The organism is Actinoplanes sp. NPDC049599 (assembly GCF_044465625.1).
In the GTDB taxonomy this organism is placed as follows: domain Bacteria; phylum Actinomycetota; class Actinomycetes; order Mycobacteriales; family Micromonosporaceae; genus Actinoplanes.
In genome coordinates, this window is record NZ_JBITLX010000026.1 from 73,690 (window position 1) to 129,382 (window position 55,693).

54 protein-coding genes and 1 pseudogene (2 of these 55 running past the window's edge) are annotated in these 55,693 nt (G+C 73.5%); 29 read left to right on the plus strand and 26 right to left on the minus strand.

What is annotated here, in order from left to right; all coding sequences use genetic code 11:
- Both ACIBQZ_RS33550 and ACIBQZ_RS33555 read right to left on the minus strand, forming a co-directional pair.
- Window positions 1-212: the 5' portion of a DUF429 domain-containing protein gene (locus ACIBQZ_RS33550; protein WP_396092851.1), read on the minus strand. The gene continues 466 nt to the left of window position 1, outside the view; 212 of the gene's 678 nt are visible here — the first part of the coding sequence; the start codon lies at window positions 210-212; the stop codon falls past the left edge of the window.
- Window positions 209-745: a glutathione peroxidase gene (locus ACIBQZ_RS33555; protein WP_396092852.1), complete on the minus strand. Its 537-nt coding sequence runs from the start codon at window positions 743-745 to the stop codon at window positions 209-211. The genes ACIBQZ_RS33550 and ACIBQZ_RS33555 overlap by 4 nt, the downstream gene beginning before the upstream one ends.
- Before the next feature lie 171 nt (window positions 746-916).
- Between ACIBQZ_RS33555 and ACIBQZ_RS33560 the strand changes: the two genes are divergently transcribed.
- The 3 genes from ACIBQZ_RS33560 (at window position 917) to ACIBQZ_RS33570 (ending at window position 4,873) form a co-directional block, all read left to right on the plus strand.
- Window positions 917-2,383 (plus strand): glycosyl hydrolase family 18 protein, encoded by a 1,467-nt coding sequence (locus ACIBQZ_RS33560; RefSeq protein WP_396092853.1) that lies wholly within the window; start codon window positions 917-919, stop codon window positions 2,381-2,383.
- A 71-nt stretch (window positions 2,384-2,454) separates the two neighbouring features.
- On the plus strand, window positions 2,455-3,861 hold the full coding sequence (locus ACIBQZ_RS33565) for a class II 3-deoxy-7-phosphoheptulonate synthase (RefSeq protein WP_396092854.1): 1,407 nt from the start codon (window positions 2,455-2,457) through the stop codon (window positions 3,859-3,861).
- Window positions 3,854-4,873, plus strand: coding sequence for a threonine aldolase family protein (locus tag ACIBQZ_RS33570; RefSeq protein WP_396092855.1), 1,020 nt, complete (start codon window positions 3,854-3,856; stop codon window positions 4,871-4,873). The genes ACIBQZ_RS33565 and ACIBQZ_RS33570 overlap by 8 nt, the downstream gene beginning before the upstream one ends.
- Before the next feature lie 7 nt (window positions 4,874-4,880).
- On the opposite strand, the gene ACIBQZ_RS33575 is transcribed toward ACIBQZ_RS33570, so the two are convergent.
- The gene (locus ACIBQZ_RS33575) at window positions 4,881-5,438 is read right to left on the minus strand and encodes a cysteine hydrolase family protein (protein WP_396092856.1); all 558 of its coding nucleotides are present in this window, start codon (window positions 5,436-5,438) and stop codon (window positions 4,881-4,883) included.
- Between the two features lie 94 nt (window positions 5,439-5,532).
- Between ACIBQZ_RS33575 and ACIBQZ_RS33580 the strand changes: the two genes are divergently transcribed.
- The gene (locus tag ACIBQZ_RS33580; protein ID WP_396092857.1) at window positions 5,533-6,159 is read left to right on the plus strand and encodes a TetR/AcrR family transcriptional regulator; all 627 of its coding nucleotides are present in this window, start codon (window positions 5,533-5,535) and stop codon (window positions 6,157-6,159) included.
- A gap of 46 nt (window positions 6,160-6,205) precedes the next feature.
- On the opposite strand, the gene ACIBQZ_RS33585 is transcribed toward ACIBQZ_RS33580, so the two are convergent.
- From ACIBQZ_RS33585 to ACIBQZ_RS33595, 3 genes are all read right to left on the minus strand, one after another.
- On the minus strand, window positions 6,206-7,075 hold the full coding sequence (locus tag ACIBQZ_RS33585; protein ID WP_396092858.1) for a deoxyribonuclease IV: 870 nt from the start codon (window positions 7,073-7,075) through the stop codon (window positions 6,206-6,208).
- Window positions 7,066-9,042, minus strand: a complete 1,977-nt coding sequence (gene pknB, locus ACIBQZ_RS33590; RefSeq protein ID WP_396092859.1) for a Stk1 family PASTA domain-containing Ser/Thr kinase — start codon at window positions 9,040-9,042, stop codon at window positions 7,066-7,068. Before pknB ends, ACIBQZ_RS33585 begins: the two co-directional genes overlap by 10 nt.
- A 153-nt stretch (window positions 9,043-9,195) precedes the next feature.
- On the minus strand, window positions 9,196-9,969 hold the full coding sequence (locus tag ACIBQZ_RS33595; protein WP_396092860.1) for a hypothetical protein: 774 nt from the start codon (window positions 9,967-9,969) through the stop codon (window positions 9,196-9,198).
- 93 nt (window positions 9,970-10,062) lie between these two features.
- On the opposite strand from ACIBQZ_RS33595, the gene ACIBQZ_RS33600 reads away from it, so the two are divergent.
- From ACIBQZ_RS33600 to ACIBQZ_RS33615, 4 genes are read left to right on the plus strand one after another with little or no spacing between them, the layout of a single operon-like run.
- Window positions 10,063-10,440: an Rv2175c family DNA-binding protein gene (locus ACIBQZ_RS33600; RefSeq protein WP_396092861.1), complete on the plus strand. Its 378-nt coding sequence runs from the start codon at window positions 10,063-10,065 to the stop codon at window positions 10,438-10,440.
- Window positions 10,441-10,448: 8 nt separating this feature from the next.
- Window positions 10,449-10,775 carry a lycopene cyclase domain-containing protein gene (locus ACIBQZ_RS33605; protein WP_396092862.1) on the plus strand — a complete coding sequence of 109 codons (327 nt, stop codon included), beginning with the start codon at window positions 10,449-10,451 and terminating at the stop codon, window positions 10,773-10,775.
- Entirely contained in the window at window positions 10,772-11,152 is a 381-nt protein-coding gene (locus ACIBQZ_RS33610) for a lycopene cyclase domain-containing protein (protein WP_396092863.1), read from the plus strand. The genes ACIBQZ_RS33605 and ACIBQZ_RS33610 overlap by 4 nt, the downstream gene beginning before the upstream one ends.
- Before the next feature lie 12 nt (window positions 11,153-11,164).
- Entirely contained in the window at window positions 11,165-11,953 is a 789-nt protein-coding gene (locus ACIBQZ_RS33615; RefSeq protein WP_396092864.1) for a hypothetical protein, read from the plus strand.
- On the opposite strand, the gene ACIBQZ_RS33620 is transcribed toward ACIBQZ_RS33615, so the two are convergent.
- The gene (locus ACIBQZ_RS33620) at window positions 11,937-12,545 is read right to left on the minus strand and encodes a class I SAM-dependent DNA methyltransferase (protein ID WP_396092905.1); all 609 of its coding nucleotides are present in this window, start codon (window positions 12,543-12,545) and stop codon (window positions 11,937-11,939) included. The genes ACIBQZ_RS33615 and ACIBQZ_RS33620 overlap by 17 nt on opposite strands.
- Complete coding sequence (locus ACIBQZ_RS33625) at window positions 12,542-13,609, minus strand: polyprenyl synthetase family protein (protein ID WP_396092865.1); 1,068 nt, start codon at window positions 13,607-13,609, stop codon at window positions 12,542-12,544. The genes ACIBQZ_RS33620 and ACIBQZ_RS33625 overlap by 4 nt, the downstream gene beginning before the upstream one ends.
- Window positions 13,610-13,660: 51 nt before the next feature.
- Between ACIBQZ_RS33625 and metF the strand changes: the two genes are divergently transcribed.
- The 3 genes from metF (at window position 13,661) to ACIBQZ_RS33640 (ending at window position 15,887) form a co-directional block, all read left to right on the plus strand.
- The gene (gene metF / locus ACIBQZ_RS33630) at window positions 13,661-14,575 is read left to right on the plus strand and encodes a methylenetetrahydrofolate reductase [NAD(P)H] (RefSeq protein WP_396092866.1); all 915 of its coding nucleotides are present in this window, start codon (window positions 13,661-13,663) and stop codon (window positions 14,573-14,575) included.
- Window positions 14,572-15,240 (plus strand): CDP-alcohol phosphatidyltransferase family protein, encoded by a 669-nt coding sequence (locus tag ACIBQZ_RS33635; protein WP_396092867.1) that lies wholly within the window; start codon window positions 14,572-14,574, stop codon window positions 15,238-15,240. Before metF ends, ACIBQZ_RS33635 begins: the two co-directional genes overlap by 4 nt.
- Window positions 15,241-15,443: 203 nt before the next feature.
- Complete coding sequence (locus ACIBQZ_RS33640) at window positions 15,444-15,887, plus strand: HNH endonuclease (protein ID WP_396092868.1); 444 nt, start codon at window positions 15,444-15,446, stop codon at window positions 15,885-15,887.
- 45 nt (window positions 15,888-15,932) lie between these two features.
- Here ACIBQZ_RS33640 and ACIBQZ_RS33645 read toward each other — a convergent pair whose 3' ends face one another.
- Window positions 15,933-17,150: an exonuclease domain-containing protein gene (locus tag ACIBQZ_RS33645; RefSeq protein ID WP_396092869.1), complete on the minus strand. Its 1,218-nt coding sequence runs from the start codon at window positions 17,148-17,150 to the stop codon at window positions 15,933-15,935.
- A 206-nt stretch (window positions 17,151-17,356) separates the two neighbouring features.
- Here ACIBQZ_RS33645 and ACIBQZ_RS33650 point away from each other — a divergent pair, with 206 nt between their 5' ends.
- From ACIBQZ_RS33650 to ACIBQZ_RS33680, 7 genes are all read left to right on the plus strand, one after another.
- Window positions 17,357-17,839, plus strand: coding sequence for a MarR family winged helix-turn-helix transcriptional regulator (locus ACIBQZ_RS33650; RefSeq protein WP_396092870.1), 483 nt, complete (start codon window positions 17,357-17,359; stop codon window positions 17,837-17,839).
- A 43-nt stretch (window positions 17,840-17,882) separates the two neighbouring features.
- Entirely contained in the window at window positions 17,883-19,400 is a 1,518-nt protein-coding gene (locus tag ACIBQZ_RS33655; protein WP_396092871.1) for an MFS transporter, read from the plus strand.
- 206 nt (window positions 19,401-19,606) lie between these two features.
- Entirely contained in the window at window positions 19,607-20,083 is a 477-nt protein-coding gene (locus tag ACIBQZ_RS33660; protein ID WP_396092872.1) for a hypothetical protein, read from the plus strand.
- Window positions 20,084-20,135: 52 nt separating this feature from the next.
- Entirely contained in the window at window positions 20,136-21,365 is a 1,230-nt protein-coding gene (locus ACIBQZ_RS33665; protein WP_396092873.1) for an MFS transporter, read from the plus strand.
- The gene (locus tag ACIBQZ_RS33670) at window positions 21,310-22,215 is read left to right on the plus strand and encodes a hypothetical protein (RefSeq protein WP_396092874.1); all 906 of its coding nucleotides are present in this window, start codon (window positions 21,310-21,312) and stop codon (window positions 22,213-22,215) included. Before ACIBQZ_RS33665 ends, ACIBQZ_RS33670 begins: the two co-directional genes overlap by 56 nt.
- A 132-nt stretch (window positions 22,216-22,347) precedes the next feature.
- Window positions 22,348-22,998 (plus strand): hypothetical protein, encoded by a 651-nt coding sequence (locus tag ACIBQZ_RS33675; protein ID WP_396092911.1) that lies wholly within the window; start codon window positions 22,348-22,350, stop codon window positions 22,996-22,998.
- A gap of 35 nt (window positions 22,999-23,033) precedes the next feature.
- A complete protein-coding gene (locus ACIBQZ_RS33680) occupies window positions 23,034-23,096 on the plus strand; it encodes a hypothetical protein (protein ID WP_396092906.1) in 63 nt (20 codons plus the stop codon).
- Between the two features lie 67 nt (window positions 23,097-23,163).
- On the opposite strand, the gene ACIBQZ_RS33685 is transcribed toward ACIBQZ_RS33680, so the two are convergent.
- The 6 genes from ACIBQZ_RS33685 to ACIBQZ_RS33710 form a co-directional block, all read right to left on the minus strand.
- On the minus strand, window positions 23,164-23,727 hold the full coding sequence (locus tag ACIBQZ_RS33685) for a hypothetical protein (protein ID WP_396092875.1): 564 nt from the start codon (window positions 23,725-23,727) through the stop codon (window positions 23,164-23,166).
- A gap of 51 nt (window positions 23,728-23,778) precedes the next feature.
- Window positions 23,779-24,369 (minus strand): cadmium resistance transporter, encoded by a 591-nt coding sequence (locus tag ACIBQZ_RS33690; RefSeq protein ID WP_396092876.1) that lies wholly within the window; start codon window positions 24,367-24,369, stop codon window positions 23,779-23,781.
- 3 nt (window positions 24,370-24,372) lie between these two features.
- The gene (locus tag ACIBQZ_RS33695) at window positions 24,373-25,020 is read right to left on the minus strand and encodes a uridine kinase (protein WP_396092877.1); all 648 of its coding nucleotides are present in this window, start codon (window positions 25,018-25,020) and stop codon (window positions 24,373-24,375) included.
- A gap of 1,640 nt (window positions 25,021-26,660) precedes the next feature.
- Entirely contained in the window at window positions 26,661-27,404 is a 744-nt protein-coding gene (locus tag ACIBQZ_RS33700; RefSeq protein WP_396092878.1) for a succinate dehydrogenase/fumarate reductase iron-sulfur subunit, read from the minus strand.
- Complete coding sequence (locus ACIBQZ_RS33705) at window positions 27,404-29,332, minus strand: fumarate reductase/succinate dehydrogenase flavoprotein subunit (protein ID WP_396092879.1); 1,929 nt, start codon at window positions 29,330-29,332, stop codon at window positions 27,404-27,406. Before ACIBQZ_RS33705 ends, ACIBQZ_RS33700 begins: the two co-directional genes overlap by 1 nt.
- Before the next feature lie 2 nt (window positions 29,333-29,334).
- On the minus strand, window positions 29,335-29,979 hold the full coding sequence (locus ACIBQZ_RS33710; protein WP_396092907.1) for a succinate dehydrogenase cytochrome b subunit: 645 nt from the start codon (window positions 29,977-29,979) through the stop codon (window positions 29,335-29,337).
- A gap of 173 nt (window positions 29,980-30,152) precedes the next feature.
- On the opposite strand from ACIBQZ_RS33710, the gene ACIBQZ_RS33715 reads away from it, so the two are divergent.
- The gene (locus tag ACIBQZ_RS33715; RefSeq protein ID WP_396092908.1) at window positions 30,153-31,076 is read left to right on the plus strand and encodes a LysR family transcriptional regulator; all 924 of its coding nucleotides are present in this window, start codon (window positions 30,153-30,155) and stop codon (window positions 31,074-31,076) included.
- On the opposite strand, the gene ACIBQZ_RS33720 is transcribed toward ACIBQZ_RS33715, so the two are convergent.
- Entirely contained in the window at window positions 31,073-31,831 is a 759-nt protein-coding gene (locus ACIBQZ_RS33720) for an NAD(P)H-binding protein (RefSeq protein WP_396092880.1), read from the minus strand. The two genes, ACIBQZ_RS33715 and ACIBQZ_RS33720, sit on opposite strands and share 4 nt — an antisense overlap.
- A gap of 66 nt (window positions 31,832-31,897) precedes the next feature.
- Here ACIBQZ_RS33720 and ACIBQZ_RS33725 point away from each other — a divergent pair, with 66 nt between their 5' ends.
- Complete coding sequence (locus ACIBQZ_RS33725; protein WP_396092881.1) at window positions 31,898-32,359, plus strand: MarR family transcriptional regulator; 462 nt, start codon at window positions 31,898-31,900, stop codon at window positions 32,357-32,359.
- A 159-nt stretch (window positions 32,360-32,518) separates the two neighbouring features.
- Here ACIBQZ_RS33725 and ACIBQZ_RS33730 read toward each other — a convergent pair whose 3' ends face one another.
- From ACIBQZ_RS33730 to ACIBQZ_RS33760, 7 genes are all read right to left on the minus strand, one after another.
- Window positions 32,519-33,961, minus strand: coding sequence for a phytoene desaturase family protein (locus ACIBQZ_RS33730; RefSeq protein WP_396092882.1), 1,443 nt, complete (start codon window positions 33,959-33,961; stop codon window positions 32,519-32,521).
- Window positions 33,958-35,061, minus strand: a complete 1,104-nt coding sequence (locus tag ACIBQZ_RS33735) for a glycosyltransferase (RefSeq protein WP_396092883.1) — start codon at window positions 35,059-35,061, stop codon at window positions 33,958-33,960. Before ACIBQZ_RS33735 ends, ACIBQZ_RS33730 begins: the two co-directional genes overlap by 4 nt.
- A 70-nt stretch (window positions 35,062-35,131) precedes the next feature.
- On the minus strand, window positions 35,132-35,893 hold the full coding sequence (locus tag ACIBQZ_RS33740) for a carotenoid biosynthesis protein (RefSeq protein WP_396092884.1): 762 nt from the start codon (window positions 35,891-35,893) through the stop codon (window positions 35,132-35,134).
- Between the two features lie 2 nt (window positions 35,894-35,895).
- Window positions 35,896-36,477, minus strand: a complete 582-nt coding sequence (locus ACIBQZ_RS33745; protein WP_396092885.1) for a GNAT family N-acetyltransferase — start codon at window positions 36,475-36,477, stop codon at window positions 35,896-35,898.
- Entirely contained in the window at window positions 36,474-37,199 is a 726-nt protein-coding gene (locus ACIBQZ_RS33750; RefSeq protein ID WP_396092886.1) for a monooxygenase, read from the minus strand. Before ACIBQZ_RS33750 ends, ACIBQZ_RS33745 begins: the two co-directional genes overlap by 4 nt.
- Before the next feature lies 1 nt (window position 37,200).
- Window positions 37,201-37,689: a YbaK/EbsC family protein gene (locus ACIBQZ_RS33755; RefSeq protein WP_396092887.1), complete on the minus strand. Its 489-nt coding sequence runs from the start codon at window positions 37,687-37,689 to the stop codon at window positions 37,201-37,203.
- 149 nt (window positions 37,690-37,838) lie between these two features.
- Window positions 37,839-38,639 (minus strand): SDR family NAD(P)-dependent oxidoreductase, encoded by an 801-nt coding sequence (locus ACIBQZ_RS33760; protein WP_396092888.1) that lies wholly within the window; start codon window positions 38,637-38,639, stop codon window positions 37,839-37,841.
- Between the two features lie 588 nt (window positions 38,640-39,227).
- On the opposite strand from ACIBQZ_RS33760, the gene ACIBQZ_RS33765 reads away from it, so the two are divergent.
- The 9 genes and pseudogenes from ACIBQZ_RS33765 to ACIBQZ_RS33805 all read left to right on the plus strand — a co-directional run bounded on the left by ACIBQZ_RS33765 (window position 39,228) and on the right by ACIBQZ_RS33805 (window position 51,268).
- Entirely contained in the window at window positions 39,228-39,773 is a 546-nt protein-coding gene (locus tag ACIBQZ_RS33765; protein ID WP_396092889.1) for an SAV_6107 family HEPN domain-containing protein, read from the plus strand.
- Window positions 39,774-40,564: 791 nt separating this feature from the next.
- Window positions 40,565-41,317, plus strand: a pseudogene (locus ACIBQZ_RS33770) (hypothetical protein); the annotation flags it as partial.
- Window positions 41,318-41,955: 638 nt separating this feature from the next.
- On the plus strand, window positions 41,956-43,635 hold the full coding sequence (locus ACIBQZ_RS33775) for a DNA polymerase Y family protein (RefSeq protein ID WP_396092909.1): 1,680 nt from the start codon (window positions 41,956-41,958) through the stop codon (window positions 43,633-43,635).
- A 14-nt stretch (window positions 43,636-43,649) separates the two neighbouring features.
- Window positions 43,650-46,991 (plus strand): error-prone DNA polymerase, encoded by a 3,342-nt coding sequence (locus ACIBQZ_RS33780; protein ID WP_396092890.1) that lies wholly within the window; start codon window positions 43,650-43,652, stop codon window positions 46,989-46,991.
- A gap of 79 nt (window positions 46,992-47,070) precedes the next feature.
- Window positions 47,071-47,445, plus strand: coding sequence for an SSI family serine proteinase inhibitor (locus ACIBQZ_RS33785; protein ID WP_396092891.1), 375 nt, complete (start codon window positions 47,071-47,073; stop codon window positions 47,443-47,445).
- A 125-nt stretch (window positions 47,446-47,570) separates the two neighbouring features.
- Window positions 47,571-48,317: a methyltransferase gene (locus tag ACIBQZ_RS33790; protein WP_396092892.1), complete on the plus strand. Its 747-nt coding sequence runs from the start codon at window positions 47,571-47,573 to the stop codon at window positions 48,315-48,317.
- Window positions 48,314-49,456: an alkaline phosphatase family protein gene (locus tag ACIBQZ_RS33795; protein ID WP_396092893.1), complete on the plus strand. Its 1,143-nt coding sequence runs from the start codon at window positions 48,314-48,316 to the stop codon at window positions 49,454-49,456. The genes ACIBQZ_RS33790 and ACIBQZ_RS33795 overlap by 4 nt, the downstream gene beginning before the upstream one ends.
- 37 nt (window positions 49,457-49,493) lie before the next feature.
- Window positions 49,494-50,789 carry a DNA polymerase IV gene (locus ACIBQZ_RS33800; RefSeq protein ID WP_396092894.1) on the plus strand — a complete coding sequence of 432 codons (1,296 nt, stop codon included), beginning with the start codon at window positions 49,494-49,496 and terminating at the stop codon, window positions 50,787-50,789.
- Between the two features lie 92 nt (window positions 50,790-50,881).
- A complete protein-coding gene (locus ACIBQZ_RS33805; RefSeq protein WP_396092895.1) occupies window positions 50,882-51,268 on the plus strand; it encodes a DUF3040 domain-containing protein in 387 nt (128 codons plus the stop codon).
- A 221-nt stretch (window positions 51,269-51,489) separates the two neighbouring features.
- Here the strand turns inward: ACIBQZ_RS33805 and ACIBQZ_RS33810 are convergent, their stop codons facing one another.
- The 3 genes in view from ACIBQZ_RS33810 to ACIBQZ_RS33820 are tightly spaced (at most 13 nt apart) and all read right to left on the minus strand, a layout consistent with a single transcriptional unit that may run on beyond the window.
- Complete coding sequence (locus tag ACIBQZ_RS33810; RefSeq protein ID WP_396092896.1) at window positions 51,490-53,961, minus strand: DUF3488 and DUF4129 domain-containing transglutaminase family protein; 2,472 nt, start codon at window positions 53,959-53,961, stop codon at window positions 51,490-51,492.
- Between the two features lie 13 nt (window positions 53,962-53,974).
- Entirely contained in the window at window positions 53,975-55,264 is a 1,290-nt protein-coding gene (locus ACIBQZ_RS33815) for a DUF58 domain-containing protein (RefSeq protein WP_396092897.1), read from the minus strand.
- Between the two features lies 1 nt (window position 55,265).
- Window positions 55,266-55,693: the 3' end of an AAA family ATPase gene (locus ACIBQZ_RS33820; RefSeq protein ID WP_396092898.1), read on the minus strand. 622 nt of this gene lie beyond the right edge of the window; the window shows 428 of its 1,050 coding nt (coding positions 623-1,050); its start codon lies off the right edge, out of view — the gene reads right to left on this strand; its stop codon occupies window positions 55,266-55,268.

Sequence of the window (55,693 nt, forward strand, 5' to 3'; positions counted from 1 at the left end):
AGCTGGTCGGCGGCGAGGGTGTCGGCGGCGCGCCAGCGGTCCGGGAGCATGCCGAGCGGGATGTCGACGCCGATCACGGCCGCGCCGGAGCTGCCCGCGACGATCTCGTACAGGGTGGACGCGAGCATCGCCCGGCCGAACGCGCCGTCGCGCAGCTCCACCCCCACCCAGCCGAGGGCGTAGGCGTCGACGCCGATCACGTGGAGGCTCATCGGCGGCTCAATGGACCGTCTTCAGTCCGGTCAGGGGTGGTGGCGGGGTGGTCGGACGGGGGGAACGGGGGGAGCAGTTTCTCGATGGTGGCGATGAGGTCGCCGTCCTGGGGGTCGGTCTGCGGGGCGAAGCGGCCGGCGACCGTGCCGTCCGGGCCGACCACGAACTTCTCGAAGTTCCACTGGATGTCCGGGCCGTCGCCGACCAGCTCGCGGTAGAGCGGGTGGCGCCCGGGCCCGTTCACTTCCACCTTCTCGGTCAGCGGGAACGTCACGCCGTAGTTCACCCGGCAGAAGTCCTCGATGGCCGCCGCGCTGCCGGGTTCCTGCCCGCCGAACTGGTTGCACGGGACACCCAGGACCACCAGGCCCCGGTCGGCGTAGGTGTCGGCGAGGGCCTGCAGGCCGGCGTACTGGGGGGTGAGGCCGCAGCGGGAGGCCACATTGACCACCAGGACGACATGGTCGCGGTAGCGATCCATATCGGCCGGTCCGCCCGCGAGCGCCTGGATGTCGACGGCAAAGATGGTCATGACGGCAGACTACGCGCTGTGCGCGATTGAGTGCACGCGGTGGCGCTCACTCCGGAAAAGTTAAGGTCGCGCTTAATCTGCGATGACCTTCTTGACTGATGTTCATAGATGTGACTACCGTCTCTTCAACTTCCCTTTGGAAAGTTTCCTAACTGTTCTTGAGGAGACGCAGTGAAGAAATCCCTCCGCCGCGCCCTATGGGCCGGGGCCATCGTGGCGGTCGCCTCCGCTGCGGTACCCATGGTCCAGGCATCCGCCGCCGTCGCCTGTGCCCCCGCCTGGAGTTCCTCGGCGGTGTACGTCAAGGACAACCAGGTCTCGTACCAGTCGAAGAACTACACCGCGAAGTGGTGGACCACCAACGAGGTCCCGACCGCGAGCGGCGAGTGGGGCGTCTGGGCCGACAAGGGCGCCTGCGGTGGCACCACGCCGCCCACCACCCCGCCGACCACGCCCCCGACCACGCCGCCCACCACCCCGCCCACGACGCCGCCGACCACCCCGCCGACCACCGGCCCGGCCGGCAAGGCCGTCGTCGGTTACTTCGCCGAGTGGGGCGTCTACGGCCGCAACTACCACGTCAAGAACCTGGTGACCAGCGGCTCGGCGGCCAAGCTGACCCACATCCTGTACGCCTTCGGCAACACCACCGGCGGCCAGTGCTCGATCGGTGACGCGTACGCCGACTACGACAAGGCCTACACCGCGGCGGACAGCGTCGACGGCGTCGCCGACACCTGGGACACCGGCGCGCTGCGCGGCTCGTTCAACCAGCTGCGCAAGCTCAAGAAGCTGTACCCGAACATCAAGGTGATCTGGTCGTTCGGCGGCTGGACCTGGTCCGGCGGCTTCACCCAGGCCGCCGCGAACCCGACCGGATTCGCGAACTCCTGCTACAACCTGGTCAAGGACTCCCGCTGGGCGGACGTCTTCGACGGCATCGACGTCGACTGGGAGTACCCGAACGCCTGTGGCCTGAGCTGCGACGCGTCCGGCCCGGCCTCGTACAACAACGTCATCAGCGCGCTGCGGAACAAGTTCGGCCAGAGCTTCCTGGTCACCTCGGCGATCTCGGCCGACGGCTCCAACGGCGGCAAGCTGGACGCGGCCGACTACGCGTCGGGCATCGCGAAGCTCAACTACGTCTTCCCGATGACCTACGACTACTTCGGTGCGTTCGCCGCGCAGGGCCCGACCGCCCCGCACTCGCCGCTGACCTCCTACGCCGGCATCCCGCAGCAGGGCTTCTGGTCCGACGCGGCGATCCAGAAGCTGAAGAGCAAGGGCGTCCCGTCGAACAAGATGCTGCTCGGCATCGGCTTCTACGGCCGCGGCTGGACCGGCGTCACCCAGACCGCACCGGGCGGCTCGGCCACCGGCGCGGCGCCGGGCACCTACGAGGCCGGCATCGAGGACTACAAGGTCCTCAAGAACAGCTGCCCGCCCACCGGCACCGTCGGCGGCACCTCGTACGCCAAGTGCGGCAGCAACTGGTGGAGCTACGACACCCCGAGCACCATCGCCGGCAAGATGACCTACGCGAAGCAGCAGGGTCTCGGCGGGGCGTTCTTCTGGGAGTTCTCCGGCGACACCGCCAACGGCGAACTGATCACCGCCATCAAGAACGGCCTCAACTGATCCAGTCCTAGGAAGTGGGGCGCCGGGGTCCTCCCGGCGCCCCTCTTTTGTTGCGCGGATAGGCTTCTGACATGCGCCGAGAGTGGCATCAGCTCAGTCATCCCGGGGTCGGGACCACCGCCCTGCAGACGTCCCGCCCGTCTACCGACTCCGCCGAGGACTCGGCGCTGGGGCTGGACCGGTGGCGGGACCTCCCGCGCCTGCAGATGCCGCCGTGGGCCGACCCGGCGGAGGTCGCCTCGGTCTGCCGGGTGCTCGACACCGTCCCGTCGATCGTGGCGCCGTACGAGGTCGACCAGCTCCGGCACCGGCTCGCCGAGGTCTGCGAGGGCCGCGCGTTCCTGCTCCAGGGCGGCGACTGCGCGGAGACCTTCGCCGACAACACCGAGAGCCACCTGCTGGCCAACGCGCGCACGCTGCTGCAGATGGCGGTCGTGCTGACGTACGGCGCCTCGATGCCGGTGGTCAAGGTGGCCCGGGTCGCCGGGCAGTACACCAAGCCCCGGTCCGCCGCGACGGACTCGCTGGGGCTGCCGGCGTACCGCGGTGACCTGATCAACTCGCTGGAGGCCGACGAGGCCGCGCGGGTGGCCGACCCGCAGCGCATGATCCGGGCGTACGCGAACTCGGCCGCGGCGATGAACATGCTGCGGGCGTACCTGTCGGGCGGGCTGGCCGACCTGGCCGGCCTGCACGACTGGAACAAGGACTTCGTCCGTGCCTCGCCGGCCGGCGAGCGCTACGAGGCGATCGCCCGGGAGATCGACCGCGCCCTGGACTTCATCCGGGCCTGCGGCATGACCGAGGACGAGGCGCTGCGCACGGTCAGCCTGTACTGCTCGCACGAGGCGCTGGCGCTGGAGTACGACCGGGCGCTGACCCGGGTCTCCGACGGCAAGGCGTACGGCCTGTCCGGGCACTTCCTGTGGATCGGTGAGCGCACCCGGCAGCTCGACCACGCGCACATCGACTTCATCAGCCGCATCGCGAACCCGATCGGTGTCAAGCTCGGCCCCGGCACCAGCCCGGAGACCGCGATCGAGCTGTGCGAGAAGCTCAACCCGGAGAACATCCCGGGCCGGCTCACGCTGATCAGCCGGATGGGCAACGGCAAGGTGCGCGACGCGCTGCCGCCGATCGTGGAGAAGGTCACCGCCACCGGCGCCAAGGTGGTGTGGCAGTGCGACCCGATGCACGGCAACACCCACGAGTCGTCGAACGGCTACAAGACCCGGCACTTCGACCGGGTGGTCGACGAGGTGCTCGGCTACTTCGAGGTGCACCGCGGGCTGGCGACCCACCCGGGCGGCATCCACATCGAGCTGACCGGCGAGGACGTCACCGAGTGCCTGGGCGGCGCGCAGGGCATCGAGGATCTCGACCTGCCGGACCGCTACGAGACGGCCTGCGACCCGCGGCTCAACACCCAGCAGAGCCTGGAGCTGGCCTTCCTGGTCGCGGAGATGCTGCGTGGTTGATCTGCGGTCCGACACGGTGACGCGGCCGACCGCGGCCATGCGCGAGGCGATGGCCACGGCGGCGGTGGGCGACGACGTCTTCGGCGACGACCCGACGGTGATCGCGCTGGAGCGCCGGGTGGCGGAGCTGTTCGGGCACGAGGCGGCGCTGTTCGCCCCGTCCGGCACGATGGCCAACCAGATCGCGCTGCAGCTGGTCGTGCCCCCGGGCGGCGAGTTGCTGGCGGGCGCGGACGCGCACGTGGTCACGTACGAGATGGGCGCCGCCGCCGCGCTCGGCGGCATCTCCACCCGCACCTGGCCGTCGACCGGCGCGGCCCTGGACGTGGCGCAGATCGAGGCGATGATCCGCCCGGCCGGCTACCCGTCGGTGCCGACCCGGGCGATCGCCGTCGAGCAGACCCACAACCTCGGCGGGGGCGGGGTGACCAGCCTGGCGACCCTGCGGTTGCTGCGCGCGGTGGCGGACGCCGCCGGGATCGCGCTGCACTGCGACGGCGCCCGGATCTGGCACGCGCACATCGCGGACGCCGTGCCGCTGGCGGAGTACGGCCGGCTCTTCGACACGCTCTCGGTGTGCCTGTCGAAGGGCCTGGGCGCGCCGGTCGGCTCGCTGGTGGTCGGCAGCGCGGCCCGCATCGCGCAGGCCCGGCTGCTGCGCAAGCGGCTGGGCGGCGGCATGCGCCAGGTCGGCATCCTGGCGGCGGCCGGACTGCACGCATTGGACCGGCACGTGGCCCGGCTGGCCGAGGACCATGCGCGGGCCCGGCGGCTGGCCGAGGCGCTGGAGCCGTGCGGGGTCGTCGACGCGGCGCGGGTGCGCACGAACCTGGTGCCGCTGGACCTGACGAAGTCGGCGCTGGACGCCCCGTCCCTGGCCGCGGCGGCGGCCGAGCGAGGGGTGCTGATCGCGGCGATGCTGCCGCGCACCGCGCGGCTGGTGACCCACCTGGACGTGGACGACGAGGGCATCGAGGAGGCGGCCGGGGTGCTGCGGGAGCTGCTCTCCTGACCGGTGGTCAGTCGTCGGGTTGCCAGGCGGCGACGGTGGTGACGGTGGCCTGCTGGGGAAAGACCTGCTCGGTCAGCACCCGGTGCACCTCGGGGTCGGCGTCGAGGCAGGCGTCGGCCGGCACGGTGAGTTCGTAGTCCAGGTCGGCCGCCTGGCGCAGCGTGGAGAGCACCACCCCGCTGGTTGCGATGCCCGTGAGCACCAGGTGCTCGAAGCCCCCGGCCCGCAGGACCAGCTCCAGGTCGCTGCCCGCGAACGCGCTGACCCGCCGCTTGGTGACGATGATGTCGCCGGGTTCGGGTGCCACCTCGGGGTGGATCTCCATGGCCTGCGGGCCGCCCGCCGCTGCCGCTGCCGGGTTGCGGGCCAGGCCGCCGAACATCTTGTTGCGGGTGCTCACCTCCGGGGCTCCGGGGCGGAACCCGACGACCGCGTAGAGCACCGGGACGCCCGCCGCCCGGGCCGTGCTGATCGCCTCCCGCAGGCGCGGCAGGTACGCCGGATCGGGGTAGCGGGCCACGACGGCGTTCTGGACATCCATGACGAGCAGGGCTTGCTTGGCCACGGTCAGCCCCTTCCGGATCGGCGACAAGTCAACACATGATTACTTGCCCCGGACGGTCATGTCAACGAGTGGTTACTTACGTTAGGCTGGGGCGGTGACCAGTTCAGCCGGCGCCGGGCCGCGCAAGCGGGATGCCGCAGCCACCCGCCAGGCGCTGCTGGACGCCGCGCGCAGCCGCTTCGAGCGCCTCGGCTACGACCGCACCACGCTGCGGGATGTGGCCGCCGACGCCGGGGTCAACCCGGCCCTCGTCAAGCGGTACTTCGACGCCAAGGAGGGCCTGTTCAAGGCGGCCCTCGCGAGCACGCCGCGGTTCGTCGGCGGGCCGGGGGAGTTTCCCGGGGACCGCGCCGCGCTGGCCGAGGCGCTGAGCCACCAGCTGTCGGCCGGCGGCCGGCCCGAGCACGGCGAGCACCCGGTGCTGATGCTGCTGCGGGTCAGCGGCGACGAACGGGTGGACAGCCTGCGCCGGCAGGCCCTGGCGGACTTCAGCCGGCAGGTGCTCGACGTGGCCGAGCCGGGCGACGACGGCCTGCTGCGGGCCCAGCTGCTGGTCGCGTTCGGGGTCGGGATCGCCGTGGTGCGGTCCGCGGTCGGTCTGCAGCCGCTGGCCGGCGCGACCGCCGACGAGTTGCTCGGGCCGCTGCGCGCGGTCGTCGACGGGTTGCTCGCGCCCCCGTCCGGAGGCGGGGACTACCTGCCGGGGTCGGCCGGCACCTGATCCGGGACGTACCGCCGTGCCGTGGTGATCCCGGGCCGGGGCTCGGTCACCGCTGCGGGCGGAGGCTCTTGAGCAGCGCGATGTCCGCGGCGTGGCCCTCGTGTTCGTGGCCCGACGGGGTCTCCACGATCACCGGGACGCCGGCGGTCGCCGGGTGGGCCAGCAGCTCCGCGAACGCCGCGGTGCCGATCCGCCCCGCGCCGATGGTCTCGTGCCGGTCCCGGGTCGAGCCGCACTCGTCCTTCGAGTCGTTGGCGTGGATCAGCTGGAGCCGGCCCGGGCCGACGGTGGCCACCAGGGCGTCCAGGGTCTCGGTCATGCCGCCCGGCGTCGCCAGGTCGTGCCCGGCGGCCCAGGCGTGGCAGGTGTCGAAGCACACGCCCAGCCACGGGTGGTGCTCCACCGCCGCCAGGTACGGCCCCAGGTCCTGCACTTTCGACGCCAGGCTGCGCCCGCCGCCCGCGCTCGGCTCCACCAGCACCTTCGGCAGGCCCCGCGCCGCCGCCACGTCCAGCAGCGGCAGCAGCGCCTCGCCCACCTGATGCAGGGCCTTGTCGTCGTGGGCCGGGTCGACCGAGCTGCCCGCGTGGTAGATCACCGCCGTCGCGCCGATCGCGGCGCCGCGGCGCAGCGCGTGCTCCAGGGTCTCCACCGACCGCTGCACGGTCTGCTCGGTGGGGGAGCCCAGGTTCACCAGCAGCGACGCGTGGATGTACGCCGGCAGCCCGCGTTCACCGCAGCCGTCCCGGAACAGCGTGTCCTGCTTCGGGTCGCCCGGCGGCAGCGCCCAGCCCCGCGAGTTCGACACGTACACCTGCAGCGCCTCGGAGCCCGCGGCGTCCACGTACGGCAGTGCCGCCTTGGCCAGGCCACCCGAGGTCTTCGTGTGCGAGCCGACCGGCCGGCTCACGCGCACGTCAGCACCACCTCGGTCTGCGGCGGCACCGGGGAGCCCGCGGCCGGGTTCTGCACCCGGACCAGCCCGTTCGGGTTGAAGTCCAGGCGGGCCCGCAGCCCCTGGGCCTCCAGCGTGGCCTTCGCCTGCTGGCACGGCTGGTTGTTGACGTCCGGCACGGAGACCTGCGGCGGGCCCTTGCTGACCACCAGCTTGATCTCGTCGTCCTTCTCGGCGCCGGTGCCCGGGGCCGGGGACTGGTCGATGACCTGGTCGGCGGGCTGGTCGTTGTCCTTGTACTGCTCCACCACGGTCAGGCCGAGCTGCTGGGCCTGCGCCCGGGCGTCGTTGATGTTCTTGCCCTTGAGGTCGGGCACGGTGATCGGCGCCCGCCCCTTGCTGACCACGAGCGTGACGGTGGCGCCGGGCTTGAGCTGCGCGTTCGCCTTGGGGTCGGTGGAGATGACCACGCCCTGCGGGATCGAGTCGCTGTACTTGCCGGTGCCTTCCTTGGCCTTGAGCTTGGTGCCCTCCAGCTCGCCGCGGGCCGCGGCCAGCTCCATGCCGACCACGTCGGGCACCGGGTAGCGCTCGGGGCCGAGCGACAGCGTGAGGGTGACGGCGCCGCCCTTGATGATCCGTTCGGCGGCCGCCGGGTCCTGGCTCAGCACCACGTCCTTGGGCACGTTCTCGCTGAACGCGCCGTCGCCGATGCGCAGCTCGAAGCCCTCCTTGGCGGCGACCTGCTCGGCCTGCGCCCGGCTCATGCTGACCAGCTGCGGGGTGTCGGTGTAGCGGCCGAGCGTGACCCACCAGGTGCTGGCGACGACGACGAACACCATCAGCACCACGGCGGCCAGGATCAGCGCCTGGTGGCGGTCGTTGCGGAGCCGGTCGATCAGGCCGGCCAGGCCGCCCGCCGCGGCCGGTGGCCCGGCCCGGCGCTGGCCGCCGCGCGAGACGGTGCCCTGCTCGGGCAGGCGGGCCCAGGGGGGCCGGTCGCCGCGCGCCGGGGGCAGGACGGAGGTGATGGCGGGCACCAGCGCGGTGGCGTCGGCGGCCGGCGGGCGGGCGGGCACCTGGCGCAGCAGCGCGGTCTCCACGTTCGCCGCGCCCAGGTCGTCGCGGACCACCTGCACCTCGGCGAGCATCGCGCCGGCGTCGGTGGGGCGGGCGCCGGGGTCGCGGCGGGTGGCCCGGGCGACCAGCTCGTCGAGCACGGTGGGCAGGCCCTTGACGATGCTGGACGGCGCCGGGACGTCGTTGTCGACGTGCTGCCAGGCCACCTCGACCGGCTCGTCGCCGTCGTACGGCACCCGGCCGGTGAGCATCTCGAAGAGCACGATGCCGGCCGAGTAGACGTCGGTGCGCGCGTCCGCGTGCCCGTCGGTGACCAGCTCGGGCGCCACGTACGCGACCGTGGCCATGAGCTGGCCGGAGTCGTCGGTGGTGCTGGCCTCGACCGCGCGGGCCAGGCCGAAGTCGGCCACCTTCGCCACGCTGTCGACCAGGTTGGCGATGCCGCCGCTGGGCGCCTCGGCGACCAGCACGTTCTCCGGCTTCACGTCGCGGTGCACCAGGCCGGCGCGGTGCGCGGCGGCGATGGCGGCGAGCATCTGCTCCAGGATGGCCAGTGCCTCGACCGGGTTCAGCCGGCGCCGCTGGGTGAGCAGGTCGCGCAGCGTGCGGCCCTGCACGTACTCCATCACCAGGTACGGCAGGCCCTGGTGGCGGCCTTGGTCGTAGACGGCGACGACGTTGGGGTGGGTGAGCCGGGCGATCGTCTTGGCCTCGTCGGTGAACCGGTCGACGAAGTGCACGTTGGTTGCCTGTGACGGGTGAATGATCTTCAGCGCCACGGTGCGTTCGAGCCGGCCGTCCACGGCGGTGTACACAGTCGCCATGCCACCACGGGCCACGCGACCGGTGATCCGGTAGCGCCCGTCAATCGTCGTGCCGATCAACGTGTCGGCGACAGTCGTGTCCATCGGCGTGAAGTGTATGTGTCCTTCCGGGTGTGGCAGCCCAGGATGTCATAGCTGAGACCGAACGGGTACAGCGCGAAGCGGTGACCAGGGCATACGGGAAAAAACGACCCGCGGAGCCGGCGCTCCGCGAGTCGTTTATGGTGATAAATCGGATCAGTACCGCCGCGCGTGGCGTACCCGGTTCTCGGCCTCGGCCGTGCTCGCGTCGCCGGATCCGCTCGGCGGCGCCGGGCTCGGCGACTCGGAGGGCTCCGGCGACGCGCTGCTGTCCGTTGAGGACGCCGCCGGCGACGGGGTCGCCGACGGGCTCTGCGGGGTCGGCACCGGCGCGGTCGGCGTCGGCACCGGCGGGTTGGCGCAGCAGCCGGTCGGTTGGGTCTCCGGGTCGGCGCCCACCGTGGTCAGCCGGGGCCGTGGCGCGGTGACCCGCGGCGGGACCGGCGCGGCGGTGGTCGTCGTGGGCAGCACCCGGATGGCGCCGGGCGCGGGCTCGGCGGCCGGGCCGGGCGCCGCGGGTGCCCGGCCGGCGCTGTGGGCGGTGCCCTTGCCCAGGCCGGAGTTGGCCAGCTCACCCTCGGTGCCGCGGGGCGCCTCGGCGGCCAGCGGGTACGGCTCGGCGCCGGCCGGCTGCCCGTCGACCAGCCCGCCGAGCCCGTTGACCACCGCGAAGTAGCTGCCCGCGGCCCCCGCGACCGCGAGGACGCCGAAGGCCGAGACCGCCACCAGCCGGCGTGGCCGGGGCACGAGCCGCTCGCCGGTGAGGTCCGCGCCACCGAACGTGTGGAACCCGGTCGAGGTCACCTCCGGGCGAGGATCGCGCGAGCTCGCGTCCGGCCGGTGGGCGTTCGGCTGGGGCCGGCTCAGGTCGTACCGCACCGAGCGCCACGCTCCGGCGGCCTCGGTGCGGGCTTTCCGCCACAGGGTCATCGGGACATTTCTCCGATCTCGAGGAACCGGGGCGTTCCCGGTTCCGCGTGCTCCGCTTGGTCGGCCTCGGCGCGGGCATGGCACGCTGGTCGGGTGACCGATTCCGTAACCGTGGGTGAGGCGGCGGCCCCGCAGCCCTCCGGCCCGTCCGAGTGGATCAACCTGCCCGATGTGGCGGACAAGCTCGACGTGTCGATCAGCAAGGTGCACCAGATGATCCGCGACGGTGCGCTGCTCGCCGTCCGGCGCAACGGCATCCGTGTCGTGCCGGCGGATCTGGTGGCCAACAACACTGTGCTCAAGCACCTCCCCGGCGTCCTCACTCTGCTTCGCGACGCTGGGTACAACGACGAAGAAGCGCTCCGGTGGCTCTACGAACCCGACGCGACCGTGGACGGCTGCGGCGCCAAGGGGCTCGGCGGGGACCGGGCCCGCGAGGTCAAGCGGCGCGCCCAGGCCCTCGGTTTCTGACCGCCCGGATGCGACACCTGGCGTACGTTCTTGTGCTCGCGGGCTGCCTGGTGTCCGCGATCTGGCTGGAGCCGGTGCTGAAGGTCAACGTGCTGCGCCGGTGGCGCCGGCTGCTGCTCACGTTGCTGCCGGTGGTGGTCGTCTTCGTGCTCTGGGACCTGGCCGCCATCGCCGCCGGGCACTGGACGTTCGACCCGGAGCAGACCACCGGCGTGCTGTTCCCCGGCGGCCTGCCGCTGGACGAGCTGCTGTTCTTCGTGGTGGTGCCGGTCTGCGCGGTGCTGGGCTTCGAGGCGACCCGGGCGGTCCTGCGCCGGCCGGTCGGCGACGAATGACCTACACCGTCGCGGCGCTGCTCGGGGTGCTCGGTGCGCTCGCCGTGGATCTCGCGGTGCTGCGGACCCGGCTGGTGACCCGTGCGGTGTTCTGGGCCACGTACCCGATCATCATCACCTTCCAGCTGCTGTCCAACGGCATCCTGACCGGCCGCCGCATCGTCATCTACGACCCGGCGGCGATCATCGGCTGGCGGCTGGTCTTCGCGCCGGTCGAGGACCTGCTGTTCGGCTTCGCGATGGTGCTGCTGACCCTGTCGGTCTGGGTCTGGCTGGGCCGGCGCGGGGTGCAGCGCACGCCGGCGGCGGGGGAGGGCAGCCGGCTGCTGCGCTGGGCCCGGGCCCGGATGCGGCAGCGCGATTCGCTCGATATGTGACACGATGCGCCGGTGCGTCCCCGGCCAATGCTGCTGATCGCCGCGGCCGTGCTGGCAGTCGTGCACGTCATCGGCGTGCTGTTCGCCCGGCCGCTGTGGCGGCCCGCGGAGGTGGTGGCGGCGCTGTGCCTGCTGGCGTACACGATCGGCGCCGGGTCCTGGGTGCTGACCGCGGCGGCGGGTGTGCTGGTGGCCGGGGCCGCGCTGACCGTGCCGGAGCCCGGCGGCGACGCCGGGATGCAGGTGCTCAGCCCGGAGCAGTACACGAGCCTGTTCCGGCAGGATCAGCTGGAGACCCTGACGCGGGTGACGGCGGCCCTGCTGTTCGTGCTCCTGCTGCTGGTGGTCGCGGTGCTGCGCCGGCCGGCCCCCGGCCGGGCGGTGCTCGGCGCGGCGGCGGTCGCGGCACTCCTGATCATCGGGTACGCCGTGGTGCGTTCCGTCGTCATCCTGTCCGCCGGCCCGCGCCCCACCGAGACGTCCTGGTCGCTGGGCGTGGGGGCGGTCCTGCCGTTGCTGCTGGCGCTGGCGGCACTGGCGCTGGCCGTGGCGGCAGCGGCGAACCGGCGGTGGCGGGCCGCGGCGGGTGCGGTGCTGTTCGTGGCGGTGGCCGTGATCTTCCTCGACGCGGCGGTCGGCGCCGTGGCGCTGCCCTACGAGGTCCGCGACTACGCGCAGCTGTTCGCGCTGGACCTGATCACCGCGACGGACGCGGTGCCGCAGCCGACCCTGGCGCTGACCGTGGCCCTCCAGCTCACCGCCGCGATCCTCGCCGTCGCCGGCCTCAGCGCGCGGCGCTGACCGCCGCGATCGCGGCGTGCGGCCGCTGGTTGTCGTCGCCGGGCCGCCGTTCGCGCTCGACCTCCGTGAAGCCGGATCGCGCCAGCCGCGCCGAGAACTCGTCGACGGGCCACCGGTACGCCGTCACGACCTTGTGGTCGAAGGCGCCGGCCTCGTCGCCGTCGACGAAGCCGGCCACCAGCGTGCCGCCGGGAACCAGCACCCGGCGGAACTCGGCGAGGACCTCGTCCAGGTCGTCCGGCGGCAGGTGGATCAGCGAGTACCAGCACAGGAGGCCGGCCACGGTGCCGTCGCCGGCGTCGAGGCTCCGCAGCGACCCGAGGCGGTAGCTGCCGGTCGGATGGGTGGCGCGGGCGTGGGCGACGAACTCGGGAACCAGGTCGATGCCCACCGCGTCGACGCCCAGCGTCCGCAGGTAGCCGGTGAGATGGCCGGGTCCGCAGCCCAGATCGAGCACGGTGCCGGGCCGGATCGTCAGGTGCCGCCCGATCAACGCGAGATCGTCGGCGGGGACCTTCCCGGTGGCGCCGAACAGGTCGATGTAGAGCTCCGCGACCGCCGCGTACGCCTCCCGGACCTGCCGCACGGTCAGACCGCGCGGCGGGTGGCGGCGTCGGCCAGCTCGAGCAGCACCCCGCGCGCCTCCTCGTCCATCTCGGCGTCGGCCAGCACGGCCAGCGCCGTCCCGGTCAGGGAGGTGATCCGCTCCTCGGTGCGGGCCGGCGCCCCGCTGTCGCGGATCAGCGTGCGCAGCCGTTCGACGCCGGCGTCGTCCAGGCCGGGATCGCCCAGCCGGGCCTCCAGCTCGGCCTGCCCGGCCGTGCCGAGCGCCTCGTGTGCGGCCGCCACCAGGTACGTCCGCTTGCCCTCGCGCAGGTCGTCGCCCGCCGGCTTGCCGGTCTGCGCCGGGTCCCCGAACACGCCGAGCACGTCGTCGCGCAGCTGGAACGCCTCGCCCAGCGGCAGGCCGTAGCCGGAGTAGGCGTGCAGCAGCGGCTCGGGTGCGCCGGCCAGCGCCGCGCCGAGCAGCAGCGGCCGCTCGACCGTGTACTTGGCCGACTTGTACCGGGCGATCTTGCCGGCGCGTTCGGTCGACAGGTCGCCGGTGACCACGGTGAGCACGTCCAGATACTGACCCGCGGTCACCTCGGTGCGCATCTCGTCGAAGACCGGCCGGGCCCGGGCCAGGTCGGCCGGGTCGATGCCGGAGGTGTGCAGCAGCTCGTCGGACCAGACCAGCGCCATGTCGCCGAGCAGGACGGCCGCGCTGTCGCCGAAGCTGTCGCCGGAGCCGCGCCAGCCGGCCGCGGCGTGCTCGGCGGCGAACCTGCGGTGGATGGCCGGCTCGCCGCGCCGGGTGTCCGAGCGGTCCATCAGGTCGTCGTGGATCAAGGCGCTGGCCTGCACCAGCTCCAGCGCCGCGACCGCCGCGACCACCTGGTCGGAGTCGGCCCCGCCGGCGCCGCGGTACCCCCAGTACGCGAACGCCGGCCGCAGCCGCTTGCCGCCGCCGAGCACGAAGTCGTCGAGGGCGTCGGCGATCTCACCGAGCACCTGGTCGATGGCGAGCAACCGGGAACGCTGGCCGGCCAGGAACGCGGCGAGGGCCTTGTCGACGCGCGGCCGCAGGCCGGCACGTTCAAGCGGGGACGTCACGGGGCCAACCTAGCCGGTTCACCCGGGTCCGCCAGCCGGTAGAGTCATGGTGTGTCTCTCGGACTTCCCTCACGGCTCCCGACGTCTCCGGCGATCGGGGAGCTCATCCGTCGTCCGGACCCCACCTTCTCGTTCGAGTTCATGCCGCCCAAGACCCGCGAGGGCGAGCAGCTGCTCTGGCAGACGATCCGCGAGCTGGAGACGCTCCGGCCGGACTTCGTCTCGATCACCTACGGCGCCGGCGGCAGCACCCGCGACACCACCGTCGCGGTGACCGAGCGGATCGCCACCGAGACGACGCTGCTGCCCATGGCCCATTTCACCGCGGTCAACCACTCGGTCGCCGAGCTGCGCAACGTCATCGGCCGGCTGGCCGGCGCCGGCATCCGCAACGTGCTCGCGGTGCGGGGCGACCCGCCCGGCGACCCGCTGGGCGAGTGGGTGCGCCACCCCGAGGGCGTGCTCTACGCCGAGGATCTGGTGCGGCTGCTGCGCGAGTCCGGCGACTTCAGCGTCGGGGTCGCCGCGTTCCCCTACAAGCACCCGCGCTCGCCCGACATCGAGACCGACACCCGCAACTTCATCCGGAAGTGCCGGGCCGGCGCCGACTTCGCCATCACCCAGATGTTCTTCGAGGCGGACGAATACCTGCGGCTCCGCGACCGGGTCGCCGCGGCCGGCTGCGACACGCCGATCGTGCCGGGGGTGATGCCCGTGCTGAGAATGGCGACCATCGCTCGCGCCGCGCAGCTCTCCGGCGCGCCGTTCCCGCCCGCGCTGCTGGCCCGCTTCGAGCGGATCGCCGACGACGCCGCCGCGGTGCGCGCGCTCGGCATCGACCTGTGCAGCGAGATGTGCCAGCGGCTGCTCGACGAGGGCGTGCCGGGCATCCACTTCATCACCATGAACCGATCCACGGCGACCCGCGAGGTGTGGCAGCACCTGGCCGCCAACGTCCCGGCTTGACCTGGCAGGAGTACGCGGCGGCCTGGTCCAGGCTGCACGGCGGCTTCGACCCCGAGACCGCCGCGCCCGTCGTGCGCGGCTGGATCCGGCTGGCGTACCGCGGCGGCAGCCTGCTGGGCCGGCTGGGGGTCGGCCCGGGTGCCGTCACCGCGGCCGGCCTGGTGCTCTGCGTGGCGGTGCCGTTCGCCGCCCTGCTCGGCCGTCCCGGTCTGCTGCTCGGCGCCCTGCTGGTGCTGCTCGCGAGCTGCGCCGACGCGCTCGACGGCGCGGTCGCCGTGGTGACCGGCCGGGTCAGCCGGCTCGGCTTCGTCTACGACTCGGTCGCCGACCGGCTCGGCGAGCTGGCCTGGCTGGCGGCCTTCTGGGTGGCCGGGGTGCCGGGCTGGCTGGCGGCCGCCGGCGCGGCGGTGAGCTGGCTGCACGAGTACGTGCGGGCCCGCGCCGCCGCCGGGGGCATGGACGGCCTGGGCATCGTGACCGTCGGCGAGCGCCCCACCCGGGTGTCGGTGGCGATCAGCGGGCTGCTGGTCGGCGGCCTCGCGGGTCTGCTGCACCCCGGCTGGGAGACCACAGTCGTCCAGGTGGCGGCGGTCGCCTGGCTGGGGCTGGGCGTGCTCGGCCTGGCCCAGCTTGCCCTCGCGGTGCGCCGCGAGCTGTCCGCCTGACGATCTTTTATTCGGTTGTCCGAAATGGTGGCCGCGCCCTACCTTTTCCACGAACAAAGAAGGAGACCACGTGACGGCCTACCGGCACGAGAGCAGGGCTGACAGCCCCGGTTGACGCGCGCCCGCGGGCACCGGCGGCCGCTCGTCCCTGGGTTCGGGACGGGCGGTTTTTCGTGCGCGAGACACAGGGGAGGTGACCCGCGATGAGCGTGGTCCTCGTACTCAACGCCGACTTCGGGCCGCTGCACCGGGTCAGCGTCCGGCACGCCATCCGCATGCTGTTCCGCGAGGTGGCGGTCGTCGAGGAGGCGCGGCCGGACGCGCGCATGGGCGTCTTCCCGATCCCGACCGTCGTCCGCCTGGTCAGCTACGTCGTGACGCGCTGGCGGCACGGCCGCGGCCCGGGCTGGTCGCGGGCCGGGGTGCTGACCCGCGACGGCCGGCGCTGCGCGTACTGCGGCGGCACCGCCTCCACCATCGACCACGTCCTGCCGCGTTCGCGGGGCGGCGGCAACACCTGGCTCAACACCGTCGCGGCCTGCGGGCGCTGCAACCAGCGCAAGGGAAACCGCACGCCGGCGGAGGCGCGGATGCCGCTGCGACAGGCGCCGACGGCGCCCGGCTGGGCGGCTGCGGCCGCGCTCTGATGACGACGGCCGGCGGGTTCACACGGGGGTCCGTCGGTCGTCCCATCAGACCGGTTGCAGCAGCGATTCCAGCATCGTCCGGTACGCCTGCGGGTGCACCACCGGGACGCCGTACTGGCGGGCCTTCTTGGCCGTGCCGGACATCGATTCGGGGTCGGCGGCGATCAGCAGCCGGGTCTTCTTGCTGACGGCCTCGCCCACCACCAGCCCGGCGGCCTCGGCGTCGGCCTGCCACCTCTCGCGGTCCGGCGCCATCGTCTCGGTGAACACCACCACGTCCCCGCGCTCCAGCTGCCAGAACCGCCGGTTCGCGCCGGCCGGGTGCCGGGCCGCGTCGGCCAGCACCCGCTCGACGGCCGACGCGGGCAGGCCGACGAGATCGGCGACGCGCTCCAGGTCCTGCCGTTCGGCCGGGGTCAGGATGCCGTCGGCGAGCGCCACCGTGGCGAGCCCGGTGAGGTACCGCCGGTGCAGGCTGCGCGCGTCCGCCCGGCCCAGCCCGAGCGCCTCGGCCATGGTGACCAGCCCCTCGGCCTCGGTCGCCGAGATGTCCCGGTCGAGCAGTGTCTGATCGAGCAGGTCCAGATAGGCGTCCGCGCGGGGTTCCTGCTGCCGGGGCAGGCGGTCGGCGAGCCGGGTGAGGAAGTGCGGTTCGCGGGACCCGGGGGAGCGGCGGCGCACCGGAGCGGCGGTCGACGGCGGCACGGTCGGCCAGGCCTGCGTGCGGCACCGGGCCAGGGTGGGTGTCCACGGCGGCGGCGTGCCGGTGATGGTCAGGTAGTGGGCGAGCAGGTCCGCCGCGGCGTGGGCGTCGTGCAGGGCCGAGTGGGCCCGGTGGCCGGGCAGGCCCGCGGCGCGGCGGCAGTCGTGCAGGCTGCGCCCGGCGCTGGGCAGGAAGTGCGGCGCCAGCTGCATCGTGCACAGGCCGAGCCGGGCGTCCACCGGCACGGCGTGGCCGAGGTGGCGGAACTCGGCGGCCAGGAACAACGCGTCGAAGGCGAGGTTGTGGGCGACCAGCGTGCGTCCCCGCAGCAGATCGGAGACCTGGCCGGCGAGCTGGGCGAAGGTCGGCGCCTGCCCGGCCTCGGCCGCCGAGATGCCGTGGATGTGCTGCGGCCCGAGGTCGCGGTCCGGGTTGATCAGGCTGCACCACTCGTCCTGGACCCGGCCGCGCTCGTCGAGGTGCACCACCGCGATCTCGACGATCCGGTCGTGCCAGGACGCCCGTAGCCCGGTGGTCTCGACATCGATGACCGCATACATGATGCTCCTACGTGCCGTTAGTCCTGATTGCCCCAAGCCGTCCGGCTCGGCCATGACGCTAACAACGCTGCGCAGGGCTAGGACTCCGCTGCGTGGGGGGTCTTCCTCGGCTGAAACCCGGTGAGAACAGGACGACACGCTGAGATGGCCAGCCGCCCCGCCTTCGGATCATCCGGTAGCGGATGATCCCGCGATACGCTGGTTTCATGTCCTCCGCCGCTCCCGAGCGCACCGTCCGCGACGTCACCGGCCTGCTCAACATGGCCGGCCACGCGCTGTCCAACCGGCTGGCCGCCGCGCTGGCCGCCGTCGATCTGACGCCGCGGATGCAGTGTGTCCTGGTGCACGCGCTGGCGGAGGAGCGGACCCAGATCCAGCTCGCCGCGCTCGCCGACCTGGACAAGACGACGATGGTCAGCACCGTCGACGACCTGGAGCGCCGCGGGCTGGCCGAGCGCCGTCCGTCCACCACCGACCGCCGCGCCCGGATCATCGCGGTCACCCCGGCCGGCCGGGCCGCCGCCGAGCAGGGTCAGCGGATCGTCGACCGGGTGCACGCCGAGGCGCTGGGCGCCCTGCCCGAGCCGGCCCGGGAGTCTTTCGTCGCGGCGCTGGCGCAGCTGGTCGACGGCGGGTTGGAGCCCGGCCCGAAGCCGGTGCGCCGGGCCCGCCAGGCGACAAGTAGGTGACAATAAGATAGTCCGCAAGCAGACTATCTGCTACGGTCGGACTATGGCTTCCTCCGGGTACCCGCGTCGTGCCGCGGCGCTCGCCGTGCTCTGCGCGATGTCGCTGATGATCGTGCTGGACAGCACGATCGTGGCCGTCGCCGTGCCCGCCATCCAGCTCGACCTCGGCTTCTCGCCCGCCGGCGTGGCCTGGGTGGTCAACGGCTACCTGATCGGCTTCGCCGGGTTCCTGCTGCTCGCCGGGCGGCTCGGCGACCTGCTCGGCGCCCGCCGCGTGTTCCTCGCCGGCCTGGTCGTGTTCACCGCCGCCAGCCTGCTCTGCGGCCTCGCCGACACGGCCGTGCTGCTGGTCGCGGGCCGGTTCGTGCAGGGTGTCGGCGGCGCGCTGGCGGCTGCGGTGATCTTCAGCCTGATCGTCCGGCTCTACCCGGAGCCGGGCCCGCAGGCCCGGGCGATCGGCGTCTACAGCTTCACCCAGGCCGGCGGCGCCGCCGTCGGCTTCGTCGCGGGCGGGCTGCTGACCGAGGCCGCCGGCTGGCCGTGGATCTTCCTGGTCAACGTGCCGATCGGGGCGGCGGTGCTGGTCGGCGCGCTGCGGGCGGTGCCCCGCGAGGCGGGTCCCGGCCTGGGCGACGGGTTGGACCTGAGCGGGGCGGTCCTGATCACGGCGGGCCTCTCGCTCGGCGTCTACGCCATCGTGGCCGGTGGATTCCGGTACGGCGCGGTCGCGCTCCTGCTGGTCGCGGCCTTCCTGCTCCGCCAGCGGCACGCCCGCCGCCCGCTGGCGCCGCTCGACGTCCTGGGCCGCCGCCGGCTGCTGGGCACCGGCGCGACGGTGGTGCTGATCTTCGCCACCGGCATGGGCTTCCAGTTCATCAACGCCCTGTTCCTGCAGCGGGTGCTCGGCCTGGACGCGATCGGCACCGGCCTGGCGTTCCTGCCCACCCCGTTGGTGATCGGTGTGCTCTCGCTGGTCGTGGCGCCACGGGTGACGGCCCGCTACGGCGCCCGCCCGGTGCTGCTGGCCGGCCTCGGCGTGCTGGCCGCGGGCCTGCTGCTGCTGGCCCGGGCCCCGGCCGACCCCCGGTACGCGACCGACGTCCTGCCCTCGCTGATCATCATGGGCCTGGGCATCGGGGTGGTGATCCCGGCGATCATCATGCTCGCGATGGCGGACGCGGCACCGCACGAGACCGGGCTGGTGTCCGGGCTGACCAACACGGCTCAGCAGGCGGGCGCGGCGCTGGGCCTGGCGGTGCTGGCGGTGGTGGCGGCCCGGGTGACCGACGCGAGCCTGGCGGCCGGGGTCGGCGAGGTCGCGGCGCTGCGCGACGGTTACAGCCGGGCCTACCTGACGGCGGCGGGGTTCTCGCTGGGCGCGCTGATCGTCAGCGCACTCACGCTCCGCCACCCGCCGTCGGTCCGACCCGCGCCGTCCGCCGCCGCCACCGACCGCTCGCTCGCTACCGGACCAGCCCGCCGTTCCCGACGGACCCGCCGCCGTGTCGTCCCGGCGCCCACGGGACCTGTCGCGATCGAGCCACCACTCTGCCGCCAGTAGCGGCACCGTCCACCCAGCCCGGACACCCACCAGGCCGCGGCGAGGCGCGGGTCCTCCTGCGGGGCGGCGACGGTGATCCGCGGACGACGGCCGGCTGCTCGCCCACTTCGTCACCGCGGACCGGATGCCCGCCCTGGCGGCTGCGGACGGCGATCTTGAGGAGTCGTTCGGGGTTCGGCCCGACGCTGTCAACGTATTGTTGACGGGTGGCGGAGGCTGAGCTCAGGCACCTGACGGAGCTCAGCGCGGCCCGGGCCGCGCTGGACGAGCGTGAGCTGGAGCTGATCGACCGGACCCGGCAGGCGGGCGCTACCTGGGCGCAGATCGCCGCCGCGCTCGGCCTGGCCAGCCGGCAGGCCGCCGAGCAGCGCCGGCAGCGGCTGCTGGCGGCGGCACGGTCGCGACGGCACGACCAGGATCTCCGGTACGCCCACAGCATCGTCACGCTCCGCGCCGCGGTAGACGACCTGCACCGCAGCATCGCCGCCGACCGCCGCTGGTCAGCCCGTTTCCCGCGCGCGGCCCTGGTGCGGGCGACCGTGCGGACGGCTCTGGACGCGCCCCCGGGCGGCCTCTACGCGCTGGCCGCCCAGGCCGACGAGGACCTCACTGCCGCACCCCTGCCCGGTCACGTCCGGATCGCCGCCACGGCCCTGCACCTCGCACTGTCAACAGAACATTGACGTCATCCGAAGGACTTGAGCCTCAACGGCTCAGTTACCGAGGATGGCTCCCATGCGCCGTAACGCCGTCCTGTTCGTGGTGATCTCCGTGCTGTCCGGCTTCGGCAGCACCGCGATGTCGCTGGTCGCGGGCATCTGGATCCTGGATCTGACCGGTTCGGCGAGCCGGGCCGCCCTCGCCGGCCTCTGCGTCTACGCGCCGACGCTGTTCGGCCCGTGGCTGGGTGGCCTGCTCGACCGGCTGCCCCGGCGCCCGCTGCTGGTCGCCACCAACCTGCTGCTGGCCGCGTCGCTGCTGAGCCTGCTCGCGGTCCGGGGCCCGGCGCAGACCTGGCTGATCTACGCCGTGTCACTCGCGTACGGGATCAGCTACGTCCTGCTCGACGCGGGCGAGTCGGCGCTGCTGCCGGCGGCTCTGCCGGCCGGCACCCTGGGCGAGGTGAACGGCTGGCGCTCCAGCGCCCAGGAGGGCATGAAGCTCGTCGCCCCGCTGGCCGGCGCGGGCCTCTACGCCTGGCAGGGCGGCGGGGCAGTCGCCGTGCTCTGCGCGGCGCTGCCCGTGGTGGGCGCGCTCCTGTACCTGGCCCTGCGCCTGACCGCGGTGCCGGCCTCGCCGGAGCGGGGCCTGCGCGCCGGCTCGTCCGTGCTGCTGGGGCGGCGGGTGCTGCGGGTGACCGTCACGCTGGCCGCCGTCTCGATCGGTGTGTCGGGCTTCGCCATCGCCGCCCAGTACGAGGTCGTGACGGTCGGGCTGGGCCTGCGCTCGGCGTTTCTCGGGGTGCTGCTCAGCGCCCACGGCGCGGGTTCCGTCGCGGGTGGTCTCATCGTCGGCCGGCTGATCGCCCGGCGGGGGGTGACGGCGATCGGTGTGGCCGGGACGGTGCTGTTCGCGGCGGGCCTGCTGGCGCGGTGCCTGCCGTGGTGGCCGGCGCTGGTGGCGGGCGCGGTGCTCGGGGGTGTCGGCCTGCCCTGGACCCTGATCGCCGCGGTCACGGCCGTCCAGACCCACACCCCGGTGGAGCTGCTGGGCCGGGTCGCGGCCACGGCCAACACGGTGATGTTCGGCCCGACCGCGCCGGCCATCCCGCTGGGTGCGGCGGCGGTCCAGGTCGGAGCCCGCGCGACGCTGCTGGCCGGCGCCGCCCTCTGCCTGACCGCGGCCGTGGCCGCCGCGCGTCGCCCGGGGGGCCTTGATCGTTCTGCTGGGCATGAGGAAACGGTGCGCGATGGCGCTGACCTGGCTCGCGGTCGCGTCGCTCCTGACGGTCCCGGCGTCCGCTGAGAGCGCGTCCAGCCGGGCCGGCCTCGCGGCCACGGCGGCGCGGCTGGACGCGCTGCACCGGCGGGTCTCCGGCAACCGCGCCGAGCGGAGGGCCTCGGAGCTGCTCAGCTATCACCAGATCGAGGGTGGCGTGGCGGCGTGCATGCGAGCCGCCGGCAAGACCTACCGGGTTGCCCCGTTCGTGAGCCGCTACGACCTGTTCACCGACGCAGACCTCGGCTACGGCACCGGCAGCGGCAGCGTCTTCGACTCGATCACCGGCCGGGGGCGTTCGGTCATCCTCAACGAGCTCGCCGGCGCCCGCTTCGCCCGGGCCGGATTGCTGACCTGGTGGGACTCGCTGCCGGCGGCCGACGTGCCGGCCCACAACCGGTGCACCGCGCGGTTCCAGCACCGGACCTACCCGGACTACGAGCCGCCCGCCGGGGTGAACCGGTTCTCCGGCTTCGCGGACCTGTTCGCGCCGGTGGTGCGCGATCCCGCGGTCATCGCCGCGCTGCGGCCCTACCGCGGCTGCATGAAGCAGCGGTACGGCTACGACGTCGACGAGCGCACCGACTTCCTCTTCCGGCCGCGGATCTCGTACCGGGACGCGCCGCTCGACGGCCGCCCACCGACCGCGGCGTGGACCCGTGGCGTCCGGGAGGTCCGGGCCGCGTTCGCCGCCGATGTGGACTGCCGGCTCCCGGCGTACCGGATCGCCATGCGGTTGCTCGCGCCGCGCCTCGGGCCCTGGGAGCGATGGCACCGGGAGGAGCTGGACAGCATCCACCGTGCGTGGCGCCAGCGGGTCATCCAGGCCCGTGACCTCCCTCAACCGGTTGGGGCAACTGTGCACATTGGCCGTTAATCGGCGATTTGCAGGAGATGTCGAGTGCGGTGACCGCAGTCAGCGGGGTCGAACCGTTCAGCCGATCCGGTGTGGTGTGACGGGTGTGAATCATGTGGCGTCCCCTCGACACCACTCCCGGAGCACGCATTCATGCAGATCAACCCGTATTTCCGTGCCGCGACAGCCGCCGCGCTCGGCGGCTGCGCGTCCTTCGCCTTCGTCGCCACGGCGTGGGCGGCGCCCGTCTCCACCACCACCATTGACATCAACCCCGGCAACGTCCCGGCCACCGCTGCCGACTACGAGCACGAGTGCGGCGACAACCTGGGCGGCGGCCCCTACCCCGGCAAGGACGTGTGGGTCTTCAACCTGCCGGGCAACGCCGGCAAGACGGGCGCCTTCACCGAGATCACCGCGACGTTCGACACCGACGGAGCCGGCGACCGGGCCGTGGTCATCGAGGCCGGGGCCGCGGACGGTGACGACATCGTCTTCGTGGGCCACAGCAAGGCGTACGCGATCACCACGGCCGGCTGGACCCTGGTCGGTGCGACGGCCACGATCACCGGCCAGGCGGACAAGTTCGTGCTGACCCACACGTGCGCGGCGCCGTCCACGCCGCCCACCACCACAAAGCCCGCCACGACGCCGCCCACCACGACGCCGGCCACCACCACGCGGCCACCACCCCGACCGGGACCGCCACCGGCGACAGCACGCCGTCACCGACCGGGACCCCCGAGCCGTCGCCGACGCCGCCCGCCGGCACCGGGACAGGAACTGGCGGTGGCCTGCCGCTGACCGGCGCCGCCGCCAGCAGCATCGCCGCGCTCGGCGTGGCCCTGGTCGGTGGTGGCGCGACCCTGCTGCTGCGCCGCCGGCGCCGGTTCGTCGCCTGACCCACCGCGAGCCGCGGCAGCCGGCCCGCCCCGAACGGTCACCGACCGTCCGGGGCGGGCCGTGCCGTCATTGTGCCGCCGGTGGTGCGGTCAGCCCGTAGTCGAGGGTGCGCGGCGGATTCCCCCTCCGCCTTGAACACGTTGTAGCCGAAATGGCCGGGTAGCGCGTGCAATAGAAATGCGTGGTCGCGCGCAGGGCCGCCCGTTTAGCTGTGCCGTCGGCCACCGATCCCGCGGTCTGGTCCGGCATCGATTCCTGGGCGGCCAGCGTCTGGAATCCGTATTCCACCACAATCGGCGCGCCCGGCTGGCCGGCCACCGCCCGGTCCGCCGCCGCGCGCAGCCGGGGCGCGTCGATCAGCTCGTCCGCGCTGCTGCCGGCGTCGGCCACCCGGCTGCCCGGATAGCTGTAGCTGGTCAGCACGTAACCGTCGGCGCCGCTGTCGCGGTAGGACGGGATCCGGTACGAGCCGTCCCAGCCGTAGAACAGCCCGAGGAACACCGGGGCCGTGCCGGCGTGCTGGCGGACCAGGCCGACCAGCGTGCGTGCGTACGTGACCTGGCGCTGAGCGGACAGCGCCGAGTTCACGCCGCCGAGGCGCTGCTGCACCCGCGGGTCGTCCACCGGCATGTTCAGCGCCAGGTACGCCGGCGGCCATCCCCGGACGCGTTCGAGCAGCCTTCAGAACAGGCGGGTCAGCACGCCCGACTCGAGCAGGATGACCAGGCCGATGGTGATGAACACCAGCGGGACCAGCCAGTGGCCGTACCGCCGGACCAGGTTGATGATCCGCTGGTACGAGCCCAGCCAGGACGCCGCCGCGCACCAGACCGCGATCAGGACGGCGAAGACCAGCACGACAACCGCGCTGCCGCCGGCACCGAGCGTCCGGAACATCGGCGTGTAGACGGCGATGTTGTCGGCGCCGTTCGCGATCGTGACACCCGCGACGGCGAGCGCGTTGCCCGCCGCCACCGGCGCCTCGTCGTCCCCGCCGCCGCGCAACGTGCCGACCAGCCCGCGTACCCCCAGCGCGACCGGCACCAGGCCGAGCAGGCCGACCCACTCGTCGGGCACCAGGGCCAGCCCGAGCGCGGCCAGCCCGGAAACCGCGACGAGAACGGCGATGCCCGCGTACTGCCCCGCCCAGATCTGCCCCGGCCGGGGCCGTCCCGCAGCCCGCGCGGCCAGGAACAACACGGTCAGCACGATGATGTCGTCGACGTTGGTGCCCGCGAAGACACCCACCGCCACAAGCACGGTCCGCAGCAAGCTCTACCCCTGTTCCGGGCCCAGGACCGGCCGATCAAGATCACTGTTGTCGATCACCAGGTCGGCCCGCTGCCAGGGCCGGCAGGCGGCAAAATACAACTGCTGCCCCTGTACGTAGCGAGCCAGGCTCGGATGCCCGGGATCCGGCTGACTCCCGTCCCGCCCCGCCATCCGCGCCACGGTGACGGCGAACGGAGCGGTGAGAAAAATCGAGAAGTCGAAGCACCCGGCCAACTCATCCCGATGCAGAAAAAGCCCGTCCAGCACCAGCACCGCCCCGGCCGGCGCCACCACCCACGGCAGGTCAAGAACCGCATCGGTGCGAACATCATGCACGGCGCCGCGATACCGCCGATCACCGCCGGGCCCGAACGGCACAAGCACACTGGAAAGCAACGCCGGATAGTCATAGGAGTCGAGCCAGAACCCCTCCGGCGAAGCCCGCCCCCGCCGATGCCGAACGGCCCGCACATGATGAAACCCGTCAGCGGAAACCTGAACAACGGGCCGCCCCCGAGCCCGAAGCGCCGCGGCAAGCTCACCGGCAAAGGTGCTCTTCCCCACCCCGTCCACCCCGTCAACAGCAACCCGAGCCGCACCCGCCGGCACCATCCCGGCCACCTCAGCCAGCACCCGCTCCCGTCGACTCACCGAGGCAGTCTCACACGCCCACCCAAAGCCTGCGCCGCAACAGGCACGACGCCCCCAGCACCCCGCCCCGCGCACCCGGATCGGCAACACGCCGCCCCGCGCACCCCGATCGGCAACACGCCGCCCCGCGCACCCCGATCGGCAACGCACGGGCTCGTCGTTCTCGCGGCCGTGGCTCGTCGACAGCAGCCTGAACGCCGGCGAGATCCGCGGGCACATCACCCACCTCGACACCGTCGTCAGCCAGCGGATGGTCACCGGGGACTCGAGACCGGCATCGCTGTCGACCGCAGGCAGCGTCCCGCCGACGGCGACGAAGCGCCGCAACTGCCGACAGCCCGCAGTCGACCGAAACCTGGCCACCGAAAGGTGCCGACGCCGCGACAGCCCCCGCCCGCAGCGGCGTCTGCCCCGTCGTCGACCGCAGCGGCGACTGCGCGGTCGACCAGGTAATTCGCCCCGAGCGGCAAAGCGGGAGGCAAGGCAAGGCAAGGCGGGGTGAGACGAGGCGGGGTGAGGCGAGGCGAGGCGAGGCGGGGTGAGGCGAGGCGGGGCGGGGCGAGGCGAGGCGAGGCGGGGTGAGGCGGGGTGAGGCGGGGTGAGGCGGGGTGAGGCGAGGCGGGGTGAGGCGAGGCGGGGTGAGACGAGGCGGGGTAAGACGAGGCGGGGTGAGGTTGGGGAGGGGTGAGGCGAGGCGGGGCGAGGCGGGGTGAGGCGCGGTGAGGCGGGGCGAGGTGAGGCGAGGCGAGGTTGGGCAGGGTGAGGTGGGTTGAGGTGAGGTGAGTCGGGTGGGTGTGTGCTGGTGGGCGGACCGGGACGAAGGCCTGGCGGATGTTGTGGCGCGGTGGTCAGCTCCGCACCACAACGCGACAAGATTCGCGCGACGCGGGGTGCCGAGGTGGTGGGGCGCGGCGTAGCGAGGCGAGATAGGAGCGAGCGCCGTGTGCCGGGCCGAAGCGCGACGGCGTGTGGCGGGCGACCGCGACATGGCGGGGCGAGGCAGACAGGGCAGGTGCTGCGAGAGAAGACGTGGCGGGGCGGCGGTGGGTCGAGGCGAGACCGGCGGGGCGAGGCAGGCAGGGCGGTCACGGAGGTCGGCAGGTGAACCGGTCCACCCCGACTGGATGATGCATCCGGAAGGGAGACGTGGCGGGGCGAGGATGGCTCGAGGCACGACAGGCGGGGCGAGGATCGGGCGAGGCGCGCCGACCTGCGGCGGTGCGCCGGCGGTGCGCGGCGGTGCGCGGTGGTGCGCGGTGGTGCGCGGGGCGCGGGGCGCGGCGGTGCGCGGCGGGGCGCGGCGGGGCGCGGCGGGGCGCGGCGGGGCGGGGCGGGGCGGGGCGGGGCGGGCTCGGGGCGGCGGGCTCGGGGCGGCGAGCGCGGGAGAGGCGCAATGCGGTGAGGAGAAGCAGGGCGAGCGGATGGCGAAGTGTGGGCAGGTAAAGCAGCAAGGGTGACCACAACGGGCTTGGGGGCGGGGATGACCCACGCAGGGACCAAGCCTGACCGCCCGGAGTGGGTCATCCCCGCCCCCAAGCCCACCATGCAACCAGCGCAAGCAAAACGGACCATGCAACCACCCTGCGTTCGGCGGGAGCGACGGTCAGCACCATGCAACCAGGCACGACAAGGAAAGTGCTCTACTTCTTGCCGATCGCCTTGCGGTAGTCGTTGTTGAGGCGGCCGATCAGCGTCAGCGGAATCCCCTTAGGACAAACAGTGGTGCACTCACCCATGTTCGTGCACCCGCCGAAGCCCGCATCGTCCTGGGCCTGGAGCATGTCCACCACCCGGCTGGCGCGTTCCGGCTGGCCCTGCGGGAGCAGACCCAGATGGGCCACCTTCGCCGCCGTGAACAGCATTGACGAGCCGTTCGGGCAGGCTGCCACGCACGCGCCGCAGCCGATGCAGGTGGCCGCCTCGAACGCCGCGTCCGCGTCCGCCTTCGGGACCGGGGTCGCATGTGCGTCCGGGGCCGTGCCCGTCGGCGCGCTGATGTATCCGCCCGCCTGGATGATCGTGTCGAAGGCGCCGCGGTCCACGACCAGGTCCTTGACCACCGGGAATGCCGCCGCGCGCCACGGTTCGACGTTGATCGTCGCGCCGTCGGTGAAGTGTCGCATGTGGAGCTGGCAGGTCGTGGTGGCTCGCTCGGGGCCGTGCGCCACGCCGTTGATCATCATGCCGCACATGCCGCAGATGCCTTCGCGGCAGTCGTGGTCGAAGGCTACCGGGTCGTCGCCGTCGAGGATCAGTTTTTCGTTCAGGACGTCGAGCATCTCCAGGAACGAGGCGTCGGGGGAGATGTCCTTGACGTCGTAGGTGACCATTTTCCCCTTCGCGGACGGGCCCTGCTGGCGCCACACGCGTACCTGGATGTCCATTACTTGTAGCTCCGAGTGCTCGGGTGAACGTATGCGAAGTCGAGCTTTTCCTTGTGCAGCGTCGGGGTTTCGCCGAATTCCCAGGCGGCGACGTAGCTGAACTCGTCGTCGTTGCGCAGGGCCTCGCCGTCCGGGGTCTGGCTCTCGGCGCGGAAGTGGCCGCCGGCCGATTCGGCGCGGTGCAGCGCGTCGATGCACATCAGCTCGCCCAGTTCGAAGAAGTCGGCGACCCGGCCGGCCTTCTCCAGGTTCTGGTTCAGCTGCTCGCCGGTGCCCGGCACCTTCACCCTGGTCCAGAACTCGTCGCGCAGGCCGCGGATGAGGCCGATCGCCTTGGTCAGGCCCTCCTCGGTGCGTTCCATGCCGCAGTACTCCCACATGATGTGGCCGAGCTCGCGGTGGAAGGAGTCGACCGTGCGGTCGCCGTCGACGGCCAGCAGCTTCGCCAGCCGGTCGGACACCTGGGTGCGGGCCGCCACTACCGACGGGTGGTCCGGCGAGATCTTCTCGAACGGGCCGGAGGCGAGGTAGTTGTTCAGCGTGTTCGGCAGCACGAAGTAGCCGTCCGCCAGGCCTTGCATCAGCGCGGAGGCGCCGAGCCGGTTGGCGCCGTGGTCGGAGAAGTTGGCCTCGCCGATCACGAACAGGCCCGGGATGGTGGACTGCAGGTCGTAGTCGACCCAGAGGCCGCCCATCGTGTAGTGCACCGCCGGGTAGATGCGCATGGGCACCTCGTACGGGTCCTCGCCGGTGATGCGCTGGTACATCTCGAAGAGGTTGCCGTACTTGGCCTCGACGGCGGGGCGGCCCAGCCGGTCGATCGCGTCCGCGAAGTCCAGGTAGACGCCGAGGCCGCCGGGGCCGACGCCGCGGCCCTCGTCGCAGACGTTCTTGGCCGCGCGCGAGGCGATGTCGCGGGGGACCAGGTTGCCGAACGACGGGTAGATCCGCTCCAGGTAGTAGTCGCGTTCGTCCTCCGGGATGTCGCCCGGCTTACGGGAATCGCCATGAGCGCGCGGGACCCAGACCCGGCCGTCGTTGCGCAGCGACTCCGACATCAGGGTCAGCTTCGACTGGTGGGCGCCGGACTCCGGGATGCAGGTCGGGTGGATCTGGGTGTAGCAGGGGTTCGCGAACAGCGCGCCCTTGCGGTGCGCCCGCCAGCCCGCCGTGACGTTGCAGCCCTTGGCGTTGGTGGAGAGGAAGAAGACGTTGCCGTAGCCGCCGGAGGCCAGCACCACGGCGTCCGCCAGGTCGGTGGTGATCTCGCCGGTGACCAGGTCGCGGACCACGATGCCGCGGGCCTTGCCGTCCACCACGACCAGTTCCAGCATCTCGTGCCGGGCGAACATCTCGATGTTGCCGAGCCCGATCTGCCGTTCCATCGCCTGGTACGCGCCCAGCAGCAGCTGCTGACCCGTCTGGCCCCGCGCGTAGAACGTGCGGGACACCTGGGTGCCGCCGAACGAGCGGTTGTCGAGCAGGCCGCCGTACTCGCGGGCGAACGGGACGCCCTGCGCGACGCACTGGTCGATGATGTTCACGCTGACCTCGGCCAGCCGGTACACGTTGGACTCGCGGGCGCGGAAGTCGCCGCCCTTGACCGTGTCGTAGAACAGCCGGTAGACGGAGTCGCCGTCGTTGCGGTAGTTCTTCGCGGCGTTGATGCCGCCCTGCGCGGCGATCGAGTGCGCGCGCCGCGGGCTGTCCTGGTAGCAGTACGACCGGACCCGGTAGCCGGCCTCGGCCAGCGTCGCCGCCGCCGAGCCGCCGGCCAGGCCGGTGCCGACCACGATCACCGACAGCTTGCGGCGGTTGGCCGGGTTGACCAGCTTGGCGGAGAACTTGCGGCGCTCCCAGCGGGTCTCGATCGGGCCGTCGGGTGCGGCCCGGTCGGCGATGTCCTCGCCCTCGGTCCAGAACGACATGGTCAGTCCACCAATCCGGTGAGCACGGCGAACGGCACCGACAGGTAGCCGGCCACCAGGACGACGGAGAGCAGCAGGGCGGCGCCGCGGGCGATCCGCTCGCCGCGGGCGGTGCGCTGGCCCAGCGTGCGGACGGCGCTGAACAGCCCGTGCCGCAGGTGGAAGCCGACGGCCAGGATGGCCAGCGTGTAGAAGACCGTCACGTACCAGCGCGCGGGCGTGAAGTCGGCGGTCACGTTGGCGTACGGCTGCCCCGGCGCCCCGTTCGGGTTGAGCGTGCCGGTGGTCAGGTCGAGGATGTGGTAGATCACGAAGAGCAGGATGATCACGCCACCCCAGCGCATCGTGCGCGCCGCGTAGCTGCCCTGCACCTTGGGCCGGTGCACGTACCGCACGGGCCGGGCCTTGCGGGCGCGGCGGGCCAGGATGGTGGCCGCGACGATGTGCGCGACGACCGCGACGGTCAGCACGACACGCTGGATGTAGACGAACCAGGACTCGGGCAGCAACGGCGTGCCGATGGTCCGCAGCCACTCGCCGTAGTGGTCGAACGTCTCGGCGCCGAAGAAGATCTTGAGGTTGCCGATCATGTGGGCGTACAGGAAGCCGACGAGCAGCAGTCCGGTGAGCGCCATGAGGATCTTCAGGGCGAGCGAGGAGCGCGCGCCGCGGCGCGGCGGGAGAGCCGGCTTCTTGCGGGCCGGCGCGGCCGTCGCCCGCGGTGCTGGAGTACTGATGTCTACCGCCACGAAGTGAACGCTAAGAGCCTCTAGACGATTCGTCTAATGCATGATCGCCCGGGTGCTCATAGACGTAAGCTATCAAGATGCGGCTTCAGCAGCTCCGATACTTCGTGGCAGTGGCAGAAATCCGGCATTTCACCCAAGCGGCGGACTCGCTGAACGTCTCACAGCCGACTTTGAGTAAGCAGATTCACACCCTGGAGGAGGCGCTCGGCGCGCCGCTGTTCGAACGCGTCCGGGGCGCGGTCGCGCTCACCGCCGCGGGCGACACCCTGCTGCCGCTGGCCCGCCGGATGGTCGCCGACGCGGACGCCGCCCGTGACGCGGTGCAGGAGATCGTCGGGCTGCGCCGCGGCCGGGTCCGGGTCGGCGCCACCCCGAGCCTCTGCTCGTCGCTGGTGCCGACGGTGCTGCGCCGGTTCCGCGCCGAGCACCCGGACATCGAGCTGCACGTCAACGAGGGCAGCTCGCAGGACCTGATCACCGACCTGCTCGCCCGCGACCTGGACCTGGCGCTGATCGTCCACCCCGAACAGGGTGTCGACGCGTCCCTGCACACCGCCCCGGTGCTGCGGGAGAGCCTGGTCGTGGCGTCGGTCGCGGCCGGCCCGCCGCCGACGGCCAACCCGCAGCTCGCGCTGACCGAGCTGCGCGACACCCCGCTGGTGATGTTCCGGCCCGGCTACGACCTGCGCGACGTCACGCTGGAGGCGTGCCGGCGGGCGGGTTTCGTCCCGCGCTTCGCGGTCGAGGGCGGCGAGATGGACGCGGTGCTGGCGTTCGTCGAGGCCGGCCTGGGGGTGGCGCTGGTGCCGAGCATGGTGCTGGTGAACCGGCCGCTGCTGCGGGCGACGCCGCTGGCCCCGCCCGGGATGCGCCGCACGATCGCGCTGGCGCACCGGCGCCGGGCGGTGCTGCCGCACGCCGCGGAGGCGCTGCGGGTCACCCTGCTGGACCACATCGCCACCGGCGAGCTGCCGTTCGGCGTCCAGCCCCTCTAGAGAAACGCCGCGCGGTGGTCGTCGGCCCACTCGCCGAAGGTCCGGGCGGGCCGGCCGAGCAGCTCGGCGACGGTGGTCGAGGACGGACCCGGAGCCCGCGCGTAGTCGGCCAGCGAGCCGAGCAGGCGGTCCGGGATCTCTGCCGGCAGCCCGGCGGCGAGCATGCCCTGGCGCGCCTGCTCCGGCGTGATCTCGGCGAAGGCCGGCTCGCGGCCGGTGGCCCGGCCCAGCTCGCGGACCTTCTCGGCCTGGGTGAGCGGTTGCGGCCCGGTGAGCAGGTACGTCCGCCCGGCGTGCGCCGGATCCAGCAGCGCCCGCACGGCCACCGCGGCGACGTCCCGCTCGTCGACGGTCGAGGTCACCGCCCCCGGGTACGCGCCCCGCACGACTCCGCCCCGGCGCAGCTGTGGCGCCCAGGCCAGCGCGTTCGCGGCGTAGTCGGTGCTGCGCAGGATCGTCCACTCCAGGCCCGAACGCCGCGCCGCCGCCTCCGCCGCGGTGAACTCGGCGATGAAGCGCGGGTCGCCCACCGGATGTGACACCGTGGCCGCCGACAGCACCACCACCCGCTTCGCGCCCCGCTCGGCCGCCCAGGCCAGTCGCTCCGGAGTGGCTGCCCGGGGGCTGTAGAGAACGCCCTCCACGTGCGCGACCGTCCCCAGCGGAGTGGCCCTGGACAGCCCCACCGCCCGATCACCCAGCAGCCGCATCGCTTCCCGGCCCACGTTCCCCGTTGCCCCGGTGATCAGCATCATGGCGTACCCCTCTCGACGGCCATACGATATGAATCTCATAGTAAAGTATTTTGGAGTTCATACAATATGGCAGACGTAACATCTCGGCGGCGCCTGGTGGCCACCGTGAAGGAGTCGCTGCGGCTGGCGCGCAACCAGCTGTCGGTGTTCAGCCGGCAGGTCGGCACCCGGCTCGACCTCAAGGACGCCGACCTGGACTGCCTCGACCTGATCGACCGCGCGGGCCCGCTCGGCCCGACCGCCCTGGTCCGGCTCACCGGCCTGCACCCGGCCACCCTGACCGGCATCCTGGACCGGCTGGAACGCGGCGGCTGGATCGCCCGCGAGCGCGCCGAGAACGACCGCCGCGCGGTGCAGATCCGCGCGCTGCGGGACCGCCAGGGTGAGCTCTACGGGATGCTGGCCGGGATGAACCGCTCGATCGAGGAGATCTGCGCCGGCTACTCGGACGCGGACCTGGCGGTGGTGGCCGACTTCCTGCGCCGCACCACGGAGGCGGGCCGGGCGGCGGCCCAGGAGCTGCCGTAACGCCTCTTCAGTGGGCGTTCAGGAGCGGTACGGCTCGCCCAGGTGGTCCGCAACCTGGTCGACAACGCAGCCCGGCACGCCGACGCGACGGTGGCCGTCGGCGTTGAGCTGCCCGGGGACGACGACACCGCCGACGACGACGACACCGCCGACGGCTGATCAGGCCGGCCCGATCTCGTCGGCGACGATCTTCGCCGACAGCGTCACCATCGGCAGCCCGCCGCCCGGGTGGGTGGAGCCGCCGACCAGGAACAGCCCGGCCAGCGGACCACGGTTCGCCGGCCGGGTCAGGCCGCCCGCCGTACCGTAGATCGCCCCGCCCGGCGCGGCGGTCGCGTCCGCCAGGTCCGCCGGGGTCCGGGTCTCGGTGAACAGCAGCCGGTCCCGGACGTCCAGCCCGCGCGTGGCCAGCACGTCCAGGATGTGCCGCGCGTAGGCGTCGGCCAGACCGGGCCGGCGCCAGTCGACCGCGTCGAAGGCCGTGCCGTGCCGGGGCGCGTTCACCAGCACGAACCAGGCCTCGGTGCCGTCCGGGTGCACCGCGGGGTCCGCCGCGCGGGTCACGAAGACGGTCGGGTCCGACGGCGGGCGGGCCCGGCGGCCGGCGCCGGGGGAGCCGAAGACCGCGTTGAACTCCGCGTCGTAGTCGCGGGGGAAGAAGACCGTGTGGTGGGCCAGCTCCGGGGTCTGCCCGCGGACGCCGAGCAGCAGCACGAAGCCCGCCAGGCTGCGCGCGGCCAGCCCGCTCAGGCGCCCCGGCGCCGGCAGCAGGTCGCGGTAGACCGTGAGCGCGTCCACATTGGCCACCACCACGTCGGCCGGCACCTCGGCGCCGGAGCCCAGCCGGACCCCGGTCGCCCGGCCGCCGGCCGCGGTGATCGCCTCGACCGGCGACGACGTGACGACCCGCACGTCCAGCGACCGGCAGCGGTCGAGCAGCGCGGTCGCCAGCCCGCCCAGCCCGCCGGCCAGGTACCAGCCGCCGAAGGCCAGTTCCGCGTACGGGATCGCGGCCAGCGCCGCCGGCGCCCGGCGCGGATCGGCACCGGTGTAGGTCGCGTACCGGTCCAGCATCATCCGCAGCCGCGGGTCGCGCAGATACTGCCGGCCCAGCGAGCGCAGCGACCGCCAGGGCGCGATCGCGGCCAGGTCGCCGACCCGCCAGGAGAGCGCGGCCAGCGCCGCCGGGGTGACCTCGCGTTGCAGCACCGACCGCCACGAGGCCTGCCAGATCCGCTCGGCGCGCACCCAGAACCGCGCCCAGTCCGCGCCGGCGGCGGCCCCGAACGCGGCCTCGATACGGGCCCGGAACACCGCCGGATCGGCCGCGGAGTCCAGCACCGTGCCGTCCGGGAAGCGGTGCCGCACCACCGGGTCCAGCGCCACCGGGGCCAGGTCGAGGCCGAGGTCGGCGAAGACCTGCGGCAGCGTGAGCAGGCTCGGGCCGGTGTCGAAGCGGAAGCCGTCGCGCTCGTAGCAGGCCAGCTTGCCGCCGACGGTCGCCGCGCGCTCGTGCACGGTCACCCGGTGCCCCGCGGCGGCCAGCCGGGCGGCGGCGGCCAGGCCACCCACCCCGGCGCCGATCACGATCACGCGGCTCATACCGGCCGCCCCCGCCAGGCGAGCCGGCCCCGCCGGCGCAGCGCGAACGACCGCACCACCAGCGCGGCGAACAGCAGGATCGACACCGGCTGGGCCAGCGCGTCCGGCCAGGCGCGTCCGCCGGTCGCCCGGGCGGAGACCACCCGGCCTGCCACCCCCATGAGGTACGCCGCCAGCGCCCACCCGGCCGGCCCGAGCATCCCGGCGCCCACCAGGACCAGGGCGGCCACCGGCGGCACCACGTACAGCAGCACCAGCAGGCCGACCACGGCGGCCGCGCCGGCCGGCGACCCGAACGACGCCCACAGCGACTTGGCGTAGCCGTCGCGCAGCTCGGCCCACGAGGTGTACATCAGGCAGTCGGCCAGCGCCGAACCGTCGGCGAGCGCGATCCGGCCGCCGGCCCGCTTGACCGCCCGGGCCAGGCCGATGTCCTCGAGCACGTCGTCCCGGACGGCCGCGTGCCCGCTGGCCCGTTCGTAGCCCGCCCGGTCCAGCACCAGCCACTGGCCGCCGGCCGCGGCCAGCGCCGGGCGCGGCGACCGTTCCATCGCGCGGACCGGCAGGAACGTCAGCCACGACCACTGCAACAGCGGCTGCACGAGCCGCCCGGCCCCGACGATCCGGGGGTACGGCGACAGCAGCTCCACCCCGGCCGACCGGAGCAGCTCGACGCCGCCGGCGACCGCGCCCGGGGCCAGCACCACATCGGCGTCCACGAAGACCAGTACGTCCACGTCGCCCGCCGCGGATGCGAGTTGCGCGCACGCGTGCGGTTTGCCGAGCCAGCCGTCGGCCAGGGGCGCGCCGGTCAGCAGCCGCACCTTGTCACCGGCGACCGTCCGCACCACCTCCGCGGTGCCGTCGGCCGAACCGTCGTCGAGCACCAGGATGTCCAGGTGCGGCACGCCGGACTGGCCCAGCAGGGCCGTCAGGCAGGGGGTCACCCGCGCGGCCTCGTCACGCAGCGGCAGCAGCACGGCGACACGCTCGGTGGTCGTCGCCGTGGCGCGCGGGCGGCGCAGCAGCGCGGCGTTGACCACGGTGTGCCCGGTCAGCGCGACCAGCGGCAGCACCAGCAACAACAGCAGCCACGTCATGCAGTGCCTGCCTCTGGCGTGCCCTTCCGGCCCTCGCCGGCGAACGCCGGGCGAGGCTCGGTGCAGGCGGTCATGCCGGGACCGGCCGGCGGCTGCGCCGCAGCGCCAGCGGCAGCACGACGGCGCCCATCAGCACGCCGCCCCACGCCGCCGACGCGGGCAGGCCGAGGAAGACCGCATGGGCGAGCACCGAGGAAGCGTACGTCCACCACCAGAGCGCGAGCATCGGCGCGTCACCCGGCAGGACCACGGCGGCGCGGGACCCGGTGGCGGCGGCGAGCCCGGCCATCAGCACGGCCGCGAAGCCCAGCCAGCCCAGGTAGTTGCCGACCGGGATGCCGGGCACGCCGGGCAGCGCGGGCGTCGGGGAGTCCCAGGTCCAGTAGCCCTCGGCGACCATCTGCGGATCGAGGAACAGGTCCCACGCGGCCAGCCCGGCCGCGGCCAGGGCGATCCGGGCCGCCGTGGACCGGGCCAGCCGCAGCGCCGCCAGCCAGGCCGGCCAGGCCATCCAGGTCCAGGCCAGCGGGATGATCAGCGGCACCCCGAGCAGCTTCGGGCCGAGCTGGCCGGAGTAGTCGTAGGTGCCGAACGGGAAGCCGGTGGCCACCCCGACCGCCTCCACGGCGAAGCCACCCAGGGTGGCGGTGGCGACCAGCGCGGCGGCCGTCCGGGCACCGCGGGTGAGCAGCGCGTGCGACACCGACAGCAGGTAGCCGAGCACGACGGTGCCCACGGTCAGCGCGGCGCGCAGCCCGCCGCCGGTCAGCGGATAGCAGATCTGGGTCAGCACCAGGACGCCCAGCAGCGCCCACGGCAGTACGCGCGCCACCGTCAGATGCCGACGATCCCGGGCGCGTCCTCGGTCGCCGGGCGTCCCGCCAGCGGCAGGTCGCGGCCGAGGATCGCGAACGCCCGCTCGTCGCCGGGGAAGATGAAGTCGCGCAGCACGTCGACGAAGCCGAACCGCCGGTACAGCCGCCAGGCCCGGGACTTCTGCTCGTCGGCCTCCGGGGTGGAGAGCAGCACGGTCGAGCCGTCGGCCATCGACAGCAGTGCGCGCAGCTGCCGGGCGCCGATCCCGTGCCCCTGGGCGCTGGGCTTGACGTGCAGCTCGACGACCTCGAAGCAGTCGCCCAGCCAGCGCCGCCGGCCGGCCTCGTCGAGGGTGGTGCGGACCTGGTCGTGCCACCACTGGCCGGGCCCGGAGGTGTAGCCGTAGCCGAAGCCCGCGAGGTGGCCGTCGGTGGTGAGGGTGGCGACGGCCCGGAAGCCGGCCCGGCGCACGTGGGCGCCGATGTAGCCACGCCGGGTCTGCAGCAGCTCGGCGCGGTAGCCCATCGCCTCGCCGTACACGCTGACCACGTCGTCCAGCCGCCGGAGCATGTCGTCCGGCTGCCAGGGAACGAGCCTCATCGCTCTCCTTCTCGCCAAGCCAAGTCCCGCCAGCCCAGCACGGCCTTGTCACCGCTGATCCCGCGCACCGCGAACCGGGCGAAGAGCTCCTCGGCGTACCACCGGGCGGCCGGCGTGCGCGCGACCACCGCACGGTGTTCCGGCTGACGGTACGCGAACGTGGTCAGGTCCGTCTCGCGGCGCCAGACGGTGACCGTGCCCTGCCAGCCGACCGGCGCCTCACCGACGCCGAAACGGGCCAGCAGCCCCGGCGCCGCGGCCAGCTCCCGGGCCACCGGCGGCACGGCCCGCCAGAACGTCAGCGCCCGCGCCGGCCGCAACCGGGCCCGGGTCAGCGCGAGCACCGGGGCGTCGGTGCGCCCGCCGGACGGCGCGCCGAACGGGGTCTGCCCGGACCAGCTGCCGCGGCTGGTCAGCGGGGTCAGCTCGACCCGGGCCGAGCCCAGCGCCAGCGCGTCCCAGGCGGCGCCGACCCGCCCCAGCTCCCCGCCGGCCGGGTCGTCCCAGGCCACCACGGCGGCGTACCGGGTCAGATCGGCGTCGCCGGGCCCGAAACCGGTCCCGGTGCCGGTGCCGAGCAGCTTGCCGAACCGCACGCCGGGCAGCGCCCGCAGCCGCCGCCGGTCCCGTGCCATCCGCAGCAGCGCGCCGCCCAGGGCCCGCCGCGGCACCCGCCACACATGCAGCGTGACCAGCGGCGGGACCTCGGTCGTCGGGACCACGTCAGGCCACGTCGGCCGGGGTGCCGCCGGTGACCCGCAGCAGCTCGGCGTAGGTGATCGGGAAGACCGTCCGGGGTACGCCGCCGGCCGCCCAGATCTCCGGATACCCGGCGAGGGCGGTGTCGACCAGGGTGCGTACCGGCTTGGGGTGCCCGAGCGGGGCGACCCCGCCGATCGCCTGCCCGGTGTGCGCGCGGACGAACTCGGGCTTGGCCCGGCCCAGCTTCGCCACCCCGAGCGCGGCGGCGACCTTGCCGGTGTCGACCCGGTGCGCGCCGGAGGTGAGCACGAGCAGCGGCTCGCCGTCCGCGTCGAAGATCAGCGAGTTGGCGATCCGGCCCACCTCGACGCCCAGCGCGGCGGCGGCCGCGGCGGCGGTGTGCACGCCCTCGTCGAAGACCACCATCCGCGGCGCGGTGCCGTCGGCGGTGCGGGCGTCGGCGTTCTCGAGGGCGGCCTGCACGGCCAGCACGTTGGGATGGTTCTCCATGCCGCCATTGTGCCCGGCGATCCGCACCAGCCGAACCGCTCCTGGCGCAGGTGGGCGGAGGGGACCCCGCACCGCCGTCACGAGCAGCAGGCTCAGGCCGGCGGCGAGCCGCGCGCCCGGCGCCCACCAGCGCAGGCCCGCGGTAGGTGCTATCCGACGGCCGCGGCGCTGGTCTCCCACAGCCGGGCGGCGATGGCGGGATCGGCGGCCAGCTTGTCCGGCCGGGCCACCTTGCGGCCGACGTAGTAGGCCCCGTTGCTGACCTCCGCGGTGCTCAGCCAGGTCAGCAGGTCACCCGCCTGCTCGGGCGTGGTCAGGAACGGCGCGAACCGGTAGAAGAAGCGGGTCGCCCCGCCCACGCCGAAGTTGCTGCGCACCACACCCGGGTGGAACGACACCGAGGTGATCTCCGGCCAGCGCCGGGCCGCCTCCGCGGCGAACAGGATGTTGGCGGCCTTGCTCGCCCCGTAGGCACGCCACGAGCTGTAGCTGTCGGCCGAGCCGACCAGGTCGTCCGGGTCGAGCTTGGCGCGCTGGTGCGCCCGCGACGCGGTGTTCACCACCCGGCCGCCGTGCAGCGCCCCGCGCAGCAGGTTGGTGAGCAGGAACGGCGCCAGGTGGTTGCCCTGGATGGTGGCCTCGAAGCCGTCCACGGTGCGGACGTAGGACTCCACCATGCCGCCGGCGTTGTTCGCCAGGACGTCGATCTTCGGGTACTGCGCCAGCAGCTTGGCGGCCAGCTCGCGGACCTGGTCGAGCTCGGCGAAGTCGGCGCGGAACTCGTCCGGCTCGGGCCCGGTGGCGGCGGCCCGGACGGTGGCCATGGCGGCGCCCAGCCGGCGCGGATCGCGGCCCACCACGACCACCTGCTCACCCTGGGCGGCGAGTTGCCGGGCGGCGGCCAGTCCGACACCCGAGCTGGCCCCGGTGATGACGATCGTGCGTGCCATGTGTCGCTCCTCGTATCGGGTGGCAGTCGTGCTCATCCTGGCATCCGGCGCCCTGGATGTCCGGACGGTACTGCGGCGCGCTGCCCGGTTTGGCGCGGCCTGGGCGGGAATTCCCGGTGGTCCGGCATACCCGCCTTGACCAGCCAGTCCTTCCCCGCCGCGGGGTCCGGGCGAAGGTGATCTCCCGTCGTGCCCGACGCCCCGCGCAGGTGTTGCGTTTTTGTCGTACCCGGGGTGTAGTCTCATTCGTAGTTAGAACGAGTGTTCGATTGGTTCGAACTCCTGTGCCAGGGAAACACTCGGGCTGACCACCCGGGAGTCGCGTTCGCGGCGGGGCTCCCGGATGCGGCGCCCGCGAAGTGCCGCATGCAAGGTCCGGGCATTCGCGGGTCCGGACCGGCACAAAGGCAGGACCGTCGTCCGCTGTTCTCGACCCCCGAGCGGCGGGCGACGGACCCGCCGGCCAGTCCGGCCGGGTGTGGTGTGGGGAAGCTTCACACCCGGCCGGCTGCCACACCGCTGTGCTCTTCCTCCGCAGCGGATCGGTTCGACCAGCACGTCGGATGCGACACACGCGAGGAGACGACCATGGTGAGCAACCCGGCCCACCCGGTGCCCACTCTCAGACAGCCGGGCGCCTACCCGATCCCGGGTCAGGCGACGAGTCCCGGCCCTCTGGCACACGCACCCACGGCGGCGGCCCAGGCTGCCCCCACGGTCCCGGCCAACCTGCTGCCGAACCGCACCCCGGCCCAGCTGCTCGCCATCGCCCGCCAAGGCCTGGCGGAAGCATCCCGCACCGGCCCGGACGGCCTGCGCTACGCGGCGGCCCACCTCGCGGCCCTACGCGCGGCCGCGGCGGTCCTCGCAGCCCGCGCCCGACCGGCCGCGCCGACGAAACGCAGCCGGGTGACGAGCGCCTGGTCCCTGCTGGCCCTGGTGGCACCGGAGTTCAGCGACTGGGCCGGCTACTTCGCCCTGGGCGCGACCAAGCGGGCGGCGGCCGAAGCGGGCATACCGCGCGTGGTCACCCCCCGCGAGGCCGACGATCTGCTGCGCGCGGCGGAGCATTTTGTCGCTCTGGTCGAATCAGCGCTGGGCGTGGCCTATCAGCCGACCCTCGAGGCCGCCTAGCGCCGGCCGACCTCTACGGCTGACCTCTGGCCGACCTCTCCGGCCGCCGGCTGGCCGCCGCTGTCGCGACCCCGGCCTTCGGATGACTCGGCTGAGCTGTTCGCGCGGCTCGGCTGCGCCCGCGGAACCATGCGGTCATGGCCGCTTCCGTGGACCGGCCACTCCGGATAGCGACCCCTCCGGGGTGGCTGATCTTTGGTCGGCGACCGCTCCCGTTTGACGGCCGCTTCAGGGGCCCGCTTCGGGTGGCGGTTTCGGGGTGGCAGCTCCAGGCAGCGGCTTCGGGTGGCGGCTTCGGGTGGCGGCTTCGGGCGGCAGTTCCGGGTGGCGGCTTCGGGCGGTGGCTTCGGGCGGTGGCTTCGGGCGGTGGCTTCGGGCGGCAGTTCCGGGTGGTGGCTTCGGGGTGGCGGTTCCGGGTGGCGGTTCCGGGTGGCGGTTCCGGGTGGCGGTTCCGGGTGGCGGTTCCGGGTGGCGGCTTCGGGCAGCGGCTTCGGGCGGCGGTTCCGGGTGGCGGTTCCGGGTGGCGGCTTCGGGTGGCGGTTCGGGTGGTGGCTTCGGGCGGTGGCTTCCGGGGTTGCTTCGGGTGCGTCGTTCGAGTGGTCGTTCGATTGCTCCGAAGTGGTGGTGCTTCTGATTGCTGCCGGGGCGGGGATCTGGCTGTGGCCCAGAGGGCGGCGTGCGGTTCTCGCACCTCTTTTGCGGCGGCCCGGACCCCTTCCGAGTCGTCGGGAGCACCGGCGATCCGTGACCATAAAGATCAAGTTCTATACGTGTACCAGCGGGGCGGGGAAATGGCCGGGCGCATGATCAACGGTGCTGCGGCCCTTGCTGAGCTGATCCGGCCGGCCCGGGACACCGGGGAGTTCGGCACTCAGCGGGCGCTGCCGGTGCTGCCCGCGCTGAGCAGCCTGCTCCCGCATCGTGGCCTGCGTCGCGGCAGCACCGTCGCGATCGGCATCACCCCCGGACCCGCCGTTCATCAGGATGCGCTGCCGTCCGCCGGTCCTCGCGATCTTGGTGAGTTCGGGCGCGGAGCGCGCCCTGATTCGCCAAGATCGGTGCCCGGCGCGGGTGCCACGGCGGTCGGGAGCGGGAGCACCTCTCTGCTGCTGGGGCTTCTTGCCGCCGCGTCCTCCGCCGGTTCCTGGTGCGCCGTGGTCGGCGTCCCCACGCTCGGTGCTCTCGCCGCGGCGGAGAGCGGGATCGCCCTGGACCGGCTCGCGCTGGTGCCCAACCCCGGTCCCGAATGGCCCACCGTGGTCGCCGCGCTCATCGACGGTGTCGACGTGGTCGTGATCGCCGTGCCGGGGCAGGTGGCCGCGTCCATCGCCGGCCGGCTGGCCGCCCGCGCCCGGCAGCGCGGATGCGTGCTCGTGCCCTACGGCCGATGGGACGGCGCAGATGTGACGCTGCAGGTCACCCAGGGCCGCTGGGAGGGGCTCGGCACCGGCCACGGCCGCCTGCGCCGGCGCAAGGTCACCGTGGTCGCCCGCGGCCGGGGCACGGCGGCCCGGCCCAAGGAGATCACCATGTGGATGCCGGGCCTCGCCGCCGCGCCACCCCGCAACCCGGCACCCGACACCGCCGGGCCGCCGCACGATCTGACACCCGGCTCACCCGAGTCGCCGCGCGACCCCGCGCCGAGCACCCTCGAGCGGTCACGTTTCCGACCCGTCGCGGTGCCCCCGCCGGCATCTGCCACCACCGCCGAGGAACCGACTCCGGTGGGTGCAGGGCCGCTCGCCGCCGTCCCGTCGCGGGGGCTTGCCGCCTCCGACAACGAGGGGCCAGCTTCCACGAATGCCGGGTCGCTCGCTGTTGTTCGGTCGTGCGGGCTTGGTGCCGCCGATGACGAAGAGCCAGCATCGGCGACTTCCGGGCTGCTCGCCGGTGGTCCGTCAGGCGGGTTGGGTGGTTCGGGCTCGGTGGGTGCCGGGCCGCTCGTCGCCGTCCCGTCGCGAGGGTTTGCCGCCCACGACAACGAGGGGCCGGTTTCCGCGAATGCCGGATCGCTCGCTGCTGTTGGTGAGCCGCTTGCCTCGGTCACGCCGATCATGTCCGCGGGTTCCGCTTCGGAGCGCTCCGGGGAAGCACCGCCGGCGGGGGCCGGGCCGGCGCCGGTTGCGATCGCCCCGGACGTCGCGGCGGCAGCGTCCGGACGGCCCACCGAAGCGGGGTGCGCGTGAGTGGCGGCGTGCGGACCTTGTTGCTCTGGTGTCCGGACTGGCCGGTTATCGCCGCGGAGATCGTGGATGGGGTGACCGCTTCCGGTCCTGTTGCCGTGCTGCACGGGAACCGGGTGCTGGCCTGTTCGGAGGCTGCCCGGGCCGATGGGGTGCGGCGGGGGTTGCGCCGGCGGGAGGCGCAGAGCCGGTGTCCGCAGCTGGTTGTGGTCGATCATGATCCGGGGCGGGATGCGCGGGCTTTTGAGCCGGTGGTGGCCGCCGTTGAGGAGGTTGCGGTCGGGGTCGAGGTGATCCGGCCGGGGGCTTGTGCGCTTGCCGCGCGGGGGCCGGCCCGGTACTTCGGGGGTGAGGAGCTTGCCGCCGAGCGGATCGTCGAGCAGGTTGCGCAGGCCTGTGCCGTGGAGAGTCAGGTCGGGATCGCCGAGGGGGTTTTCGCCGCCGGGTTGGCTGCGCGGGCCGGGACGATTGTTGCTGCCGGGCGTACCCGGGAGTTTCTCGCCGCCGTGCCGGTCGAGGCGCTGGAGCGGCCCGAGCTGGCCGACCTGCTCCGGCGGTTGGGGGTCAAGAGCCTCGGTGGCTTCGCCGCGCTGCCCGCTTCCGACGTGCTCACCCGGTTCGGGTTCGACGGGGCGCTGGCGCACCGGCTCGCCGGTGGGCTCGACCATCGGCCGCTGGCGGTCCGGCAGCCGCCGCCCGATCTGGATGTCAGTGACACCTACGACGAGCCGCTGGAACGGGTCGACGTCGCCGCGTTCGCCGGGCGGGTGCTGGCCGAGCGGCTGCACGATCGGCTGGCCGCGTACGGGCTGGCCTGCACCCGGCTGGGCATCGAGGCGGTCACCGCCGACGGGCAGGAACTGCACCGGGTGTGGCGGCACGAGGGCCTGCTCACGGCCGCGGCCATCGCCGAACGCGTACGGTGGCAGCTCGACGGCTGGCTCACCGGGGCCCTCCGGGGCGCACCGAACCGGCCCACCGCCGGCCTGGTCCGGCTGCGGCTCGTCCCCGACGGCGTGCTGGTCCACCTCGGATTGCAGCCCGGCCTCTGGGGCGACACCGGCGCCGAACGCGAGCGTGCCCACCGTGCCCTGAGCCGGATCCAGGGTCTGCTCGGGCCGGAGGCGGTGCTGACGGCCGTGCTCGGCGGCGGGCGGTCGGCCGACGATCAGGTGCGGCTGGTCCCGTGGGGTGACGAGCGGGTGCCGGCCCGCCCCGCCGGGGAGCCGGTCGCTCCGCTGCCGGCGGTGGTTGCCCTGACCGACGTCCCGGCCGCGGGCCCGCTGCCCGTGGCGGGGAAGAAGCCACCCGCCGAAAAAGGAACGGGCAAGGGCAGGAAGGAGCCGAAGGTGCCGTCCTGGCCCGGTCGGCTGCCGCGGCCCGCGCCTGCCCTGGTCCTGCCGCAGGCCCTGCCCGCGGTGGTGCTCGACGCCGACCGGGCGCCCGTCGGGGTCAGCGCCCGGCTCGAGCTCACCGGCGATCCCGCCTTCCTGCTCGTCGGCGCCGGCGGGCCCGTGGAGATCACCGGGTGGGCCGGGCCCTGGCCGGTCGACGAACGCTGGTGGGCGCCCGCCGAGGCCCGCCGCCGGGCGCGGTTCCAGGTCGTCCTCGACGACGGCCGGGCGTTGCTGCTCTCCCTGGTCTCCGGGCACTGGGCGATCGAGGCCATCTATGACTAGGACGGGGTGACGCGGTGGGTTTCCACAATCCACGGATGCCGTGGTCCACGCTGGAGGGCACGCTCACCGGCCGGCAGCACCTGCGTGTCGTCGACCCGCTCGCCGTCGACGGTGACGGCGGGGATTCCCCCGCCTGGAGCCGCAAGCGGCAGCCCTATCAGGCGCCGGCCCTGGTGCGGGCACCCTCCCGGGACCGGTACGCCGAACTGCACTGTCACACCAACTTCAGCTTCCTGGACGGCGCCAGCCACCCCGAGGAGCTCGCCGAGGAGGCGGCCCGGTTGGGGCTCACCGGGCTCGCCGTCACCGACCACGACGGGTTCTACGGGGTGGTCCGGTTCTCGCAGGCCGCCCGGGAGCTGGGGCTGCCCACGATCTTCGGCGCCGAGCTGTCGCTGGACCTGACCAGGCCGCAGAACGGCGAGGCCGACCCCGAGGGCCGGCACCTGCTCGCCCTCGCGCACGGGCCCGAGGGGTACGCCCGGCTGGCCCGGACGATCTCCCGCGGTCAGCTCGACGGCGCGGAGAAGGGCAAACCCGCGTACGGCGACCTGGAGGACGTCGCCGCGGTCCTGCGTGACCACGTGCTGGTGCTGACCGGTTGCCGCAAGGGCAGCGTGCCCCGGGCCCTGGCGACCGACGGGGTGGACGCCGCCGCGTACGAGCTGGACCGGCTGGTGGCGCTCTTCGGCCGCAGCAACGTCGTGGTGGAGCTGACCGCGCACGGCGACCCGTACGACGACGACCGCAACGACGCCCTGTCCGAGCTGGCCGGCAGCCGCCGCCTCGAGGTCGTCGCCACCAACAACGTGCACTACGCGACCCCCGCCCGGCGCCGGCTGGCCACCGCGCTGGCGGCCGTACGGGCGCGGCGCAGCCTGGACGACATGGACGGCTGGCTGCCCGCCGCCGGCACCGCCCACCTGCGCAGCGCCGCCGAGATGGGCCGGCGCTTCGCCGCGTACCCGGGTGCGGTGGCGAACGCCGCGATGTTCGGTGACGATCTCGCCTTTGATCTCAACCTGGTCGCGCCGCGGCTGCCGGACTTCGACATCCCGGAGGCCGGGCACACCGAGATGAGCTGGCTGCGGGAGCTGACCATGCGCGGGGCCCGGGACCGGTACGGGCCGCCGCAGGCGCATCCCAAGGCGTACGCGCAGATCGAGCACGAGCTGAAGATGATCGAGGAGCTGAACTTCCCCGGCTACTTCCTGGTGGTCTACGACATCGTCAACTTCTGCCGCGAGTCGGACATCTACTGCCAGGGCCGGGGCTCGGCCGCCAACTCCGCGGTCTGTTACGCGCTGCGCATCACCAACGTCGACGCCGTCGCGTACGACCTGCTGTTCGAGCGGTTCCTGGCGCCGGAGCGGGACGGGCCGCCGGACATCGACGTCGACATCGAGTCCGACCGCCGCGAGGAGGTCATCCAGTACGTCTACCGCCGGTACGGCCGGGAGCACACGGCACAGGTCGCCAACGTGATCTCGTATCGCCCGCGGTCCGCCGTACGGGACATGGCCAAGGCTTTTGGTTTCTCGCCCGGGCAGCAGGACGCGTGGAGCAAGCAGATCGACCGGTGGGGCAGTGTCGCGGCGATCGACAACGAGGGCGTCCCCGAGCAGGTGGTCGCGTTCGCCAACGAGGTGCAGAACTTCCCACGGCACCTGGGCATCCACTCCGGCGGCATGGTCATCTGCGACCGGCCGATCATCGAGGTGTGCCCGGTGGAGTGGGGGCGGATGCCGGGGCGCACCGTGCTGCAGTGGGACAAGGACGACTGCGCGGCGATCGAGCTGGTCAAGTTCGACCTGCTGGGGCTGGGGATGCTGTCGGCGCTGCACTACGCGTACGACATGATCTCCTCCGACCTGGACATCGGCACCATGCGGCTGGACGATCCCGAGGTCTACGCGATGCTCTGCCGCGCCGACTCCGTCGGGGTGTTCCAGGTGGAGAGCCGCGCGCAGATGGCGACGCTGCCCCGGCTCAAGCCGGACAAATTCTACGATCTGGTCGTGGAGGTAGCCCTGATCCGGCCCGGGCCGATCCAGGGCGGGTCCGTGCATCCTTATATAAGGCGAAAAAACGGGCTTGAGGAACCGACCGTCCCTCATCCCTTGATGGCTAACGCCCTGGCCAAAACACTCGGCGTGCCGCTGTTTCAAGAGCAGTTGATGCAACTCGCTATCGACGTCGCGGGGTTCGACCCCACCGAGGCCGATCAGCTGCGGCGCGCGATGGGATCCAAGCGCTCGGTGGAGAAGATGGAACGGATCAAGGCCCGGCTGTACGAGGGCATGGCCGAGCGCGGCATCACCGGCGACCTGGCCGACGAGCTGTTCGTGAAGCTGTCCGCGTTCGCCAACTACGGCTTCCCGGAGAGCCACGCGATGAGCTTCGCGTACCTGGTCTATGCCAGCTCCTGGCTCAAGCGGTACCACCCGGCGGCGTTCTGCGCGGCCCTGCTCAACGCCCAGCCGATGGGCTTCTACTCGCCGCAGTCGCTGGTCGACGACGCCCGCCGGCACGGTGTTGAGGTGCGCCGGCCGGACATCAACCGCAGCGACGCCGCCGCGGTCCTGGAGTCGACCCCGCAGACCCGCTGGGGCAGCGAGGCCGGGGAGCCGCCGCACGCCTGGGGGCTCGGCGGCCCGGCCGTGCGGATGGGGCTGCGCAGCGTCCGTACCGTCGGTGACGACCTGGCCCAGGTCATCGAGGACGAGCGTCGCGCGCGCGGGCCGTACCGGGATCTCGCGGATCTCGCGCGCCGGACCGGATGCTCGACCGCCCACCTGGAGGCCCTCGCGACCGCCGACGCCTTCGCGGGTTTCGGGCTCTCGCGGCGCGAGGCGCTGTGGGCGGCGGGCGCCGCCGCCCAGGACAAACCGGACCGCCTGCCCGGTACGGTCACCGGCACCACCGCGCCCACGCTGCCCGGCATGGCCGAGGTGGACAAGCTCGTCGCGGACGTCTGGGCGACCGGGCTGTCCCCGGACTCGCACCCCGCCCAGTTCATCCGGGCCGAGCTGGAGCGGGCCGGCGCGCTGCCGATCGCGCGGCTGGGCCGGGTGGAGGCCGGCACCCGGATCCGGGCCGGCGGCATCGTCACCCACCGGCAGCGGCCGGCGACGGCGGGCGGGGTCACGTTCATCAACCTGGAGGACGAGACCGGGATGCTCAACGTGACCTGCTCGCCGGGGCTGTGGCAGCGCTACCGGCGGGTGGCCCGGACCAGCGCGGCGCTGATCGTGCGGGGGCGGCTGGAGAAGTCCGAGGGGGTGCTCAACCTGGTGGCGGACCGGCTGGAGGCGGTCACCCCGCCGATCAGCCCGGCCTCCCGGGACTTCCGCTGAACGGACACTATATTTCCGTTCTGCGCGTCTTGCTCCTTTTGTGGGGTAAACCAGATGCGCAGCGGAAAAGGAGATCGTCATGATCCGTGCCCTCGCCGCCACGGCCGCCGCCACCCTGCTGCTGACGGCGGACCCGGCCGGCGCGGCTGCGCCGCGGCGGAGCGACCTTACCGTGAGCTACCTGGCGGACGCCGGCTACGCGGCCGCCGTCACGCTGCGCTGCGACCCGGCCGGCGGCGCCCACCCCAAGAAGGTCAAGGCCTGCCGGGCGCTCGCCCGGGTCGGCGGTGACCCGGCCCGGCTGCGGCCCGCCGCGCGGATGTGCACGATGGAGTACGCGCCGATCACCGCCCAGGTCAAGGGCACCTGGCGGGGCCGCAAGGTGGACTGGTCGCACCGGTACGGCAACGCCTGCGACATGCACCGGACGACCGGGGTGCTCACGGCCTTCTGAGCAGCGCCTCCGCCGGTCGACGAACGCCCGTTCCAGCTGTCCCGCCGTCCCGGGCAACGATCATGGAAAGAGTGGCCCGCACACTCCAGCGCCCCCGCCCGGCGCGCGGCCGATACGCTGCCCAGGTGGACACCGCATCGACGCGAACACCCCGCCCGCCCGTCACCGTGCGCACCGCCGCCGTCTGGGCGGTGCTGCGCCGCGAGCTCGAACGCAGTGCCGGGCGCGAGCTGACCGTGCTGGACGTGGGCGGCGGGACGGGTGGGTTCGCCGTGCCGCTGGCCGAGGCCGGGCACACCGTCACCGTCGTGGACGCCAGCCCGGACGCGCTCGCCGCGCTGACCCGGCGCGCCGCCGACGCGGGCGTGGCCGACCGGGTGCGCGCGGTCCAGGGTGACGGCGACGCCCTGGCCGGCCTGGTCGCGCCGGGCAGCGCCGACCTGATCCTCTGCCACTCGGTGCTGGAGGTCGTCGACGACCCGGCCGAGGTGGTCGCCGCGATCGGCGCCGCGCTGCGCCCCGGCGGGGCGGTCAGCCTGCTGGTCGCCGGCCGGGCCGCAGCCGTGCTGGGCCGCGCGGTCAACGGCCACCTAGCCGCGGCCGCCGCGCTGCTCGGCGACGACGAGGGCCGCGCCGGCAGCCGGGACACCCTGCGCCGGCGGTACGACGCGGAGACCGCGTCCGCGCTGCTGGTCGCGGCGGGCCTCACCGTCGAGGAGATCCACGGCGTACGCGTGCTGGCCGACCTGGTGCCGGCCGCCGTGGTGGAGGCCGACCCGCAGGCGATGCTCGAGCTGGAACTGGCGCTGTCCGCCCGGCCGCCGTTCCGCGACATCGCCTCCCAGCTGCACCTCTTCGCGCGGCGCCCGTGAACGATCAGCTACCGCCGGAGGCGTTCACGCCGGTGGCGCCGGCCTACGGGAGCGCCAGCCTGGCCGATCTGCTGCCCAGCGTCAGCGCGGTGCTCGGCGTGCCCGGCGCGGTGGACGTGCTGGGCCTGGGCGCCGAGCTGGCCGGCGTGGACCGGATCGCGGTGCTGCTGGTGGACGGGCTGGGCACGTACCAGATCCCGCTCGTCGCGGCCCTGGCCCCGATCCTGGGCGAGCTGCCCACCCGGGCCCTGACCTCGGGTTTTCCCTCCACCACCCCGGTCAGCCTGGTGACCCTCGGCACCGGCGCGCTGCCCGGCGCGCACGGCGTGCTCGGCTTCACGCTGCGCAAGCCCGACGGCGGCATCCTCAACCACATCCAGTGGAAGGGCGACCCTGATCCGGCCGACTGGCAGCCGCTGCTGACCCGCTTCGAGACGGCCGCCGCCGCGGGCGTGAACGTCACCCAGGTGACCCGGCCCGAGTTCGAGGGGACCGGCCTGACCGTGGCCGCGAACCGGGGCGCCGCGTTCAGCGGCGGCCCCGACCCGCTGACCCTCTCCACCCGGATGCTCGAGGCGCTGTCCCGCCCCGGCCTGGTCTACGGCTACCACCCGGACCTCGATCATCAGGGGCACGCCGCCGGGGTCGGCTCGCCGCCCTGGCAGGAGGCCGCGGTTGAGGTCGGCCGGCTCGTCACCCGGCTGGTGGAGGGGCTGCCCGCCGGCGCCGCGCTGCTGGTCACCGCCGACCACGGTCAGCTCAACGTGCCGCTCGAGGGGCGTTTCGACCTCGGTACCGACCCGGTCCTGGCGGCCGGGATCGTCGCCGTCTCCGGCGAACCCCGGGTCCGCTACCTGTACGTCGAGGACGGGTCCCGCGACGACGTGATCGCCGCGTGGCGCGGGGTGCTGGGCGACGCGGCCTGGGTGCTCACCCGCGAGGAGGCGATCGCCGGCGGCTGGTACGGGCCGGTGCCGCCGGCGCACCTGGGCCGGCTGGGCGACGTGGTGGTGATCTGCCAGCAGCGGGCCGTGGTGGTGGCCAGCGGCTGGGAACCGCCGGCGGTGGGCCGGTTGGTCGGGTACCACGGGTCGGTGACCGCGGCCGAGATGACCGTGCCCCTGGTGATCGCCCGCTGACCCGAACTTGTCGTACCCCCGGGCTAGCCTGCTGGTCGTGGGACGAAGTCAGGCCATCGGCCGGGGGCGTGATCCGCGGTTCGGGCCGGAGGCCGACGACGCGGGCTGCTCGATCCTGCACGTCGACATGGACGCGTTCTTCGCCGCCGTCGAGGTGCGCCGCCGCCCCGAGCTGCGCGGCAAGCCGGTGGTCGTGGGCGGCCTCGGGCCCCGCGGCGTGGTCAGCTCGGCCAGCTACGAGGCCCGGCGCTACGGCATCCGCAGCGCGATGCCGGCCATGCGGGCCCGCGCGCTGTGCCCGCACGCGGTGTTCCTGCCACCCGACTTCACCGAGTATTCGGCCGCCTCCGCCGCCGTCATGGCGATCTTCCGCGACGTCACCCCGCTGGTCGAGCCGCTCTCGCTGGACGAGGCGTTCCTCGACGTGGCCGGCGCCCAGCGGCTGCTCGGCCGCCCGGCGCTGATCGCCCGCGACATCCGCGCCCGGATCACCGCCGAGCAGCGGCTGACCTGCTCGGTCGGGGTCGCGTCGAGCAAGTTCGTGGCCAAGCTGGGCTCCACCCGGGCCAAGCCCGACGGGGTGATCGTGGTCCCGGCCGGCCAGGTGCTCGACTTCCTGCACCCGCTGCCGGTGGACGCGCTCTGGGGCGTGGGGGAGCGGGCCGCCGAGACGCTGCACCGGCTGGGCCTGATGACGGTCGGTGACCTGGCCGCCGCGCCGGTGCGGATGCTGCGCGGCGCGCTCGGCGAGGCCTCCGCCGCGCACCTGCACGAGCTGGCCTGGGGCCGCGACCCGCGCCGGGTGGTCGCCGAACACGTGGAGAAGTCGGTCGGCGCGGAGCTGACCTACGACACCGACGTCACCGACCCGGCGACGATCCGGCGCAGCCTGCTGGCGCTGGCCGACAAGGTCGGCGCCCGGCTGCGGGCCGGCGGCCACGTGGGCCGGACGGTCACCATCAAGATCCGGATGGCCGACTTCCGCACCGTGAACCGGTCTCGAACGATGCCGACCCCCACCGATGTGGCACGGGAGATTTTCGGGATTTCCTGGGCGCTGTTCGAGGCGCTGCGCGCGGGCGAGCCGATCCGGCTCGTCGGCGTCCGGGTCGAGGGCCTGGCCGCCGCGGCCGGCGCATCCCGGCAGCTCACGCTGGGGGAGCCGGAGCGCGGCTGGCGCGAGGCGGAGGCGGCGACCGACGCCCTGACGGCCCGATTCGGCCGCTCCATCGTCGGACCGGCCAGTCTTTTGGGACAAACCGATCAACGCAGAACCGAAAATCACCCGCACTCGACGGTCGTCCCGCTTTCCGACCCGCCAACGCCCTCGTAGACTTGCGGTAAGGCAGCCGGTCGGCTGTCTCGCACCATCGGCCCGCCTGCACCACCGCCGGAGGGCCGGACATGCGCCCGGGGAGGAATGCCGTGCCGCTCTCGGAGCACGAGCAGCGGCTGTTCGATCAGATCGAGCAGTCGCTTGCCGAGGACCCCAAATTCGCCTCGGCTGTGCGGGCCAGCGACCCGCGTTTCCACGCCCGGCGCCGACTCGTCGTCGCCGCGTTCGTGATCGTCGCTGGATTGGCGTTGGTTGTCTACGGCACGGTGAGCAGCAACACGCTGCTCGGCGTGGCGGGTTTCGTGGTCATGCTGGCCGCGGCAGCGTTCGGGATGCAGAGCCGCCGGAAGGGGCAGGCTCCTGACCTGCACGCCGTCGGCGGCACCGCGACCCGCCGCACCCGGCAGACCAGGAAAGCGGGCTTCATCGACCGGCTCGAGGACCGCTGGCGTCAGCGTCCCGAAGGCCACCGGTAACCCGGTCAACCAGCGGCGACGAATGGCGGCCATCCGGCCGCCATCGCCGTATCCGCAAGCTCATCACCGACGATGAGCGCCGAACACCGAAGCGGCGTCCCGTGGCGGGACGCCGCTGATTGCTACGCCCGGGGCCGGCCCGTTCGCGCGGCGGCCTGATCACACACCACAACGCCCGGCCGGGTCCGGCCGGGCGTTGCTGTCGGTGCTTGCGGTGGCGCTCAGCGGGCCCGGTTCGCCAGCAGCCGGCGCGGGCTGAACCGGACCAGCAGGTCCCGTCCCCGGCTGAAGCTGCTCATCCACTTCGCCGACGTGTCGCCCATGCCCAGCCGCCACCGCAGCATCACCGACGGCGGCAGCAGGATCGCCGCCAGCCGGGTGCGCCTGGTGGCCGTCCGCGCCAGACCCTTGCGGACCTGGTTCAGCGCCACCGTCAGCTCGCCGCCCTGCAGCGGCTGGCGGGCGTACCGGGCCCGTTCCTCCGCGCGGCCCAGCAGCGTCGCCGATTCCGCCGGGGCCTCGGTCAGGTCGGCCTCGCGGATCAGGCGCTGGGCCGTGTGCCGCGGGGTCTCCGTCGGGTCCACCGGTACGCGGTAGTCGACCATCGTGTCCACCAGTTCGTCCCACGCCGCGTGCGCGTCCTCGCGGGCGCGGACCGCTTCGGTGGTCACCACGACCTCGCGCGCGCCCGGCGGGGCCGAGCCGGTCGCCGCCGTCACCGCCGTCACCTTGGGGGCCGTCGCCGCGTGCCGGCGCTTGCGGACCAGGATCCGGCGCAGGGCCGGCACCGCCAGCAGCGCCAGCAGCAGCGCGATGATCGCCGCCGTGAGCAGGGTCGTCGTGGAGGGGCCCGGCTGGTTGGCCGCGCTGCCCGCATCCAGCGAGTCGGCGTCGAGGTCGCGGTCCGGGCGGTCCGCCGCGCCCGGGGCCGCCGAGGAGTCGGCGCCCGGCGCCAGCGAGGCCGTCGAGGTCGGCGACGGGGTCTCGACCGCGTCGGTGTCCGGAGCCCAGTCCGAGCGGGTCGAGCCGACCACCGCGGCCGCCGGGGTCGCGTCGAACGGCACCCAGCCGAAGCCGTCCAGGTAGACCTCGGTCCACGCGTGGGCGTTGCGGTTGGTCAGGATGTACGCGTTGCCGTCGCGGGTGCTGCCCCGGGTGAAGCCGAACGCCACCCGGGCCGGGATGCCGGCCTCGCGGACCATCCACGCCATCGCCGCCGCGTACTGCTGGCAGTAGCCCGCCTTGCTCTCCAGGAACGCCGAGATCGCCGAGACGCCCGCAGCCTTGTCCGTGGTCTGCAGGCTGTACGTGAAGTCGTTGTCCCGGGAGAAGTACCGGTAGATCGCCATCACCTTGTCGTACTCGCTGCGCTCGCCCTTGGTCAGGTCGGCGACCAGCTTGGCGACCTTCGCGTCCTCCGGCACCGTCGTGAACTGGGTGCGCAGGGGGTTGTCGCGGGGGAGCTCCTCGGCGGTGCGCAGCTCGGTCGGGGTGTACTTGGCACGCACGTAGTCGAAGGCGTACTTCTTGCCCTTGGTGGTCGTGCGGTTGGAGTAGACCACCTGGGTGTTCGGGTCGTAGGACCAGGCGCCGTCCAGGCCGTCGGTCCCGATCGTGGTCGAGTAGATCGGCGCCAGCGTCTGGCCGAAGTCGTTGGTGATCTCCACCTCGGCGCGGTACTGCCGGTACTCCGCGCCGGCTGTGCCGCCGTTCTGCCGGGGGTCGCCCATGCCGCGCGACAGCGGGCGGCCGTTCGGCGTGCGGTTGCTGAAGCCCTCGGAGGTGAGCACGTCGGCGACGCCGAAGCGCAGGTAGAACGGGTCGGTCTCGGTGGTCGTGACCCGCACGTAGTTGGTCACCTGGGTCTGCGACAGCTGGCCGCTCAGCGACGCGAACAGGTTGATCCGGCCGGTGCCGCCGGTGCCCGAGCCACCCACCCCGTTGCCGGTGCCGACCTGGGTGAGCGAGTTGAGCAGGCCGGTGTTCAGGCCCGGCACGATCAGCGGCAGCAGCACCGCCGTGGCGACCCCGATGACGGCGAGCCGGCGCCCGGCCGCGGCCAGCGGCGAGGGCTCCCACACGTCGACGTCGCGGCCGTCGCCGGTGAACCGGCGGCCGAACCGGCGGACCCGGTCGACGTTGTCGGCGACCAGCAGCCAGAGGAAGCCGGTCGCGCCGACGATGAACGGGAACACCGGCACGCTGTCGACGTAGACCGCGACCGGCACCGAGTAGATGGCCAGCATCGGCAGGCCGGCCAGGGCCGGCCGGCGGAGCACGACGGTGAGCAGGTCGACCGCGATGGCCACCGCGCCGATCCCGAAGACCGCGATGAACAGCAGGCCGCTGCGGTCCGGCACCGGGACACCGTACGAGCGGGTGTCGTTGCCGGCCTCGTTGAACAGCGCGCCGAAGTGCTGGAACGTCGCCGGCGAGGGCAGCAGCGAGAAGATCTCGTCGCCGCTGGGGAACATCCAGGTCAGCGTCAGCAGCAGCACCAGGACCATGCCCAGCGCCTGGGCCCAGGTCGGGAACCGCAGCGTGCGGGTCAGCACCGCCGCGCCCGCCACCAGGCCGACCGCCAGGATGCACTGCAGCAGCCAGGTCCAGGTGTCGAAGATCGCCGACAGCGGTGCCGCTGACAGCAGGGTCGCGGCCGCCGCCACGAGCCCCAGTCGTCGTCGCCCGGTCACCGGAGCACTCCCCTCATCGTCCGACCGTCTCCGCCATCGCCGCCCGGTAGGCGAACCCCTGCGAGCCGCGGCCGGCGGCCGGCCAGAGCGCGGCCAGCGAGTCGCCGTGGGCGACCGGCACCGAGCGCCAGCCGCTGCGGACCAGCGCCAGCGACGAGGCGCCGTGCGCCCGGTCGCCCTCGGTGCGGTCCGTGGCGGTCATGCTGACCCAGGTGGAGCTGTCGATCGCGAAGCCGATGCAGGTCGCGCCGTTGCCGCGCAGCCCGGTCAGCACCTCGGCCTCGGCCACGCTGAGCGTGCCGAACAGCCCGATCACCAGGCCGCCGTCGGAGCGGCGCCGGACCTGCTCGACCAGCACGGAGATGTCGCCGGCCTGGGTCAGCTTGACGTCGGCCAGGGTGTCCAGGATGGCGCCCTCGCCGCCGATCTCGGTGGCGTCGACGTCGACCCCGGCGCCGGTGACCAGCCGCAGCTTGTAACCGGCCTGGCGCAGGTGCATGGCGATGCTGGCGGCCGCCGAGACGGCCCACTCGAAGCTGGCCGTCGGGCCCTCGCCGCGGTGCGCGTCCAGGCGGGTGTCCAGCACCACGGTGGCCCGGCTCTCCCAGGGCTGCTCCTCGCGGCGCACCATGAGCTCGCCGGTGCGGGCCGTCGAGCGCCAGTGCACCCGGCGCAGGTCGTCGCCGCGGCGGTACTCGCGGGTCGCGGCGTCGTCCTCGCCGTGCACGGCGACCGAGCGGGCGCGGCTGTCGCCGGTGCCCGCATATTCGCCGGCCAGCCGGACAGCCGGCAGCGCGACCACCTGCGGGATGACCGTGAGCCGGTCGACGCTGGGGAACGAGCGGGTCAGCTCGCACAGCCCGAACGGGTCGGTCAGCCGGATCACCAGCGGGCCGACCGGGTAGCGGCCGCGCACGTCGGCGCGGACCGTGTACGCCACCGAGCTGGCCTGATGCGCGCCGAGCCGCTCCAGCACCACCCGCGGCCGGCTGCCCAGCGCGTACGGCAGCCGGTCCTCCAGCAGCAGCGTGCCGGTGGGCAGCCGGGACATGTTCTGCAGGCGCAGGATGACCCGCGCGCTGGAGCCGACCGGGGCCCGGCCCGGCTCCAGCGAGCGGGTGCACGCCAGCTTGTAGCGGCTGCGGCCGACGTACGCCGCGGCCAGCAGCGGCAGCATGGCCAGCAGGATCGCCACCCGCAGCAGGTCCTTCTCGCCGAGGATGAACGCGGAGACGGCGGCGGCCGAGCCGGCGGCCAGGAAGGAACGGCCGCGTGTGGTCAGCCCCCGCAGAGCCTCCCGCATGTCACCGCCCCCGGGACTCGTACTGCCCGCGGGTGTCGCCGACCGCGCGCGTGTCGTACGGCGAGCGGCTGCGGTCGTGCGGCAGGGGGAGCCGGTGCACGATCTCCGCGACGATGGCGTCCGTGGTGCGCCGGTTCAGCTGGGCGTCGGCCGTCGGGATGATGCGGTGGGCCAGCACCGGCACGGCCAGCGTCTGCAGGTCGTCCGGGAGCACGTAGTCGCGGCCCTCGAGCGCGGCGACGGCCTTGGCCGTACGGATCATCTGCAGGGTGCACCGCGGTGACGCGCCGAGGCGGATCTCCGGGGCCTCCCGGGTGGCCGTGACCAGCGCGATCGCGTACTGCTGGACGGCCTCGGAGGCGTGCACGTCGCGGGCGGTGGCGATCAGCCGGCGGACCAGCGCGGCGTCGGCCACCGAGCGCAGGTCGT

What these genes read in the sequence shown, in the direction of transcription:
- ACIBQZ_RS33640 (WP_396092868.1), top strand. Translation starts at nt 15,444, where the DNA reads ATGAGCGTGGTCCTCGTACTCAACGCCGACTTCGGGCCGCTGCACCGG.
- ACIBQZ_RS33785 (WP_396092891.1), top strand. Translation starts at nt 47,071, where the DNA reads ATGATCCGTGCCCTCGCCGCCACGGCCGCCGCCACCCTGCTGCTGACG.
- ACIBQZ_RS33685 (WP_396092875.1), bottom strand. Translation starts at nt 23,727, where the DNA reads ATGCCGGTGGACGACCCGCGGGTGCAGCAGCGCCTCGGCGGCGTGAAC.
- ACIBQZ_RS33735 (WP_396092883.1), bottom strand. Translation starts at nt 35,061, where the DNA reads ATGACGTGGCTGCTGTTGTTGCTGGTGCTGCCGCTGGTCGCGCTGACC.
- ACIBQZ_RS33815 (WP_396092897.1), bottom strand. Translation starts at nt 55,264, where the DNA reads ATGCGGGAGGCTCTGCGGGGGCTGACCACACGCGGCCGTTCCTTCCTG.
- ACIBQZ_RS33675 (WP_396092911.1), top strand. Translation starts at nt 22,348, where the DNA reads ATGCAGATCAACCCGTATTTCCGTGCCGCGACAGCCGCCGCGCTCGGC.
- ACIBQZ_RS33555 (WP_396092852.1), bottom strand. Translation starts at nt 745, where the DNA reads ATGACCATCTTTGCCGTCGACATCCAGGCGCTCGCGGGCGGACCGGCC.
- ACIBQZ_RS33725 (WP_396092881.1), top strand. Translation starts at nt 31,898, where the DNA reads ATGGCAGACGTAACATCTCGGCGGCGCCTGGTGGCCACCGTGAAGGAG.
- ACIBQZ_RS33730 (WP_396092882.1), bottom strand. Translation starts at nt 33,961, where the DNA reads ATGAGCCGCGTGATCGTGATCGGCGCCGGGGTGGGTGGCCTGGCCGCC.
- ACIBQZ_RS33705 (WP_396092879.1), bottom strand. Translation starts at nt 29,332, where the DNA reads ATGTCGTTCTGGACCGAGGGCGAGGACATCGCCGACCGGGCCGCACCC.
- ACIBQZ_RS33595 (WP_396092860.1), bottom strand. Translation starts at nt 9,969, where the DNA reads ATGACCCTGTGGCGGAAAGCCCGCACCGAGGCCGCCGGAGCGTGGCGC.
- ACIBQZ_RS33565 (WP_396092854.1), top strand. Translation starts at nt 2,455, where the DNA reads ATGCGCCGAGAGTGGCATCAGCTCAGTCATCCCGGGGTCGGGACCACC.
- ACIBQZ_RS33755 (WP_396092887.1), bottom strand. Translation starts at nt 37,689, where the DNA reads ATGGAGAACCATCCCAACGTGCTGGCCGTGCAGGCCGCCCTCGAGAAC.
- ACIBQZ_RS33745 (WP_396092885.1), bottom strand. Translation starts at nt 36,477, where the DNA reads ATGAGGCTCGTTCCCTGGCAGCCGGACGACATGCTCCGGCGGCTGGAC.
- ACIBQZ_RS33760 (WP_396092888.1), bottom strand. Translation starts at nt 38,639, where the DNA reads ATGGCACGCACGATCGTCATCACCGGGGCCAGCTCGGGTGTCGGACTG.
- ACIBQZ_RS33720 (WP_396092880.1), bottom strand. Translation starts at nt 31,831, where the DNA reads ATGATGCTGATCACCGGGGCAACGGGGAACGTGGGCCGGGAAGCGATG.
- ACIBQZ_RS33645 (WP_396092869.1), bottom strand. Translation starts at nt 17,150, where the DNA reads ATGTATGCGGTCATCGATGTCGAGACCACCGGGCTACGGGCGTCCTGG.
- ACIBQZ_RS33765 (WP_396092889.1), top strand. Translation starts at nt 39,228, where the DNA reads ATGGTGAGCAACCCGGCCCACCCGGTGCCCACTCTCAGACAGCCGGGC.
- ACIBQZ_RS33610 (WP_396092863.1), top strand. Translation starts at nt 10,772, where the DNA reads ATGACCTACACCGTCGCGGCGCTGCTCGGGGTGCTCGGTGCGCTCGCC.
- ACIBQZ_RS33670 (WP_396092874.1), top strand. Translation starts at nt 21,310, where the DNA reads ATGGCGCTGACCTGGCTCGCGGTCGCGTCGCTCCTGACGGTCCCGGCG.
- ACIBQZ_RS33700 (WP_396092878.1), bottom strand. Translation starts at nt 27,404, where the DNA reads ATGGACATCCAGGTACGCGTGTGGCGCCAGCAGGGCCCGTCCGCGAAG.
- pknB (WP_396092859.1), bottom strand. Translation starts at nt 9,042, where the DNA reads ATGGACACGACTGTCGCCGACACGTTGATCGGCACGACGATTGACGGG.
- ACIBQZ_RS33605 (WP_396092862.1), top strand. Translation starts at nt 10,449, where the DNA reads ATGCGACACCTGGCGTACGTTCTTGTGCTCGCGGGCTGCCTGGTGTCC.
- ACIBQZ_RS33665 (WP_396092873.1), top strand. Translation starts at nt 20,136, where the DNA reads ATGCGCCGTAACGCCGTCCTGTTCGTGGTGATCTCCGTGCTGTCCGGC.
- ACIBQZ_RS33650 (WP_396092870.1), top strand. Translation starts at nt 17,357, where the DNA reads ATGTCCTCCGCCGCTCCCGAGCGCACCGTCCGCGACGTCACCGGCCTG.
- ACIBQZ_RS33655 (WP_396092871.1), top strand. Translation starts at nt 17,883, where the DNA reads ATGGCTTCCTCCGGGTACCCGCGTCGTGCCGCGGCGCTCGCCGTGCTC.